General features: G+C 74.2%; 53 protein-coding genes (1 of these 53 only partly in view). 27 read left to right on the top strand and 26 right to left on the bottom strand.

Annotated elements, in window-relative coordinates; all coding sequences use genetic code 11:
- Position 1 precedes the first annotated feature (1 nt).
- The 5 genes from CLV37_RS06375 to CLV37_RS06395 all read left to right on the top strand — a co-directional run bounded on the left by CLV37_RS06375 (position 2) and on the right by CLV37_RS06395 (position 5,434).
- Positions 2-1,030, top strand: a complete 1,029-nt coding sequence (locus CLV37_RS06375; protein ID WP_106208243.1) for a Gfo/Idh/MocA family protein — start codon at positions 2-4, stop codon at positions 1,028-1,030.
- Between the two features lie 166 nt (positions 1,031-1,196).
- On the top strand, positions 1,197-2,498 hold the full coding sequence (locus CLV37_RS06380; protein ID WP_106208246.1) for an MFS transporter: 1,302 nt from the start codon (positions 1,197-1,199) through the stop codon (positions 2,496-2,498).
- A 38-nt stretch (positions 2,499-2,536) separates the two neighbouring features.
- Complete coding sequence (locus CLV37_RS06385; protein WP_106208248.1) at positions 2,537-3,610, top strand: quinone-dependent dihydroorotate dehydrogenase; 1,074 nt, start codon at positions 2,537-2,539, stop codon at positions 3,608-3,610.
- A 134-nt stretch (positions 3,611-3,744) separates the two neighbouring features.
- A complete protein-coding gene (locus tag CLV37_RS06390; RefSeq protein ID WP_106208608.1) occupies positions 3,745-5,211 on the top strand; it encodes an MFS transporter in 1,467 nt (488 codons plus the stop codon).
- 13 nt (positions 5,212-5,224) lie between these two features.
- Entirely contained in the window at positions 5,225-5,434 is a 210-nt protein-coding gene (locus tag CLV37_RS06395) for a hypothetical protein (protein ID WP_106208250.1), read from the top strand.
- A 120-nt stretch (positions 5,435-5,554) separates the two neighbouring features.
- Here the strand turns inward: CLV37_RS06395 and CLV37_RS06400 are convergent, their stop codons facing one another.
- Genes CLV37_RS06400 through CLV37_RS06410 form a run of 3 tightly spaced genes read right to left on the bottom strand, consistent with a single transcriptional unit; the run spans position 5,555 to position 8,089 of the window.
- Positions 5,555-6,565 (bottom strand): aldo/keto reductase family protein, encoded by a 1,011-nt coding sequence (locus CLV37_RS06400; RefSeq protein ID WP_106208252.1) that lies wholly within the window; start codon positions 6,563-6,565, stop codon positions 5,555-5,557.
- A 25-nt stretch (positions 6,566-6,590) separates the two neighbouring features.
- On the bottom strand, positions 6,591-7,487 hold the full coding sequence (locus CLV37_RS06405) for a COX15/CtaA family protein (RefSeq protein ID WP_106208254.1): 897 nt from the start codon (positions 7,485-7,487) through the stop codon (positions 6,591-6,593).
- An 8-nt stretch (positions 7,488-7,495) separates the two neighbouring features.
- Positions 7,496-8,089: a DUF3043 domain-containing protein gene (locus CLV37_RS06410; protein WP_106208256.1), complete on the bottom strand. Its 594-nt coding sequence runs from the start codon at positions 8,087-8,089 to the stop codon at positions 7,496-7,498.
- A 105-nt stretch (positions 8,090-8,194) separates the two neighbouring features.
- Between CLV37_RS06410 and CLV37_RS06415 the strand changes: the two genes are divergently transcribed.
- The 6 genes from CLV37_RS06415 (at position 8,195) to CLV37_RS06440 (ending at position 14,028) form a co-directional block, all read left to right on the top strand.
- The gene (locus CLV37_RS06415; protein WP_245885276.1) at positions 8,195-9,574 is read left to right on the top strand and encodes a dipeptidase; all 1,380 of its coding nucleotides are present in this window, start codon (positions 8,195-8,197) and stop codon (positions 9,572-9,574) included.
- 76 nt (positions 9,575-9,650) lie between these two features.
- Positions 9,651-10,004 (top strand): HesB/IscA family protein, encoded by a 354-nt coding sequence (locus CLV37_RS06420; RefSeq protein WP_106208260.1) that lies wholly within the window; start codon positions 9,651-9,653, stop codon positions 10,002-10,004.
- Between the two features lie 58 nt (positions 10,005-10,062).
- The gene (aat, locus tag CLV37_RS06425) at positions 10,063-10,824 is read left to right on the top strand and encodes a leucyl/phenylalanyl-tRNA--protein transferase (protein ID WP_245885277.1); all 762 of its coding nucleotides are present in this window, start codon (positions 10,063-10,065) and stop codon (positions 10,822-10,824) included.
- A gap of 92 nt (positions 10,825-10,916) precedes the next feature.
- On the top strand, positions 10,917-11,855 hold the full coding sequence (ctaC, locus tag CLV37_RS06430) for an aa3-type cytochrome oxidase subunit II (RefSeq protein ID WP_245885278.1): 939 nt from the start codon (positions 10,917-10,919) through the stop codon (positions 11,853-11,855).
- Complete coding sequence (gene ctaD, locus CLV37_RS06435; RefSeq protein WP_211298436.1) at positions 11,855-13,621, top strand: aa3-type cytochrome oxidase subunit I; 1,767 nt, start codon at positions 11,855-11,857, stop codon at positions 13,619-13,621. The genes ctaC and ctaD overlap by 1 nt, the downstream gene beginning before the upstream one ends.
- A 5-nt stretch (positions 13,622-13,626) precedes the next feature.
- Complete coding sequence (locus CLV37_RS06440) at positions 13,627-14,028, top strand: cytochrome c oxidase subunit 4 (protein WP_106208264.1); 402 nt, start codon at positions 13,627-13,629, stop codon at positions 14,026-14,028.
- 136 nt (positions 14,029-14,164) lie between these two features.
- Here CLV37_RS06440 and CLV37_RS06445 read toward each other — a convergent pair whose 3' ends face one another.
- From CLV37_RS06445 to CLV37_RS06470, 6 genes are all read right to left on the bottom strand, one after another.
- Positions 14,165-15,178, bottom strand: a complete 1,014-nt coding sequence (locus CLV37_RS06445; protein WP_106208266.1) for an ABC transporter permease — start codon at positions 15,176-15,178, stop codon at positions 14,165-14,167.
- On the bottom strand, positions 15,175-16,767 hold the full coding sequence (locus CLV37_RS06450; RefSeq protein WP_106208614.1) for a sugar ABC transporter ATP-binding protein: 1,593 nt from the start codon (positions 16,765-16,767) through the stop codon (positions 15,175-15,177). The genes CLV37_RS06445 and CLV37_RS06450 overlap by 4 nt, the downstream gene beginning before the upstream one ends.
- On the bottom strand, positions 16,764-17,939 hold the full coding sequence (locus tag CLV37_RS06455) for a sugar ABC transporter substrate-binding protein (protein ID WP_211298437.1): 1,176 nt from the start codon (positions 17,937-17,939) through the stop codon (positions 16,764-16,766). Before CLV37_RS06455 ends, CLV37_RS06450 begins: the two co-directional genes overlap by 4 nt.
- A gap of 66 nt (positions 17,940-18,005) precedes the next feature.
- Positions 18,006-18,911: a carbon-nitrogen hydrolase family protein gene (locus CLV37_RS06460; RefSeq protein ID WP_106208268.1), complete on the bottom strand. Its 906-nt coding sequence runs from the start codon at positions 18,909-18,911 to the stop codon at positions 18,006-18,008.
- Positions 18,908-19,990 (bottom strand): pyrimidine utilization protein A, encoded by a 1,083-nt coding sequence (gene rutA, locus CLV37_RS06465; RefSeq protein WP_106208270.1) that lies wholly within the window; start codon positions 19,988-19,990, stop codon positions 18,908-18,910. The genes CLV37_RS06460 and rutA overlap by 4 nt, the downstream gene beginning before the upstream one ends.
- 133 nt (positions 19,991-20,123) lie before the next feature.
- Positions 20,124-21,161 carry a LacI family DNA-binding transcriptional regulator gene (locus CLV37_RS06470; protein ID WP_106208272.1) on the bottom strand — a complete coding sequence of 346 codons (1,038 nt, stop codon included), beginning with the start codon at positions 21,159-21,161 and terminating at the stop codon, positions 20,124-20,126.
- Positions 21,162-21,321: 160 nt separating this feature from the next.
- On the opposite strand from CLV37_RS06470, the gene CLV37_RS28800 reads away from it, so the two are divergent.
- Together CLV37_RS28800 and CLV37_RS27435 are read left to right on the top strand one after the other, a co-directional pair.
- A complete protein-coding gene (locus CLV37_RS28800) occupies positions 21,322-22,554 on the top strand; it encodes a L,D-transpeptidase (protein WP_146149317.1) in 1,233 nt (410 codons plus the stop codon).
- Positions 22,524-23,492: a lysylphosphatidylglycerol synthase transmembrane domain-containing protein gene (locus CLV37_RS27435; protein WP_170127082.1), complete on the top strand. Its 969-nt coding sequence runs from the start codon at positions 22,524-22,526 to the stop codon at positions 23,490-23,492. Before CLV37_RS28800 ends, CLV37_RS27435 begins: the two co-directional genes overlap by 31 nt.
- Positions 23,493-23,507: 15 nt before the next feature.
- Here CLV37_RS27435 and CLV37_RS06485 read toward each other — a convergent pair whose 3' ends face one another.
- The 5 genes from CLV37_RS06485 to ctaE all read right to left on the bottom strand — a co-directional run bounded on the left by CLV37_RS06485 (position 23,508) and on the right by ctaE (position 28,676).
- A complete protein-coding gene (locus tag CLV37_RS06485; protein ID WP_106208276.1) occupies positions 23,508-24,269 on the bottom strand; it encodes an SDR family oxidoreductase in 762 nt (253 codons plus the stop codon).
- Between the two features lie 87 nt (positions 24,270-24,356).
- Positions 24,357-26,027, bottom strand: a complete 1,671-nt coding sequence (qcrB, locus tag CLV37_RS06490) for a cytochrome bc1 complex cytochrome b subunit (RefSeq protein WP_106208278.1) — start codon at positions 26,025-26,027, stop codon at positions 24,357-24,359.
- On the bottom strand, positions 26,024-27,055 hold the full coding sequence (qcrA, locus tag CLV37_RS06495; protein ID WP_106208280.1) for a cytochrome bc1 complex Rieske iron-sulfur subunit: 1,032 nt from the start codon (positions 27,053-27,055) through the stop codon (positions 26,024-26,026). Before qcrA ends, qcrB begins: the two co-directional genes overlap by 4 nt.
- 61 nt (positions 27,056-27,116) lie before the next feature.
- On the bottom strand, positions 27,117-27,959 hold the full coding sequence (qcrC, locus tag CLV37_RS06500; protein ID WP_106208282.1) for a cytochrome bc1 complex diheme cytochrome c subunit: 843 nt from the start codon (positions 27,957-27,959) through the stop codon (positions 27,117-27,119).
- Between the two features lie 57 nt (positions 27,960-28,016).
- On the bottom strand, positions 28,017-28,676 hold the full coding sequence (gene ctaE / locus CLV37_RS06505; protein WP_106208284.1) for an aa3-type cytochrome oxidase subunit III: 660 nt from the start codon (positions 28,674-28,676) through the stop codon (positions 28,017-28,019).
- Positions 28,677-28,983: 307 nt separating this feature from the next.
- Between ctaE and trpD the strand changes: the two genes are divergently transcribed.
- Positions 28,984-30,051 (top strand): anthranilate phosphoribosyltransferase, encoded by a 1,068-nt coding sequence (gene trpD / locus CLV37_RS06510; RefSeq protein WP_106208286.1) that lies wholly within the window; start codon positions 28,984-28,986, stop codon positions 30,049-30,051.
- A 21-nt stretch (positions 30,052-30,072) separates the two neighbouring features.
- Here the strand turns inward: trpD and CLV37_RS06515 are convergent, their stop codons facing one another.
- Together CLV37_RS06515 and CLV37_RS06520 are read right to left on the bottom strand one after the other, a co-directional pair.
- Entirely contained in the window at positions 30,073-30,351 is a 279-nt protein-coding gene (locus CLV37_RS06515) for an Lrp/AsnC family transcriptional regulator (protein ID WP_106208289.1), read from the bottom strand.
- Entirely contained in the window at positions 30,348-32,120 is a 1,773-nt protein-coding gene (locus CLV37_RS06520; protein WP_106208291.1) for a DEDD exonuclease domain-containing protein, read from the bottom strand. Before CLV37_RS06520 ends, CLV37_RS06515 begins: the two co-directional genes overlap by 4 nt.
- A 165-nt stretch (positions 32,121-32,285) precedes the next feature.
- Between CLV37_RS06520 and CLV37_RS06525 the strand changes: the two genes are divergently transcribed.
- The 3 genes from CLV37_RS06525 to CLV37_RS06535 are packed head-to-tail and all read left to right on the top strand — an operon-like array spanning position 32,286 to position 34,908.
- Positions 32,286-32,555 (top strand): hypothetical protein, encoded by a 270-nt coding sequence (locus CLV37_RS06525; RefSeq protein WP_170127083.1) that lies wholly within the window; start codon positions 32,286-32,288, stop codon positions 32,553-32,555.
- Positions 32,556-32,575: 20 nt separating this feature from the next.
- Positions 32,576-33,730 (top strand): hypothetical protein, encoded by a 1,155-nt coding sequence (locus tag CLV37_RS27440; protein ID WP_106208293.1) that lies wholly within the window; start codon positions 32,576-32,578, stop codon positions 33,728-33,730.
- Complete coding sequence (locus CLV37_RS06535; RefSeq protein WP_106208622.1) at positions 33,727-34,908, top strand: glycosyltransferase family 4 protein; 1,182 nt, start codon at positions 33,727-33,729, stop codon at positions 34,906-34,908. The genes CLV37_RS27440 and CLV37_RS06535 overlap by 4 nt, the downstream gene beginning before the upstream one ends.
- On the opposite strand, the gene CLV37_RS06540 is transcribed toward CLV37_RS06535, so the two are convergent.
- The gene (locus tag CLV37_RS06540; protein ID WP_106208295.1) at positions 34,811-36,175 is read right to left on the bottom strand and encodes a hypothetical protein; all 1,365 of its coding nucleotides are present in this window, start codon (positions 36,173-36,175) and stop codon (positions 34,811-34,813) included. The two genes, CLV37_RS06535 and CLV37_RS06540, sit on opposite strands and share 98 nt — an antisense overlap.
- 19 nt (positions 36,176-36,194) lie before the next feature.
- Entirely contained in the window at positions 36,195-37,940 is a 1,746-nt protein-coding gene (locus CLV37_RS06545; protein WP_106208624.1) for an AMP-dependent synthetase/ligase, read from the bottom strand.
- Between the two features lie 274 nt (positions 37,941-38,214).
- Here CLV37_RS06545 and CLV37_RS06550 point away from each other — a divergent pair, with 274 nt between their 5' ends.
- The 4 genes from CLV37_RS06550 to CLV37_RS06565 all read left to right on the top strand — a co-directional run bounded on the left by CLV37_RS06550 (position 38,215) and on the right by CLV37_RS06565 (position 41,835).
- Positions 38,215-38,847, top strand: a complete 633-nt coding sequence (locus CLV37_RS06550; protein ID WP_106208297.1) for a hypothetical protein — start codon at positions 38,215-38,217, stop codon at positions 38,845-38,847.
- A 130-nt stretch (positions 38,848-38,977) separates the two neighbouring features.
- Positions 38,978-39,973, top strand: a complete 996-nt coding sequence (locus CLV37_RS06555; RefSeq protein WP_106208299.1) for an ROK family glucokinase — start codon at positions 38,978-38,980, stop codon at positions 39,971-39,973.
- A gap of 21 nt (positions 39,974-39,994) precedes the next feature.
- A complete protein-coding gene (locus CLV37_RS06560; protein WP_106208301.1) occupies positions 39,995-41,077 on the top strand; it encodes an ROK family glucokinase in 1,083 nt (360 codons plus the stop codon).
- Positions 41,077-41,835, top strand: a complete 759-nt coding sequence (locus tag CLV37_RS06565; RefSeq protein WP_106208303.1) for an endonuclease/exonuclease/phosphatase family protein — start codon at positions 41,077-41,079, stop codon at positions 41,833-41,835. The genes CLV37_RS06560 and CLV37_RS06565 overlap by 1 nt, the downstream gene beginning before the upstream one ends.
- An 8-nt stretch (positions 41,836-41,843) precedes the next feature.
- Here CLV37_RS06565 and CLV37_RS06570 read toward each other — a convergent pair whose 3' ends face one another.
- Positions 41,844-42,425, bottom strand: coding sequence for a hypothetical protein (locus tag CLV37_RS06570; RefSeq protein ID WP_106208305.1), 582 nt, complete (start codon positions 42,423-42,425; stop codon positions 41,844-41,846).
- A gap of 76 nt (positions 42,426-42,501) precedes the next feature.
- Between CLV37_RS06570 and CLV37_RS06575 the strand changes: the two genes are divergently transcribed.
- The 3 genes from CLV37_RS06575 (at position 42,502) to CLV37_RS06585 (ending at position 45,844) form a co-directional block, all read left to right on the top strand.
- The gene (locus CLV37_RS06575; RefSeq protein WP_106208308.1) at positions 42,502-43,302 is read left to right on the top strand and encodes a lysophospholipid acyltransferase family protein; all 801 of its coding nucleotides are present in this window, start codon (positions 42,502-42,504) and stop codon (positions 43,300-43,302) included.
- A 72-nt stretch (positions 43,303-43,374) separates the two neighbouring features.
- A complete protein-coding gene (locus tag CLV37_RS06580) occupies positions 43,375-44,406 on the top strand; it encodes a 6-phosphofructokinase (protein WP_106208311.1) in 1,032 nt (343 codons plus the stop codon).
- Between the two features lie 43 nt (positions 44,407-44,449).
- Positions 44,450-45,844 carry a class II 3-deoxy-7-phosphoheptulonate synthase gene (locus CLV37_RS06585; protein ID WP_211298438.1) on the top strand — a complete coding sequence of 465 codons (1,395 nt, stop codon included), beginning with the start codon at positions 44,450-44,452 and terminating at the stop codon, positions 45,842-45,844.
- Between the two features lie 53 nt (positions 45,845-45,897).
- On the opposite strand, the gene pknB is transcribed toward CLV37_RS06585, so the two are convergent.
- Both pknB and CLV37_RS06595 read right to left on the bottom strand, forming a co-directional pair.
- Complete coding sequence (pknB, locus tag CLV37_RS06590) at positions 45,898-47,793, bottom strand: Stk1 family PASTA domain-containing Ser/Thr kinase (RefSeq protein ID WP_106208315.1); 1,896 nt, start codon at positions 47,791-47,793, stop codon at positions 45,898-45,900.
- 32 nt (positions 47,794-47,825) lie between these two features.
- Positions 47,826-48,938, bottom strand: a complete 1,113-nt coding sequence (locus CLV37_RS06595; RefSeq protein WP_106208317.1) for a LysM peptidoglycan-binding domain-containing protein — start codon at positions 48,936-48,938, stop codon at positions 47,826-47,828.
- A gap of 193 nt (positions 48,939-49,131) precedes the next feature.
- Between CLV37_RS06595 and CLV37_RS06600 the strand changes: the two genes are divergently transcribed.
- On the top strand, positions 49,132-49,527 hold the full coding sequence (locus CLV37_RS06600; protein WP_245885281.1) for an Rv2175c family DNA-binding protein: 396 nt from the start codon (positions 49,132-49,134) through the stop codon (positions 49,525-49,527).
- Here CLV37_RS06600 and CLV37_RS06605 read toward each other — a convergent pair.
- Genes CLV37_RS06605 through CLV37_RS06615 form a run of 3 tightly spaced genes read right to left on the bottom strand, consistent with a single transcriptional unit; the run spans position 49,524 to position 53,139 of the window.
- A complete protein-coding gene (locus tag CLV37_RS06605; RefSeq protein ID WP_245885282.1) occupies positions 49,524-50,480 on the bottom strand; it encodes a phytoene/squalene synthase family protein in 957 nt (318 codons plus the stop codon). The two genes, CLV37_RS06600 and CLV37_RS06605, sit on opposite strands and share 4 nt — an antisense overlap.
- Entirely contained in the window at positions 50,477-52,036 is a 1,560-nt protein-coding gene (crtI, locus tag CLV37_RS06610; RefSeq protein ID WP_106208319.1) for a phytoene desaturase family protein, read from the bottom strand. The genes CLV37_RS06605 and crtI overlap by 4 nt, the downstream gene beginning before the upstream one ends.
- Positions 52,033-53,139, bottom strand: coding sequence for a polyprenyl synthetase family protein (locus CLV37_RS06615; protein ID WP_211298440.1), 1,107 nt, complete (start codon positions 53,137-53,139; stop codon positions 52,033-52,035). Before CLV37_RS06615 ends, crtI begins: the two co-directional genes overlap by 4 nt.
- A 110-nt stretch (positions 53,140-53,249) precedes the next feature.
- On the opposite strand from CLV37_RS06615, the gene CLV37_RS06620 reads away from it, so the two are divergent.
- Complete coding sequence (locus CLV37_RS06620) at positions 53,250-53,894, top strand: CDP-alcohol phosphatidyltransferase family protein (RefSeq protein ID WP_245885300.1); 645 nt, start codon at positions 53,250-53,252, stop codon at positions 53,892-53,894.
- Between the two features lie 125 nt (positions 53,895-54,019).
- On the top strand, positions 54,020-54,643 hold the full coding sequence (locus CLV37_RS06625; protein ID WP_106208323.1) for a GNAT family N-acetyltransferase: 624 nt from the start codon (positions 54,020-54,022) through the stop codon (positions 54,641-54,643).
- Here CLV37_RS06625 and CLV37_RS06630 read toward each other — a convergent pair.
- Positions 54,550-55,950 carry an MFS transporter gene (locus CLV37_RS06630; protein ID WP_170127084.1) on the bottom strand — a complete coding sequence of 467 codons (1,401 nt, stop codon included), beginning with the start codon at positions 55,948-55,950 and terminating at the stop codon, positions 54,550-54,552. The two genes, CLV37_RS06625 and CLV37_RS06630, sit on opposite strands and share 94 nt — an antisense overlap.
- A protein-coding gene (locus CLV37_RS06635) for an aldehyde dehydrogenase family protein (RefSeq protein WP_106208327.1) crosses the window boundary here: on the bottom strand, positions 55,923-56,791 show its 3' portion. It continues 574 nt past the right edge of the window; 869 of the gene's 1,443 nt are visible here — the last part of the coding sequence; its start codon lies beyond the right edge, outside the window — the gene reads right to left on this strand; the stop codon is at positions 55,923-55,925. Before CLV37_RS06635 ends, CLV37_RS06630 begins: the two co-directional genes overlap by 28 nt.

Consider the following 56,791-nt stretch of genomic DNA (forward strand, 5'->3'; position numbering starts at 1 on the left):
GGTGACTGACACCACCTTCGCCCTCGTCGGCTACGGCGGGGGAGCCCGCTTCTTCCACGCACCGGTCATCGAGGGGGCAGTGGGCGCCCGGCTCGGGTTCGTCGTCACGACGAACCCCGAACGCGCCGCGCAGGCCCGGGCCGAGCACGAGGGCGTCACCGTGGTGGCGTCCCTGGCTGAGGCCGTGGCCGGCGGCGCGCAGGCCGTGGCGATCTCGACGCCGCTGGCGACCCACACCGCCCTGACCGAGGAGGCGATCGGGCTGGGGGTCGCCGTGGTGTGCGACAAGCCCTTCGCGGCCGACGCCGCGACGGCCCGGGACACCGTGCGCCGGGCCGAGGCCGCGGGGGTCCTGCTCTCGCCGTACCAGAACCGGCGCTGGGACTCGGACCTGCTGACGGTGCGGCGCCTGCTGGCCGACGGCGAGCTCGGGGACGTGGTGCGCTTCGAGTCGGCGTTCGAGCGGTGGGCCCCCGGGGACCCGCCCGCGGCCGGCGGGGGTCTGCTGCGCGACTTCGGCGCGCACCTCGTCGACCAGGTGCTGCACCTGTTCGGGCCCGTGCGGACCGTGGCCGCCCAGACGCGCGGCGGGGCCGGGGCCGAGCACGACCTGCGGGTCCAGCTCGAGCACGTCGGCGGCGTGCGCAGCGAGCTGTCCGGGTCGTGGAAGCAGCCCGTCCCGGCGCCGCGGTTCCGGGTGAGCGGCACGCGGGGCACGTTCGTCCTGGACTCCCCGATGGACGTCCAGGAGGAGACGCTGCTCGCCGGGCGGACGCCGACGTCGGAGGGTGCGGCCTGGGGGGCCGAACCGCCGAGCCGGTGGGGCACCCTCGCGGTCGGTGGGGGTGGGGTGCACCGCGTCCCGTCGGAGCAGGGCCGCTGGCCCGACTTCTACACCGCCTTCGCGGCCGCCGTGCGCGGTGAGGGTCCGGTGCCGGTGGACCCGTGGGACGCCGTCGCCACCTGCACCGTGGTCGACGCGGCCCTGGCCTCGGCGGAGAGCGGGGCTACGGTTCGTCTCACTGAGTGAGACGGACGTCTCGCTCGTTGGATGTCTCACAGGTGGGGCGTAGGATCTGCGTCACACCCGGAGCGACGACGGTGACCCCGGTGCGCGCCACCGGGTGTCGCCCGCCCGGCCAGGCCGACCCCTGGGGCGGATCCACCACCGCCGTCCCCGAAGGTCATCCGAAGCAATGGGCCCCACCACCTCGCCGACCCAGGCGCCGGCGCCGACGAACCCTGCCAGCAGGGTCGCGGCCGCCAGCCTCATCGGCACCACCATCGAGTTCTACGACTTCTACGTCTACGCGACCGCCGCCGTGCTCGTGTTCCCGACGCTGTTCTTCCCCTCGGGCAACGCCACGGCCGCCACCCTCGCCTCGCTCGCGACCTTCGCCATCGCGTTCGTCGCCCGCCCCGTCGGCTCGGTGTTCTTCGGGCACTTCGGCGACCGCATCGGCCGCAAGACGACCCTCGTGGCGGCCCTGCTCGTCATGGGGATCTCCACCGTCCTCATCGGCGTCCTGCCCACCCACGCCTCCGCCGGCAACCTCGCGCCCGTCCTGCTGTGCGTGCTGCGCTTCGGGCAGGGTTTCGGCCTCGGCGGGGAGTGGGGCGGTGCGGCGCTGCTGGCCACCGAGAACGCCCCCGCCCACCGGCGGGCCCTGTACGGCATGTTCCCCCAGCTGGGCGCGCCGATCGGGTTCGTCATCGCCAACACCCTGTTCATCGTGCTGTCGACGACCATGAGCGACGACGCCTTCCTGTCCTGGGGCTGGCGGATCCCGTTCCTGCTCAGCGCGGTCCTGGTCGTCCTCGGGCTGTGGATCCGGCTCAGCCTGGCCGAGACGCCGATCTTCGCCAAGGCCCTCGCCGAGAAGAAGCAGGTCCGCGTCCCGGTCGCCGAGACGTTCCGCACCAGCGGCAAGATCGTCGTGCTGGGCGCGTTCTCCGTCATGCTGACGTACACGCTCTTCTACCTGACGACGACCTGGTCGCTCAGCTACGGCACCAAGGCGCTGGCCTACCCGCGCCAGCAGTTCCTGCTCATGCTGTGCGTCGCCGTCCTGTTCATGGCCGCCGCGACGCCGCTGTCGGGCTGGCTGTCCGACCGCGTCGGGCGCCGGCCCGTGCTGGCCACCGCGATGGTCGGCGGGGCTGTCGTCGGGCTGCTCACCGGGCCGCTGCTCGGTTCCGGCAGCACCGCGCTCGTCATGCTCTGGCTGTGCGCCGGGTTGTTCTTCATGGGCCTGGTGTTCGGGCCCATCGGCGCCTACCTGCCCGAGCTGTTCCCGACGAACGTCCGCTACACGGGCGCCTCGCTGGCCTTCAACTCCGGGTCGATCCTGGGGGCCTCGCTCGCGCCCTACACCGCCGTCAAGCTCGCGGCGGCGCACGACGTCAGCTGGGTCGGGTACTACCTGGCCGGGACCGCCGTCGTGAGCCTGATCGCGCTGGCCCTGCTGCGCGAGACCCGGACGTCGTCCATCGGCTGAGCCCGGTTAGGGTGCAGGGCGTGACCGGTGGTGGACGTGTGTACAAGACCCTCTACCGGCACGTCCTGACCCGCGTCGACCCCGAGGCCGCCCACCACTGGGCCTTCCTCGGGATGCGCCTGTCCAGTCGGGTCCCCGTCGCCCCGCAGGTCCTGCGCAAGGTGTTCGTCGACACCGACGAACGCCTGCGCACCCGCGTGTTCGGCCTCGACTTCGCCTCCCCCCTGGGCCTGGCGGCGGGTTTCGACAAGAACGCCACCGGCCTGACGAGCCTGGGCAACTTCGGGTTCTCCTGCGTCGAGGTCGGCACCGTCACCGCCCGCCCCCAGCCCGGCAACCCCAAGCCCCGCCTGCACCGGCTCGTGGCCGACCGCGCCGTCGTGAACCGGATGGGGTTCAACAACGACGGCGCCGAGGTCGTCGCCAAGCGGTTGCGGCAGTTCCGCGCCGTGCCGCCCGCCCACCCGGTCGTCGTCGGCGTCAACATCGGCAAGAGCAAGGTCGTCGCGGAGGCCGACGCCGCGGACGACTACGCGACCTCCGCGCGGTTGCTGGCCCCCTACGCCGACTACCTCGTCGTCAACGTCTCCTCCCCGAACACCCCGGGCCTGCGCGACCTGCAGGCCGTCGAGAAGCTGCGCCCCGTGCTCACCGCCGTCCGCGAGGCCGCCGACACCGCCGCCCACCGGCACGTCCCGCTCCTGGTGAAGATCGCCCCCGACCTGTCCGACGACGACGTCGACGCGGTCGCCGACCTCGCCCTCGAACTCGGGCTCGACGGCATCGTGGCGACCAACACCACCATCGGCCGGGAGGGTCTGCGCACCCCCGCGGCGGTCGTCGAGGCCGCCGGCGGCGGCGGGCTGTCCGGGGCGCCCCTGAAGGAACGGTCCCTGCAGGTCCTGCGCCGCCTCGCGGTCCGCACCCACGGGTCCCTCGTGCTCGTCGGGGTCGGCGGCATCGAGACCGCCGCCGACGTCGCCGAACGGCTCGAGGCCGGCGCCTCGCTCGTGCAGGCCTACACGGCGTTCGTCTACGAGGGGCCGGGCTGGGCCCGGCGCGTCCTGACCGAGCTCGCCGCCAGCCGCAGCCGGCGGGAGACCGACAAGTAGCCCCTTCGAGTTGTGCGCGGTGCCCGGCCGGGTGAAGGTCAGTTGCCCCGCCGAACTCGATAGGGAGACCCGTGTCCGACCAGCAAGACCCGAACCGCTGGCGTGCCCTCGCCGTCTGCCTCGCCGTGGGGTTCATGACCCTCCTGGACGTCTCGATCGTCAACGTCGCCCTGCCCTCCATCGAAGGGTCCCTGGGCGCCGGCTCCAGCGAGGTGCAGTGGATCGTCGCCGGCTACGCCCTGGCCTTCGGTCTCGTCCTCGTCCCGGCCGGGCGCATCGGCGACCTGTACTCGCGCCGGCTGATGTTCGTCATCGGCCTCGCCGGGTTCGTCCTGACCAGCGCCGGGGCCGGGCTCGTGCAGTCCGCCACCGCGCTGGCCCTCGTGCGCCTGGCCCAGGGCATCACCGCCGGGCTCGTGAACCCCCAGGTCCTGGCCGTCATCCAGCAGCTGTTCACCGGTGCCGAACGGGGCCGCGCGTTCGGCGCCTTCGGCACGACCATCGGGTTGTCGACGGCCGTCGGCCCCCTGCTCGGCGGGGCGATCCTCGCGGTGTTCGGCGAGGAGAACGGCTGGCGCGGTGTGTTCCTCGTCAACGTGCCCATCGGTCTGGTCCTGCTGCCCCTGGCGTGGCGCTGGCTGCCGCGCGCGGCGAAGGACCGGCCGGCGGGCCGCGTGCACCTCGACGTCGTGGGCCTGGTCCTGCTGGCCGCCGCGACGGTGTTCGGGATGCTGCCGTTCGTGCTGACCACCGGGCAGGGCGACTCGCCCGCCCGCTGGTTCTTCCTCGTCCCCGGCGCGCTGCTGCTGGTGGCGTTCGTGCTGTGGGAACGGCGCCAGGGGCGCCAGGGCCGCGAACCCGTCGTCGACGGCGAGCTCGTGCGGACCCCCTCGTTCAGCGTGGGGGCCCTGGTGGGCATCGCCTACTTCGCCGGGTTCACCGGCATCTTCCTCGTCGTCACCCTCTACCTGCAGTCCGGACTGGGGTTCGCGCCCTGGCAGGCCGGTCTCGTGCAGACCCCGTTCGCCGTCCTGTCGGGGCTGTTCGCCCAGATCGGGGGACGGCAGGTCGCCCGCCGGGGACGCGGTGTCGTCGTCGTGGGGCTCGTCGTGGTCGCCGCCGGGCTGGCCGCGGCCGACCTCGTCGCCGCCTCGGTGCAGGGCACCGGTGGGGCCGTGGCCCTCTCGGCGTGCCTGGCCGTCGCCGGAGCCGGCAGCGGGCTGGTCATCTCCCCGAACCAGACGCTCGCGCTGGCCGACGTCCCGCCCCGCGTCGCCGGGGTCGCCGGCGGTGTCCTGCAGACCGGGCAGCGCGTCGGGTCCGCCGTCGGGGTCGCGGCGACGACGGCGATCTTCTTCTCGACCGTCGTCGGGGCCGGGCTCGGCGGGAAGGCGCGCGCCGCCGGGTCCGGGGACGTCCCCGCCGCGGTGCAGGAGGTGTTCGGGAAGGCCCTCTCGCACGGCCTGCGGGTCTCGCTCGGTCTGGTCCTGCTCGCGCTCGTCCTGGCCGTCGTCGACCTGCGGCGCCGGGTCGGGCACCAGCACGGTGCGCACGACGCCTCGGTGGCGAAGCACCGGGTGGAACGGGCCGGGGTCGAGTGAGTAGCGTCGCCGGATGAGGCCGACCGAGTGGACGTGGAAGTACGAGGACGCCGACGGTCGCCCCGTCGACGGTGACGAGGCGGTGTTCCCGACGCAGTCCGACGCCGAGACCTGGATCGGGGAGGCGTGGCGCGGCCTGCGCCAGCGCGGCGTGGAGAACGCGCACCTGTGGGCCGACGGCGCGAAGGTCTACGGCCCGCTGTCCCTGCGCCCCGCCGACTGAAGCCTTCGCGGCGCACTCCTCACGGCGCCCTGGTCGGGGCCCGGCGGGACCCGACGCGCAGCGACTCCGTCGGCGCGTCGGGTCCCGCCGGGCCCCGACGCGCCGATCGTCGTGCGCCGGTCAGCTGGGGCGTTCGGTGGGGGAGGTGGCCGCGGTGCGGGCCGGGTCGCGCTCGACGACGTCGCCGAGCACCGCGTCGATCCGCTCCAGCAGCTCCTGCGGGATCTTCACCCCGGACGCCTTGACGTTCTCGTGCACCTGCTCCGGGCGCGACGCGCCGATGATCGCGCTGGCGACGTTGTCGTTCTGCAGCACCCACGCGACGGCCAGCTGGGCCATCGACAGCTGCAGCTCGCTGGCGACCGACTTCAGCTCCTGGACCCGCGACAGCACGTCGTCGCGCATCCAGCGGCTGATCATCTGCTTGCCGCCCTTCTCGTCCGTGGCGCGGCTGCCCTCCGGCGGCGCGCCGCCGGGGGTGTACTTGCCGGTCAGGACGCCCTGGGCGACGGGGGAGAAGACAACCTGCGAGATGCCGAGCTCGCGCGAGGTCGGGACCACCTGCTCCTCGATGACGCGGTACAGCGCCGAGTACTGCGGCTGGTTGGAGATGAGCTGGAACCCCAGCTCGTCGGCCAGCTCGTGCCCCTGGCGCAGCTGGTCGGCCGTCCACTCGCTGACCCCGATGTACAGCGCCTTGCCCGCGCGGACGACGTCGGCGAAGGCCTGCATCGTCTCCTCGACCGGCGTCGAGACGTCCCAGCGGTGGGCCTGGTAGACGTCGACGTGGTCGGTGCCCAGCCGGCGCAGCGAACCGTCGATCGACTCAAGGACGTGCTTGCGCGACAGGCCCGAGTCGTTGTGGCCCTTGGGGCCCGTCGGGAAGTAGACCTTGGTGAGGATCTCCAGGCTCTCGCGGCGCTGACCCTTCAACGCGGTGCCCAGGACCGTCTCTGCGGCGGTGTTGGCGTAGACGTCAGCGGTGTCGAACGTCGAGATCCCTGCGTCCAGAGCCGCGTGCACGCACGCGACGGCTGCCTCGTTCTCGACCTGAGAACCGTGGGTGAGCCAGTTGCCGTAGGTGATCTCGGAGATCTTCAGACCGCTGCGACCGAGGTGTCGGAACTCCATGGTCGCGAACCTAACGTGCGCTGCCTCAGACGGCGAGAGCCGCCTCGCTCGTGCGGTCGACGGTGGAGGTGCGGGCCGCCAGCAGCACCCGGGTGGCCCCGGCCGCCGTCACCGCGGCCCCGCCCAGGTGCAGCACGACCGCCAGGCCCGGGAGCCCGTCGAGGCTCTGGTAGACGCCGAGGGCGGCCTGCGCCACGAACAGCACGAGCAGGATCTTCGCGCGCCGGCCGACCAGGTCGTCGCCGGACCGCTTCGCGCTGACCACGACGACCGCGGCCAGCAGCAGCGCACCCACCGCGGCGATCCCGTGCACGACGGTGACCACCGTCCAGCTGACCGGGATGCGGTGCACCTCGGCGCTGTCGCCCGGGTGCGGGCCCGAGCCGGTGACGACCGTGCCCACGACCACCACCACGGCGGTGACCGCGACCAGGGCGCGCGCCAGCCGGCGGGTGCGCTCGGCCGGGGCGGGCACCACCGCCCGGTGCGCGATGTCGTAGCTGACCGTGGTGGAGATCAACAGGGCGATCGCGGCGAGGAAGTGCGCCGCGACGACGTAGGGGTTCAGCCCGGTCCAGACGGTGATCCCGCCGACGACGGCGTTCAGCACGACCCCGGCGAACTGGCCCCACGCCGACCACAGCAGGGCGCGGTGGCGCGGCCGCTGCAGCAGGCAGGCGATGATCACCGCGCCGACCGCGACGCAGATGACCGTCGTCAGCATCCGGTTGCCGAACTCGATGGCTCCGTGGATGCCCGTGGTGGCCGTCGCCGACGTGAAGGAGTCGTCCGTGCACCGCGGCCAGTCGGGGCAGCCCAGCCCCGAGCCGGTCACGCGGACGACGCCGCCGGTGACGATGATGAGGATGCTGACGGCCAGGGCCGCCGTCGTCGTCCAGCGGACGGCGCGCGAGTGCGTCACGGGTCGGCTCAGCTCGGGTGGGCGCCGCGCTCGACCATCGGCACGGGGCGGCGCATGCGGCGGATCTGCAGGGCGCGGGTGATGCCGTACGACACCAGACCCCGTTCGGGGTCGGGGAAGCGGGCGGCGACGGTGCGCCGGACGCGGCGCCCGAGCAGGACGCTGTCCACCACGACGACGGCGAGCATCCCGTAGATGAGCAGCGTCGTGGCGAGCACGAGCGAGCGCGAGCCCAGCGGCGAGGCGACCATCGACAGGACCAGCGAGATGCCGGCGATGATGAGGAAGTACTCGCCCACGTTGCGGCGGGCGTCGACGACGTCGCGCACGAAGCGCTTCTGCGGACCCCGGTCGCGCACCGGCAGGTAGCGCTCGTCGCCGGTCATCAGGGCGGCCTGCATCTTGGCGCGCTCCTCGCGCTGGGCCTCGCGGCTCAGCTTCTGCGCGGCCTTGCGGTCGGCCGGGACCAGCGGCCGGGCGTTGCGCGCCTGGGCGTCGCTGCGCCTGGGCGTGGGCCGCCCCTTGCCGCCGACCTTCGTCAGCTCGACCGCCGGCGACTCCTGCGCGGCGGGGGCCGACTTCTCCTTCGAGCGTCCGAACACGAGATGAAGGGTACGTCACCGGTCGCGGGCCCGACCGCGTCCCGGACCGGGGCCGCCGTGCCGCCGGAGCGCCCGCGCCCGCAGCGCTTGTGTAGCGTCGCCGACGTGAGCGACGACACCCGGATCTCCAGCCTGCGGGCGGCCTCCGCCGCCCAGGACGCCACCACCCGCGCCGACCTCGAGGCGCTGGTGCGGATCCCCAGCGTCTCGGCGCGCGCCTTCGACGCCGGGCACGTCCACGCCAGCGCCGCGGCCGTCGCCGACCTGCTGCGCGGCGCGGGGATGCCGCGGGTGGACGTCGTGACGGCCCGCGCGGGCGACCTGGAGTCGCACCCGGCGGTCATCGCCCGCCGGCCCGCCCCCGCCGGGGCGCCGACCGTCCTGCTCTACGCCCACCACGACGTGCAGCCCCCGGGCCGGGACGGGGACTGGTCGAGCCCGCCCTTCGAGCCCACCGAGCGCGACGGCCGCCTCTTCGGGCGCGGGGCCGCCGACGACAAGGCCGGCGTCATGGCCCACGTCCACGCGCTGCGCACCCTGCTGCCCACCTGGGGGCCCGACGAGGGCGTCGGCGTGACGGTCTTCGTCGAGGGGGAGGAGGAGATCGGCTCGCCCACCTTCGCCGCCTTCCTCACCGAGCACCGCGAGGCGCTGGCCGCCGACGTCATCGTCGTGGCCGACTCCGGCAACTGGCGCGTGGGCGTGCCGGCGCTGACCACGACCCTGCGCGGGCTCGTCGACTGCGACGTGACGGTGGACGTCCTGTCGCACGCCGTGCACTCCGGGGTCAACGGCGGGCCGGTCCTCGACGCCCTCACGAGCCTGGCCCGGCTGCTCGCCACGCTGCACGACGAGAACGGCGACGTCGCGGTCGACGGCCTCGTCCGCGGGCACGCTCCGCTCGTCGACCTCGACGAGGCGACGTTCCGCGCCGACGCGGGCGTCCTGCCGGAGGTCCGGCTCGCGGGGACGGGCACGATCGCCGACCGGTTGTGGACCAAGCCGGCCATCGCCGTCACCGGGCTGGACGCGACCCCGGTGGACCTGGTGAGCAACACGCTGATCCCCTCGGCCCGGGCCAAGATCAGCATGCGCCTGGCCCCCGGCCAGGACCCCGCCGCCGCCATGACCGCCCTGCGCCGGCACCTGCTGGCCAACGCCCCCTTCGGCGCCCGCGTGCGGGTCGACGACGGCGACGAGGGCCAGGCGTTCTCGGCCGACACCTCCACCCGGGCCTACGAGGTGGCCCGGGCCGCGCTCACCGAGGCCTTCGGGGCCGAGACGGTCGAGATGGGCATGGGCGGCTCGATCCCGTTCATCGCCGACCTGTCCGCCGTCTACCCGCGCGCCGCGATCCTCGTGACCGGCGTCGAGGACCCCGACTCGCGCGCGCACGGCGCCGACGAGTCCCTGCACCTGGCCGACTTCGCCCGGGCCTGCCTCGGCGAGGTGCTCCTGCTCGACGGGCTCTCCCGCGAGTCGTAACCTCGGGGGAACACACCGCGTCCCGACGCGGTTGTCGTCCACGACAGAACCGCGCGCGCTCCCGGAGACGATGCTCATGACCACCACCACCGACACGACCCCCACCCACGGGGTCCTGCTCACCGACGTGGCCGCGACCAAGGTCCGCACGCTGCTGGAGCAGGAGGGTCGCGACGACCTCCGGCTGCGCATCGCGGTCCAGCCCGGCGGCTGCTCGGGCCTCATCTACCAGCTGTACTTCGACGAGCGCACCCTCGACGGGGACGCGCTGCGCGACTTCGACGGGGTCGAGGTCGTCGTCGACAAGATGAGCACCCCGTACCTCGACGGCGCGACGATCGACTTCGCCGACACCATCGAGAAGCAGGGCTTCACCATCGACAACCCGAACGCCGGGAGCAGCTGCGCCTGCGGTGACTCCTTCAGCTGACGGTCCGCTCCACCGATCGGCCCCCGCCCCCCGGACTCCGGGGACGGGGGCCGATCGCGTGTGGGGCGCACCCTTCCCGCGCACCCCCGCCGGCCGCCCCCGCTTCGACGTCGGTCCGGCCGGCTTCGGCTTCGACGACCTGACCGCCGTCGAGGGCGAGGACCTCGTGGCCTCCGGTGGCGACCTGCGTCCGGCGACCCTGCTGGAGGCCTACCGGCACGGCTTCTTCCCCATGGGCCTGGGGGGCGGGGGACGGGGTCCGCTCGGCTGGTGGTCGCCGGACCCGCGCGGCGTCCTGCGGCCCGAGCGGGTGCACGTGTCGCGCTCGCTGCGCCGCTCGCTGCGCCGCTTCGAGGTCCGCGTGGACACGGCCTTCGACGAGGTGGTCGCCGGCTGCGCCGACCCGTCCCGCTCGGGCGCCTGGATCACCACCGAGGTCGCGGCGGCCTACGGCCGGCTGCACCGGCTGGGCTGGGCGCACTCGGTGGAGGTCTGGTGCGGCGGTGAGCTCGCGGGCGGCCTCTACGGCCTGAGCCTGGGCGGCCTGTTCGCGGCCGAGTCGAAGTTCCACCGCGTCACGGACGCCTCCAAGGCGGCCGTCGTGGCCCTGGCCGACCTGCTCACCGCCGACGGCGTCCGCGGGCGGCTGGTCGACGTGCAGTGGCGCACCGACCACCTCGCCACGCTGGGGATCGAGGAGGTCCCCCGGCCCGCCTACCGGGTCCTGCTGAGCACGGCCCTGGCCCGGCCCGTGCCCCCGCTGCTGGAGGCTGCGGGTCCGGCGCGCCCCGAACGGCCGAACGACTACGACGGGGGGTAGTCTCTCTGGCGAGGGACCGACTCTGCCCAGGACCAACGCGTCACGGGCACGTTTCGTCCCCGTTCACTGCACGCACCGTGGGAAGGCCGACGTTGGGCACGCGAGACTCGGGCGCGACGCGACGTCGCCGTCCCCCCAAGGCGCTGGTCGCCGGCGCCCTTGCCGGGGGCGCGACTCTTCTGCTGAGTGGCTGCGCGGCCGACTGGCCGAACGCCTCGGCGGGCAACTTCTTCCTCCCCGACGACAGCGTCGGGGCCACGAACATGACCGAGCGCATCTCCAAGCTCTGGGACGGTTCGTGGATCGCCGCGCTCGTCGTCGGCGTCCTCGTCTGGGGGCTGACGATCTGGTGCGTCGTGGCGTACCGCCGGCGCAAGAACGACCCCGCGCTGCCGGCGCAGGTCCGCTACAACATGCCGATCGAGATCCTCTACACGATCGTCCCGGTCATGATGGTCGGGGTCCTCTTCTACTACGTGGCCCGGGACCAGCAGGCCATCCTGGACACCTCCAAGACCCCGGACGTGACGGTCCAGGTCGTGGGCAAGAAGTGGTCCTGGGACTTCAACTACCTCGAGGGCAACGGCGCCTCGGCGCAGCCGGGCGTCTACGACACCGGCCGCCAGGCCGACCTGAGCGGGGACACGGGCGTCGAGGACAAGCTCCCCGAGCTCTACCTGCCGGTGGACGAGACCGTCCAGTTCGACCTGTACTCCCGCGACGTCATCCACTCCTTCTGGATCCCCGCGTTCCTCATGAAGATGGACATGATCCCGGGCAGCCCGAACAAGTTCCAGGTGACCCCCACCAAGGAGGGCACCTTCAAGGGCAAGTGCGCCGAGCTCTGCGGCGAGTACCACTCCGAGATGCTCTTCACCGTCAAGGTCGTCTCGGCCGCCGAGTACCAGCAGCACCTGGCCGACCTGCAGGCCGCCGGCCAGACCGGGTCCCTGCCGACGACCCTCGCCGGTGACGAGGAGCTCGCCGGCGTCCAGGCCGACTCGGTCCGGTCGAACGAGGAGGAGAACTGATGGCCGCTGAGAGCTTCGACGTGGCGGGTGTCGCCGCGCGCGTCACCTCCCGCCAGCCGCTGGGAGCGGTCGTCCCGCGCTCGCGCGGTCGTGTGATCGCCAACTGGATGTCCTCGACCGACCACAAGGTCATCGGCAACCTGTACTTCATCACCTCGTTCATCTGGTTCCTGCTCGCCGGGATCATGGCGCTGCTCATCCGCGCCGAGCTCTTCGAGCCCGGCATGCAGGTGTTCAACACCAAGAACGAGTACAACCAGGCGTTCACGATGCACGGCACGATCATGCTGCTGCTGTTCGCCACCCCGCTGTTCTCCGCGTTCGCGAACGCGATCATGCCGCTGCAGATCGGTGCGCCGGACGTCGCCTTCCCGCGGCTGAACATGTTCGCGTACTGGCTGTTCCTCTTCGGCGGCCTCATCGCCGCCTCCGGCTTCCTGACCCCGGGTGGTGCGGCCAGCTTCGGGTGGTTCGCCTACGCCCCGCTGAGCGACGTCGTCCACTCGCCCGGCCTGGGCGGGAACCTGTGGGTGCTGGGGCTGGCGTTCTCCGGGTTCGGCACGATCCTGGGTGCGGTCAACTTCATCACGACGATCATCTGCATGCGCGCTCCCGGCATGACGATGTTCCGGATGCCGATCTTCACCTGGAACACCCTGATCACCAGCGTGCTGATCCTCATGGCCTTCCCGGTGCTGGCCGCCGCGCTGCTGGCGCTGGCCGCGGACCGCATCCTCGGGGCCCACGTCTTCGAGGCCGCCAACGGCGGGCCGATCCTGTGGCAGCACCTCTTCTGGTTCTTCGGCCACCCCGAGGTCTACATCATCGCCCTGCCGTTCTTCGGCATCGTGACCGAGATCTTCCCGGTCTTCAGCCGCAAGCCGGTCTTCGGCTACAAGGGCCTCGTCTTCGCGACCATCTCCATCGCCGGCCTGTCGGTGACGGTGTGGGCGCACCACATGTACGTGACCGGCAAGGTCCTGCTGCCGTTCTTCTCGTTCATGACCATGCTCATCGCGGTGCCGACGGGCGTGAAGTTCTTCAACTGGATCGGCACGATGTGGCGCGGGTCGCTGACCTTCGACACGCCCATGCTGTGGAGCGTCGGGTTCCTCGTGACCTTCCTCTTCGGCGGGCTCACCGGTGTGATCCTGTCCGCGCCGCCGCTGGACTTCCAGCTGTCGGACTCCTACTTCGTCGTCGCGCACTTCCACTACGTCGTCTTCGGCACCGTCGTGTTCGCGATGTTCGCCGGCTTCTACTTCTGGTGGCCCAAGCTCACCGGCAAGATGCTGCACGAGGGCTGGGGCAAGCTGCACTTCTGGCTGCTGTTCGTGGGCTTCCACTCCACGTTCCTCATCCAGCACTGGCTGGGCGCCGCCGGCATGCCGCGTCGTTACGCGGACTACCTCGCCGGCGAGGGTTTCACCACGATGAACCAGATCTCCACGATCGGGTCCTTCGTCCTGGGGCTGTCCTTCCTGCCCTTCCTGTGGAACGTCTACCGGACCGCCCGCTTCGGCGAGAAGGTCACCGTGGACGACCCGTGGGGCTACGGCGCCTCCCTGGAGTGGGCGACCTCCTGCCCGCCGCCGCGGCACAACTTCAACTCCCTGCCGCGAATCCGCTCGGAGCGTCCCGCCTTCGACCTGCACCACCCCGAGGTCGCGGCGCACGACAACCACGACGGTGGCGGGAACCTGCTGGATGCGGTCTACGGCGGTTCGGACCGCCGCGGCCGTGAAGACGTTCACGAGGGGCACTGACACCGATGAAGCCTGAAACCTGGCTGTTCTCCGGCGGGATCCTGTTCTTCATCCCCGTCGCCTTCGTCTACGGGATGCTGACCCGCTGGGACGAGTGGGTGGGCTTCATCGCCCTGCTGCTCACCGGCGGTCTGGCGCTGCTGGTCGGGACCTACCTGACCATCACCGCCCGCCGCATCGACGAGCGCCCCGAGGACAACCCCCGGGCCGACATCTCCGAGGGCGCGGGGGAGCAGGGCTTCTTCTCCCCGCACTCCTGGTGGCCGCTGTACCTGGCCTCCGGCGGCGCGATCGTCTTCCTCGGCGTGGCCGTCGGCTGGTGGCTGTGGCTGATCGGCGTCGCCATCTCCCTGCCGCTCATCGTCGGCTGGGTGTTCGAGTACTACAAGGGCGAGCACGCCCACTGAGTCCCGCACGAGCAGGGCCCCGCACCGGATCCGGTGCGGGGCCCTGCTCGTTCCCCGGGGTGCTCGGCACCCGGGTCCGCCCGGGGACGGCCGGAGCCCCACGGTCGAGGACCGTGGGGCTCCGGGGTGGGACGGGTCAGCGGGTGGCGCGGTGGCGGACGAAGCGCGACAGGCCCACCGCCACGACCAGGGCGCCGCCGTAGAAGAGCTGCTGCACGAAGCTCTGGGCTCCCAGCATCTGCAGACCGACGACGCCGGAGGACAGGAAGTACACGGCCACGACGGTCCCCACGGGGTTGAACTGACCGGGGACGATGGCCGTGGCCCCCAGGTAGGCCGCGGCGAAGGCGGGCAGCAGGAAGGACTGCGCGGAGGACGGGTCCGCGCCGCCGAGCGCACCGGCGTAGACGACACCGGCCAGCCCCGCGACGAGGGAGCACGACAGGAACGCCCCGGCGCGCAGCCGGGGCACGTTGAACCCGGACAGCTTCGCCACGGCCGGGGACCGGCCCACGAAGAGCAGCCGTCGCCCGAGCGGGGTGAACTCCAGGACCAGGGCGAGGACGGCGGCCGCGGCGAGGCCGTAGAAGAACTGCAGCGGGACGCCGAGGACGCGGCTGCCGACGGTCGCCTGCACGAGGTGGGCGTCGATCCCGGTGACCGTCGACTGGCCGGAGATCCACTGCACGACGCCGAGGGCGAACGTCCCCGACCCCAGCGTCACGATGAACGACGGGATGCCGAACAGCACGACGCCGAGGGCGTTGACGACCCCGACGGCCAGCGCCGCCCCGACACCGGCCAGCACGGCGCTGCCGATGCTCCAGCCGTGCTGGACGTTCAGGACGGCGGTGACCATCGAGCTCAGCCCGAGCGCGGAGGCCACGGACAGGTCGAACTCCCCGGTGATGAGCGGCAGCAGGACCCCGAGGGAGGCGATGAGCAGGACGGCCTGCGAGCCCAGGACGCTCTGCAGGTTGCCGGCCGTCGGGTACACGTCGGGTCGGGCGATCGAGAACACGACGAGCACGACGAGCCAGACGCCGAGGAGGGCGAACCGCTCGGCGTGGGCGCCGAACCCGCGACGTCGCGTCGTGGCGACCTCCCCGGGGGCGGCGACGGTCGTCGTGGACTGGGTGCTCGTGGTCACGAGGCCTCCCTCTCGAGCGCGGTGGGGTGCGGACGGGGACCGGGCAGCAGCCTCGTGCTGGACAGCACCCGGTCGGACAGGACGGCCTGGTTCAGGTCCGCCCCGGACAGTTCGGCGACGACGTGACCGCGGGCCAGGACGAGGACCCGGTCGCAGACGGTGGCCAGCTGCTCGTAGTCCGAGCTGGCCAGCAGGATCGAGGCGCCGCGCTCGGCGGTGCGCCGCAGCAGGTCGAAGACGAACGCCTTGGCGCCGACGTCGATGCCCTGGGTGGGTTCGGCGAGCAGGACGACCCGCGGGTCCGTCTGCAGCCACTTGGCCAGGACGGCCTTCTGCTGGTTCCCGCCCGAGAGCGTCCCGAACGCCTTGCCGGGGTCGAACGGGCGGACGTCGTAGGCCCGGCACAGTTCGGCGGCGCGCCGGCGCAACGCCGTGCGGTCGAGCCGGAAGCGGGTGCCCAGCGTCGTCATGACCGGCATGGTCACGTTCCGCTCGACGGACTCCTCGGCGATGCCGCCGTCGCGCCGGCGGTCCGCGGGCACGTGGACGACGCCCGTCGCCAGGGCTCTCGACGGGGTCAGCGTCGACAGCTGCAGGGCGTCGCGATCCACCAGGAGGTCCCCGGACACCTTGCCGCCCGCCCCGTACAGCGCGGGCAGCACCTCGGCGTACCCGGACCCGGCGAGCCCGGTCAGCCCCAGGACCTCGCCGCGGGCGACGTCGAAGGAGATCCCCGCCAGGCGCGGGGAGGTCAGGGCCGCGACCTGGACGCGGCCCCGGCCGGCGACGGGGCGTTCCGGTGCCGCCGGACCGCTGACCGCGTGCCGGCGCACGGCGGCGGCGAGGTCGGCGCCCACGATCAGCTCGGTCAGGCCCGCCGGGTCGGTCGTGGCCGACTCGACGGTGCCGGCCACCCGCCCGTCGCGCAGCACGGTCACGGCGTGGGTGTGGTCCAGGACCTCGGTGAGGTCGTGCGAGACCAGCAGCACCGACGTGGACCCGTCCGCGACGAGGTCGGCCACGACGCGGAACAGCAGGTCGGTGCCCTCCCGCGGCAGGAACACCGTGGGTTCGTCGAGGATCAGCAGCGTCCGGTGCTCGCCGAGCTCGTCGACGGCGCGCAGGATCGCCACGAGCGCCCGCTCGGTGTCGCTGAGCGTCGCCACCGGGGCGGCGGGGTCGATGTCGAGCCCGTGGCGGCGCAGCGTCTGCCCGGCCAGGCGCCGTTCGGTCCGCCAGGAGACCACGGCGCGCCGGGCGGCGATCCCCTGCGCGATGCGCATGTTCTCCGCGACCGACAGGTCCGGCAGCAGCCCGAGGTCCTGGTGGACGACGCTGATGCCGAGGTCGCGGAACGCGCCCGGCGGCAGGGGCAGGTCCACCTCGCGGCCCCGGACCTCCAGCCGGGCGCCGGGGTCGGGTTCGTGGACGCCCGTGAGGACCTTGATGAGCGTCGACTTGCCCGAGCCGTTCTCCCCGAGGAGCCCGTGGACGGTCCCGGCGGGGATCTCCAGGGTGACGTCGTCGAGGGCGCGCTGGGCGCCGAACGTCTTCGACAGCCCCGACAACCGGATCGCGGGGGCTGTCACGGCTGGCCCCACAGCGCCTCGTACCCGGCGACGTAGGCGTCGCCGTAGCCCGTGCCGGCCTGCGGCGGCTCGCCGGTGGCGTCGATGTTGTCGTCGGTGAACACCTTCAGCGGGGTGCCCTCGTTCCCGTCGGCGACGATCGGGGAGCCGGTCAGGATCCGGCCGGCCTGGTCGAGGGTGGACCACGCCAGCCAGGAGATGTTCTCGCCGACGTCCATGCCCATGACGTCGCCGTCCTGGATGAGCTTGAGCACGTCCGGGGTCCCGTTGAACGACGCCATCTGCACCTGCCCGGTCTTACCCGCGGCGGTGATGCCCTGCTGGGCGTACAGCGACATCGAGTCGTAGACGGGCAGGACGTAGTTCGCGCCCGGGTTCGACTGCAGCGCCGTCTGGACCTCACCGGAGATCTTGGTCGCCCAGTCGGTCGTGGGGACGTTCACGACCTTGCTCGTGCAGCTCGGGCAGTTCTGCTTCAGCGTCGCCTGCATCGACTCGACCATCCCGTTGGAGGGCGGGACCTCCTGGGAGGTGATGATGATCGCGTTCACCTTCCCGCCGGAGTCGGCGATGGCCCAGTTCGCGATGAGCGCGGCGGCCTCGTTGAACGGGGCCGTCACCTGCGCGGCGATGAGCGGGGCGGTGCCGGGGCTGAACGTCGTGCCGGTCTGCTGGGTGTGGGTCACCAGCACGGGGATCCCGGCGGCCTCGGCCCGCTGCAGCGCCGGGGTGAGCAGGTCGGCGTTGATGCCCTGGGCCAGGACGATGAGGTCGGCCCCCTGGCTGATGGCCTGGTCGATGCCGGCGCTGTGCTCGGTGGGGGAGCCCTGGTTCGTGTACTCCACCCACGTCGCGCCGTACTTCTGAGCGATGGCCGCGCTCTCGGTGTCGACGGCCTGGATGTACGGGATGGCGCTGGAGTTGGGGATGTTGAAGATCTTCTTGCCCGCGATGCCGGACATCGCGAACGCGGGCGCCTCGAGGGTGAACGCCGGGTCACCGGTCGCGGCGGCGACGGCCGCCTTCGCGGCACTGACCCCCGCCTCGTCGGTGGCGCCACCCCCGGTGGAGGCCTGCCCGCTGCTGCAGGCGGCGGTCGCGGCGGTCAGCCCGAGGGTGAGGAACAGCGCGGCGGAGCGCAGCAGGGGACGGCGCGGCACGGCGAGGGGCACGGAGTTCTCCTGGGTTTCGGGGGCTGTTGCTCGGGGCTCGTGCGGGGGTTCGTGCAGGGGAGGGGCTCAGGAACGGGCGGTGAGGCGGGCGAGCAGGTCGACGACGTCGGGACGCCGGTCGCGCAGCAGGGGGAAGCGGGCGCGGGTGCTGCGCACGAGGTCGAGGTCGAGGTCCACCTGCAGGACGTGCCCGGCCTCGTGCGCGGGGGCCTGCGCGAGGACGGCACCCGTGGGGTCCACGGCGCACGAGCGGCCGAAGTAGCTGACCGAGGTGCCGTTGAGGTGCTCGACCCCGGCGCGGTTGGCGGCCAGGACGAACACCTGCGACTCCATGGCCCGGACCTGCAGTTCGGTGGTGAACAGCTCTTCGCGGTTGCCGAGGGAACTGACGACGGCCAGCACGACGTCGGCGCCCATGGCCCGGGCCAGGGCCCAGTGTTCGGGGAACGAGCGGTCGTAGCAGATGACGGCGGCGAACCGGACGCCGAGCAGGTCCAGGACGACGGGGGACTGCCCGGGGGTGAAGAAGAACTTCTCGTCGACGTCCACCCCGCCCACGTGGTTGGCCGGCAGAGACAGCTTCCGGTACGCGGGCCGGGGGTTCCCGTCCGCGTCGGTCCAGGCCAGCAGCCGCCCGCTCGCGTCGACGGCCACGGCGGAGTTGTGCAGGACGTCGGCAGCCGTGCGTTCGTACATGCCCCAGACGATCGCGACGCCGAGTTCGGCGGCCAGCGCCGAGAACCGTTCGGTCGTCGGGCCGGGCAGTTCCTGGGCCCACCCGCTGCGGTCGGCGGCGCGGGAGGTGCAGAAGTACGGCGTCGTGATGAGTTCGGGCAGCAGCACGAGGTCGGGGGCCGGGGCGTCGGCGGGACGGGCGGCGGCCCGGACCAGACCCTCCAGGACGTCGAGGTTCTTGCCGCGGTCCTCGGTGCACTCACCGGCCTGGACGACCGCGGCGCGCAACCGGCTCACGCCGGGACCCCCGCCGCGACGTGCGCGCGGCTGGTCATGAGCGGCTGGATCCGTTCCCCGAACGCGTCGACGCCCGCGACGAAGTCGTCGAACGTCAGCATGACGCCCGCCAAGCCGGGGACGGTGGCGAGCTCGTCGAGCATCCGGGCCACGTTCTCGTAGGACCCGATGAGGGTGCCCATGTTGAAGTTCACGGCGCCCTCGGGCAGCGAGATGGTGCGGGCCGTGGAGTTCTCGTCCGCGGCGGTGTCGGCGGCGGCCTCGTTCCCGCGGTAGTCCAGGGCCTCGACGTCGGCGTTGTCGTGGTAGTCCTGCCACTTCGCGAAGGCGAGCTCGTCGGTCTCGTCGGCGATCACCATGAACAGGGCCAGGGCCCCGACGTCGCGCCCGCTGGCCCGGCTCGCGGCCAGCAGGCGTTCACCGTGCGGGGCCATCGCCGTGGGGGTGTTGATGCCGACGCCGTTGAGGAAGTCGTACTCGACGTTCTCGGCGGCGAAGCGGATCCCCGTCTCGGACTGTCCCGCGGCGACGATGTCCACGTGCCCGGGGCGCGGGGACAGGACGCAGTCGTCCATGGCGTAGAACTCCCCGGCCAGGTCGCTGCGGCCGGTCTCGGTGAGGTCGCGCAGGACCTTGACGTACTCCGTCGCCCGGGCGTACCGGTTCGAGAAGTGCTCGTCACCGGGCCACAGGCCCATCTGGGTGTACTCCCCGGGGGCCCAGCCCGTGACGATGTTCACGCCGATGCGGCCGGGGGCGATGGAGTCGATGGTCGAGACCATGCGGGCCACCATCGCCGGGGGCAGGGTGAGGATGGCCGTCGAGGCGTACAGCTTGATGCGCTCGGTGACGGCGGCCAGCCCCGCCATGAGGGTGAAGGACTCCAGGTTGTGGTCCCAGAACTCGGTCGCCCCGCCGAAACCGCGCAGTTTGATCATCGACAGGGCGAAGTCGAAACCGTGCTGCTCGGCCTTCTGCACGATCGTCTTGTTGAGCTCGAAGCTGGGCATGTACTGCGGGGCCGACTTCGAGATCAGCCACCCGTTGTTGCCGATCGGGATGAACACTCCGACGTCCACGACGCTCCTCCACGGTGCGGTCCGGTCCGTGCGGCTGACTTCGAATGCACATGACTTCGAATGCCGCAGCAGCTCGAAACTAGGGGTGTCCCGTTGCCTGCGCGTCTCGGGCCTGTGAACAGGGTGTTTCGCCTCAGCGGGCGGGGACCGGTCCGCTCGTCGAGGACCGCACCAGCAGTTCGGCGGGGAACTGCCGGTGCACCACCGGGGCCTGCGGGTCACCCAGGCGCGCCACCAGGAGCCGGGCGGCCTCCGCACCCATCTCGTCGAACGGCTGGCGCACCGTCGTGAGGTCGAACATCGACCACCCCGCGAAGAGCGAGTCGTTGTAGCCGACCACGTGCAGGTCGGCCGGTACGCGCAGACCCGCACCGTGGGCCGCGTCGAGGGCGCCCAGGGCGATCCAGTCGGTGATGCAGAAGACGGCCGTCGGGACGTGGCGGTGGGTCAGGAACCCCCGCATCGCGGCGTGACCCGTCGCCGGGTCCACCGGCCCGTGGGTGAACAGCGAGCGGGGCAGCGCCACCCCGGCCGCCGCGAGCTCCTCCCGGAACCCCTGCTCGCGGTCGCGGCTGCTGGCGTTGTCCCGGGGCCCGCCCACCAGGGCGATCCGCCGGTGCCCGATGCCCAGCAGGTGCCGCGCCACCAACCGGCCCCCCGCGCGGTTGTCCGACGTCACCCGGTCCGTGCGGCGCGTCTGCGCGTCGGCGTGGTCGCGGGCCAGCAGGACCACCGGCAGCCCCCGCGCCCGCAGGGCCGCCACCAGCTCCAGGTCCGGGCGCATCGAGTTGAAGACCACGCCGTCGACCGCCCCGCCGTGCAGCGCCTCCACGTCCCGGCTGTGCGCCCCCTCGGTCTGGTCGCTCATGAGGACGACCCGGTAGCCGTGCGCGGAGAACTCCCGCTGCAGCGCCGTCACCAGCGTCGGGGTGCTCGGGTTGTGCAGGTCGCCGCTGATGACGGCGATGGTGTGGGTGCGCTGGGTGATGAGGTTGCGGGCCCCGACGTGCACGACGTAGCCCAGCTCGGCCGCCCGCGCCTTGACCAGCTCCCGGGTGGCCGGCACGACCCGGGGATCGTCGCGCAGCGCCCGCGAGACCGTCGACTGCGACAGCTTCAGGTCGCGCGCCAGGTCGTACCCGGTGACGCGGCGCACGGGGAGGGAGGTCACGCCGCCAGCGTAGGACGGGCGTCACCGGATCGTGACCTGCGTGGGTGCAACGGATCGGATCTGCGCGGCGTCCTGTGGATGGACCGTCGGAGGTGCGAGGATCGCCTCCGGGGGAAGCACGAGGGAGCGTCCGCGCTCCGGGGGAGAACGAAACGTGGTCATGAGCTCTGGTCCGTCGTCCGCGCTGCGTCGGCGGACGCTCGTCGGCGCGCTGCTGGCGGCCGCCGCCGTCCCGGTCGTCGCCGGCTGCCAGTCGAAGTCGGGGGCCGCGGGGCCCGGGGCCGGGACGGGGAGCCCGTCGGCCTCGCCGTCGGCCACCCCCGCCACGATCACCGTCAGCCCGGCGAACGCCGCCGTCGACGTGCGGCCCGACGCCCCCGTCACCGTCAGCGCCGCCGACGGCACGCTCACCGACGTGAAGGTCACCGCCGCCGACGGCACCGTCCTGGACGGCGCCCTCGACGCCGCGGGCACGACGTGGACCTCCTCGGCCACCCTCAGCACGGCCACTGCCTACACGGTGCACGCCGTCGCCGCGAACGTGGCGGGGACGGCCACCACCCAGGACTCCACGCTCACGACGCTGACGCCGGCGGCGACCGCGTTCCCGTCCGTCTCGCCGCTGACCGGCAAGGAGGTGGGCGTCGGGATGCCGGTCATCGTCACCTTCGACAGCCCGGTGGCGAAGGACCGGCGCGCCGTCGTCGAGCAGCACCTGGTGGTGACGGCGTCCCCGAACCCCGTCGAGGGGTCGTGGAGCTGGCAGTCCGACAGCAAGGTCGAGTTCCGCCCCGCCCAGTACTGGCCGGCGCACTCCGCCGTCCACGTCGACGTCGACCTCGGGGGCGTCGAGGTCGCTCCCGGCGTCTGGGGCAAGACCCGCGACATCGACTTCACCATCGGCTCGGCCATGGTCAGCACCGTCGACATCGCCGCCCACACCCTCACCGTCACCCGCGACGGGGAGGTGCTCAAGACCATCCCCGTCACCCTGGGGCAGTCCGGCAGCGGCGGGAAGTTCGTCACGCGCAGCGGGACGAAGGTCATCATGAGCCTCGAGGCCTCGCGGCAGATGAACTCCGAGACCACCGGGATCGGGCAGAACGACCCCAACTACTACAACGTCAACGTCAAGTACGCGATGCGCGTCACCAACTCGGGCGAGTTCCTGCACGCCGCCCCCTGGTCGGTCGGCTCGCAGGGCCGGGCCAACGTGAGCCACGGCTGCACGGGGATGAGCACCGAGAACGCGAAGTGGATGTTCGACCACTCCAAGATGGGCGACGTCGTCGTCTACACCGGCAGCGACCGGACCATCGAGCCGGGCAACGGGTTCAACGTCTGGAACCAGACCTACCAGCAGTGGCAGCAGGGTTCCGCGCTGACCGCCTGAGGCGGCCCCGCCTCGCCCGCCGGGTGTGGCGGGTCGCGCTCCTGGTCGCCACCGTCGTCGCCGTCGTCGTGCTCGCGCGCCGGCTCGAGGCGGCCGACCTGGCGCAGCGACTGCGCACGGCCGAGCCCGCGTGGCTGCTCGCCGCGGCGGCGTGCTCGCTGCTGCCGCTGTACGGCAACGTGGCGTCCATGACGGCGCTGTCGCCCGTGCGGATCCCCGTGGGGCGCACGACGGTGCTGTGGCTGGCCACCTCCTTCGTGAACCTGGTGACCCCCTCCAGCACGGGCGGGGTGGCCCTGACCGTGCGGTACCTGCAGCAGCGCGGTCTGCCGCTGGTGGTGGCGGCGACCACCATCGGCATCGTCCAGTCCACCTCGTTCGTCGTGACGGGCCTGCTGGTCGCCGGCTGCCTCGTCGTGGCCGGCCGCGACCCCGACACCGCCGTGACGTTGCCCTGGCCCGTCCTCGGCGGCGCCGTCGTGGTCGCAGGGGTGGCGTTCCTCGTGGTGCGCTGGTGGCCCCGGGCGCGCCGGTTCGTCGCCACCGCCGTCGTCGACCCCGTGCGCGCGGAGTGGCCCGCGCTGCGGCGGGTCCTGACCCACCCGCTGCGGGTGCTCGTCGCCCTGCTCGGCCACCTCGCCGTCCCGCTGGGCTTCGCGGCGACGCTGGCGTGCTGCGCCCGGGCCGTCGGGGGAGACCCCCCGCTCGCCCTGCTCGTGCTCGTCGTCGTGGGCAGCTCGGCGGTGACCGCCGCCGTCCCCGTGCCCGGGGGCATCGGGGCCTCCGAGGCGGCGCTGGCGGCCGGTCTGGCCGCCGCGGGCCTGCCGGGGGAGGCGGCGCTGTCGGCGGCTCTGCTGCACCGGGCGCTGACGTTCTGGGTGCGCGTGCCGTTCGCGTGGGTGGCGCTGCTGCGGCTCCGGCGCCAGGGGGCGGTCTGACGCCGGAACCCGGGGTCAGCCCGTGAAGCTGGAGATGTCCCCGACGTAGCGGGTGTGGTCGGCCGGGACCGGCTCGACGGCCGCGAGCGCGACCTCGGCGGCGAACCCGGCGACGTCGTACAGCTTGCCGGCGGCCTCCTTGCGGGTGGCCAGGGCCCCGGGGTTGGAACGCTCGAGCAGGGTCGCGGTGATGGTGCCCTCGATCATGTCGCCGGAGACGACGACGAACTCGACGCCGGCGGCCTCGATCGTGGGGATGAGCTCGCGCAGCGCGTCCTCGCCGGCGCGCTTGCTGCGGGCCACCTGCTCGTACTCGGGCATCGTCTCGACGGTCTCGATGAAGTGCGCCTGGTGGCTCGTCACGAAGACGATGCGCGACCCGGGGGCCAGCAGGGGCAGCGCCGTCGTCAGCGCGTTGACCTGGGCGTCGCGGTTGAGCTGCATCGCGTAGTCCTCGGCCATGCCCTGCTCCATGCCGCCGGAGGCGTTGAGGAACAGCAGGTCCAGGCCGCCGAACTCCTCGCGGACGCGCTCGAACATGGCCGTGACCGACGCCGGGTCCGTGAGGTCGGCCCCCACGGCGATCGCGGTCGCGCCGGACGCGGTGAGGGAGGAGACGAGCTTGTCGGCGCGGGGCGCCTTGCTGCGGTAGTTGACGACCACGGAGGCGCCGGCCTCGGCGACGTAGGTCGCGGTCTGGGCGCCGATGCCGCGGGAGGAACCGGTGATGAGGGCGCGCTTGCCGGCGAGGCTGCCGGGGCTGAGGGGGTTGGTCACGGGGCAGGAGCCTAACCGTTCGCCGGGGGAGGACCGGGACGACGAAGGGCCCCGAGCCGGTGGCTCGGGGCCCTTCGTCGTCGACGGTCAGCCGTGCAGGGTCTGCGACGTCCCGATGGCGGGGTTGTCGGCCCGGTCGAGCTCGTCGGCGTGGGCGCTCTCGAGCTCACTGTGGTGGTCGTGGTGCGAGGCGGCCAGCTCGGCCGGGGTCACCGGCTCGACGCGGTCCTCGAAGTAGAACTTCGAGAGCCGGCGCTGGACCTTGCCGAACAGCGTGTCCGGGTTCCCGGCGTCGACGCGGTCCTCGATCTCCATGGGCCGCAGGCTGTCGTGCTGGACGAGGGTCCAGCGCTCCAGGTCCGTGAGCGGCGCGTGGACCTCGATGAACTCCCCGTGGGGCAGGCGGACGATGCGGCCGGTCTCGCGACCGTGCAGCGCCTTCTCGCGGTCCTTGCGCTGCAGGCCCAGGCAGATGCGCTTGGTGATGACGAAGGCCAGCGCCGGGAAGGCGAAGATGCCGACGCGCAGCAGGCGGGTGATGTCGTTGATCGACAGCCCCAGCATGTGGGCGATGATGTCGTTCCCGCCCGAGATCCACAGCAGGCCGTACAGGGTGAGCGCCATGACGCCCAGGCCGGTGCGGGTCGGCTGGTTGCGGGGACGGTCGAGCAGGTGGTGCTCACGACGGTCGCCCGTCGCGGCCTGCTCGATCCACGGGTAGACGATGCCCGCCACCACCATGACGCCGCAGATGATGAGCGCCGTGAGGATGTTGAACGAGAACGTGTACCCGAAGGCCTCGAACTCCAGCCAGCCCGGCATCAGGCGCACCGCGCCGTCGGCCCAGCCCATGTACCAGTCGGGCTGCGAACCCGCGGTGACCGGGGAGGGGTCGTAGGCGCCGTAGGCCCAGATCGCGTTGATCTGCACCAGGGCCCCGAGGGCGGCGATGACGCCGAAGACGATGAAGAAGAACCCGCCGGCCTTGGCCATGTACACCGGGAAGAGCGGGAACCCGACGACGTTGTCCTCGGTCCTGCCCGGGCCGGGGTACTGCGTGTGCTTGTGCACGACGACCAGCATCAGGTGGACGGCGACCAGCGCGAGGATGATCGCCGGCAGCAGCAGGATGTGGATCGTGAAGAAGCGCGGGATGAAGTCCGTGCCGGGGAACTCGCCGCCGAAGAGGAAGAAGCTGATGTAGCTGCCGACCACGGGCACGGCCAGGATGATCGCGTCCGCGATGCGGATCCCGGTGCCGGACAGCAGGTCGTCGGGCAGGGAGTACCCGGTGAAGCCCTCGACGACCGCCAGGATGGCCAGGATCGAACCGATGACCCAGTTGACCTCGCGCGGCTTGCGGAAGGCGCCGGTGAAGAACACGCGGGCCATGTGGACGACCGTCGCGGCGACGAAGACCAGGGCCGCCCAGTGGTGGATCTGCCGCATGAGCAGACCGCCGCGGATGTCGAACGAGAGCCGCAGGGTCGACTCGTAGGCCTCGGACACGTGCTGGCCGACCAGGGGGACGTAGTTCCCCTGGTAGACCGTCTCGGCCGCGCTCGGCTCGTAGAAGAACGTCAGGAACGTCCCGGTGAGCAGGAGGATCACGAAGCTGTAGAGCGTGACCTCACCGAGCATGAACGACCAGTGGTCCGGGAAGATCTTGCGGGCGAAGCCGTTGACGACCTTGCTCGCCCCGACGGTGTCGTCGGCGAAGTTCGCGACGCCCGCCGCCGTCTTGTCGATGGTGCTCATCCGCGCTCCCAGAAGCTCGGGCCCACGGCCTCGTCGAAGCCGTTCGTCGCGTACAGGTACCCCTCGTCGTCAACTGCGATCGGCAGCTGGGGGAGAGGACGCTTCGCGGGGCCGAAGATCACCTTGCAGTCCTGCGTCAGGTCGAAGGTCGACTGGTGGCAGGGGCACAGCAGGTGGTGGGTCTGCTGTTCGTACAGGGCCACGGGGCAGCCCATGTGGGTGCAGATCTTGGAGTAGGCGACGGTCCCGTCGACACCCCAGTCGTTCTGCTTCTCGGTCAGCAGGCTCTGGTCCAGCCGCATGATCAGCACGGCGGACTTGGCCTTCTCGTTCAGCGTGTGGTCGACCTCCTCGATGCCCTCGGGCAGGACGTGGACGACCGAGCCGAGGCTCACGTCGGCGGCCCGGATGCGGCCACCCTCCGGGTCCTTGACGAGGTGGGTCCCCGCCTTCCACATCGTCACCGAGAGCTGGTTGCCGGGCAGCGGACCCGTGTCCCGGAAGAAGAACACCGCGGGGATCGGGAACAGCGCCAAGGCACCGACGAGGGTGTTGCGGATCAGCGGACGGCGACCCAGACCGGCCTCGCCGGCGCCCTCCTTGAGGATGGCGACCGCTTCCTCGCGCTCGGCCGTGGTGCCGCGCTGACGGTGACGCATGTCGATGCGCTCGTCGTCGGGCATGAGCGTCTTGGCCCAGTGCACGGCGCCGACGCCGAGGGCGAACAGGGACAGGAACATCGACAGGCCGATGGCCTTCGTCGACAGGCTGATCCGCTCGAAGCTGCCGTCGTACTTGACCGCGATGATCGAGACGATGATCCCGATCGAGCCGATGATCGACAGCAGCAGGAAGAACGCGACCTGACGCTCGGCGCGCTTGGCGGCCTTGGGGTCGGTGTCGCCCATGCGGTGCTTGTGGGGCGGAAGGCCCGGGTTCTCGAAGCGGTCGGGAACGCCGCCCTCGGGCCTGGCCAGGGTCGTCCCCGGCTGCCCGTGCGCCTCCTCGGCGCGTTCGATGTCGCTCATGCTCCCTGCCCGTCCGGTTCCTTCGCGTGCGTCACGGTGATGCGGTGTGTCGAGGTGGTCATCAGGACGACTTCATCCCCAGCCAGATCGAGACGCCGATGAGAGCGCCGATGCCGGCGATCCAGGCGACCAGGCCCTCGGAGACGGGGCCGAGCGAACCCAGCGTGAGGCCACCCGGGTCGGCCCGCACGTCCTCGGTGCCGCTGCGGTTGGTCAGCCAGGCGATGATCGCCGTCTTGTCCTCGGCGCTGATGTTGTTGTCGTTGAAGACCGGCATGGACTGCGGGCCGGTCTGCATGGCCTCGTAGATGTGCTTGGCCGAGGTGTTGGTCAGGTCCGGTGCGTACTTGCCGGCCGTGAGCGCCCCGCCCTTGCCCTGCGAGTTGTGGCACATCGCGCAGTTGGTGCGGAAGATGGCCGCGCCCTCGGCGAGCTGCTCGTCCGTGACGCCGCTGGTGTCCAGCTGCTCGGCGGTCGGGATGGCGGGCCCCGGGGCCAGGGAGGCGATGTAGGCCGCCATCTGGTCGATCTGCTCCTGCGAGAAGCGGACCTTCATGGACTCGGGGGCCTGGGCGCCGGACTGGGCCAGCGGCATGCGCCCGGTGCCGACCTGGAAGTCGACCGAGGAGGCGCCGACGCCGATGAGGGAGGGGCCGGGGTTCTTGCCGTCCACGACGCCCCCGCCCTCGGCGTTGATGCCGTGGCAGGTCGCGCAGTTGGCCAGGAACAGCTTCTTGCCGGCTTCGATGTCGTCGGCCGAGGCCGTCGCGGTGGTCGCCTGCGCCTCCCGGGGGGCCAGGGCCGCGTAGAGGCCGCCGACGAGGAGGAGCGCCAGCGCGATCAGGACGACGACGGCCAGGGGGTGGCGCCGCCGGGCGCTGAGTGCGGTGAGGGTCCTGGTCACGGTGCTGGTGCTCGCTTCCTACGGGGCTTTCGGGAACTGCGCTGGCGGGGGGGTGCGTTACTTCAGGACGTAGATGACGGTGAACAGACCGATCCAGACGACGTCGACGAAGTGCCAGTAGTACGAGACGACGATGGCGCTGGTCGCCTCCTGGTGGCCGAAGCGCTTGGAGACGAAGGACCGGCCGATGACCATCAAGAAGGCGATGAGCCCGCCGAAGACGTGGATGCCGTGGAAGCCGGTGGCGAGGATGAACACCGAGCCGTAGGCGTTCGTGGCGATCGTCAGGCCCTTGTGCGCCAGCTCGGCGTACTCGAAGACCTGACCGATGACGAAGATGCCGCCGAAGACGTACGTGAGGGTGAACCACTCCTGCATGCCCCACTTGGAGAACTGCAGGAGGCCCCCCGTGCGGCGCGGCTGGAAGCGCTCGGCGGCGAAGACCCCGAACTGGCACCAGAACGACGAGATCACCAGGACGATCGTGTTCACGGTGGAGAACGGGACGTTCAGCTGCGCCGGGCCCGACTCCCACAGCGCGGGGGCCACGGAGCGGATCGTGAAGTACATGGCGAACAGCCCGGCGAAGAACATCAGCTCGCTGGACAGCCACACGATCACGCCGACCGACACCATGTTCGGCCGGTTCACGGACCCGTGAGCGGGACTCGGGGTACTGCTCTGGACAGCCTGTGCACTCGCCACGGCGCCAATCATGCCCCACCCCCCCGGGGGTTCGCTGCCCGGGCCACCGACAACGTGTCGTAGATCTCCGTTCGGCCGGTCGGGGGAGGTTCGGCACGGGGTGTGCAGGGCTCGTGGCGGGGGTGCGAAAACCGCGCGGACGTGCGTGGACGCCCCGCGGCTGAGGGTCTCCTCATCCGCTCTGGTCACGGAATGGTCTCGATCTGCGACACCGTGTCGTACAGCCGCGCGTCACCGCCCGCGCGGGCGGTCAGTAGGGTTCGCAACGCTGCGCCCGGCGCAGCCGCCACGTCCGCCGACCCGGGGAGCCCAGGACGCCATGACCACCGCCGCACCCACGTGGCCCGGGCTGCTGACCGAGCTCATGGCCGGTCGCGACCTCGCCGCGGAGCAGGCCGGCTGGGCCATGGACCGGGTCATGCGGGGGGAGGCCAGCGACGTGCAGCTGGCCGGGTTCCTCGTCGCCCTGCGGGCCAAGGGGGAGACAGCGGCCGAGCTGTCCGGGCTGGCCGAGGCGATGCTGGCGCACGCCGTGCCGCTGGAGGTGCCCGGCCCGATCGTCGACCTCGTGGGCACCGGGGGCGACCGCGCGCACACCGTGAACATCTCCACCATGGGCTCGCTGGTCCTGGCCGGGGCGGGGCACCGCGTCGTCAAGCACGGCAACCGGGCCGCGACGTCCTCCTCGGGGTCGGCCGACGTCCTGGAGGCGCTGGGGGTGCGGCTGGACCTGCCGCCGGCCCGCGTCGGCCGCCTCGCCGTCGAGGTCGGCATCACCTTCTGCTTCGCGCAGGTCTTCCACCCGGCCATGCGCTACGCCGCGGGCGCCCGCGGCGGGCTCGGGGTCCCCACGGCCTTCAACGTGCTGGGCCCCCTGACCAACCCGGCCCGGGCCGGGGCCGCCGCCATCGGCGTGGCCGACCGGCGCGTGGCCCCGCTCGTCGCGCAGGTGCTGGCCGGCCGCGGCACGCAGGCGCTCGTCTTCCGCGGGGCCGGCGGTCTCGACGAGCTCACCACCACCGAGCCGGCGCTGGTGTGGGTCGTCGACGGCGGCGCGGTGACCGAGGTGGCGCTGGACCCCGTGGCCGAGCTGGGGCTGGCCCCCGCGACGCTGGCCGACCTGCGGGGGGCCGACGCGGCGTTCAACGCGCGGGTGGCCCGGGACGTGCTCGCCGGCCGACGCGGCCCCGTGCGCGACGCGGTCGTGCTCAACGCGGCCGCGGCCCTGGTCGCCGCGGGGGTCCGCGCGCCGGGGGCCGGGGGCAGCGCCGACGTCGCCGGCTCGCTGGCGGCGCACCTGGCGGAGGGTCTGCGCCTGGCGTCGGCCTCGCTGGACTCCGGCGCGGCCGCCGACGTCCTCGACCGCTGGGTCGCCGCGTCGGCCTGAGGGCGTGGCGCGGCGGACGGCTCAGTCGACGCCGAGGGCGAACGCCGACTCCAGGTCGTGCCTGGAGTAGGCGCGGAAGGCGATGTTCGTCGTCGTCGACACGACACCCTCGACGCGGCTGATGCCGCCGGCGATGACGTCGGCGAGGTGCTCGTGCTCGCGCACGCGCACCATGACGACCAGGTCGACGTCGCCGGTCACCGAGTAGACCTCGCTGACCCCGTCGAGCTCGGCGAGGCTCTGGGCGACCTCGGGGATGCGCCGGCCGTCGCAGGCCACGTTGACGATGGCGGTGATCACGCGGGTGAGGCTACCGGGAGCGCGGTCAGCCGGCTCCTCGCCCAGCCCGCCCCGCGCACGGGGCACGCCCACGGCGAGACGTCCGGGTCCTGCAGCGAGACGAGCCGCACCCCGGGCTGCTCCAGCCACCCCAGCAGCACGTCGGTCTCCTCGACGAGCAGGCCGGGACGGCCGGGGGCCGGGGCGGGGACGACCTCGCCCGTGGCGCGCAGCGCCTCGATGTGCGGCACCGGGTCCGACCCCGGCGGGGTCAGGCACGTCCCGGCGAGCCGGCCGTAGCGGACGAGCACGACCTCCCAGCCGCCCGTGGGCCAGCCCGGGGCGGGCACGCAGCGCCGGGCGGCGACCAGCTCGGGCAGGTCGGCGACCGGGGCGCGGCGCTGGGCGCGGTCGGCCGCCGTCAGGAACGCCTCCAGCCGGTCCCGCACGGCGGCGGCCTCCTCGTAGCGCTCCTGCGCGGCCAGGGCCCGCATCCGCTCGCGGCCCAGGGTCAGCTCCTGCGTGGCGTCGGTGCCCAGGGCCGCGCGGACCGCCTCGACCACCTGCGCGTAGGACGCGGCGTCCTGCCCGCCGCGCTCGGTGCCCAGGCACGGCGCACCGCAGCGGCCGATGTCGGCCAGCACGCAGGCCCCCTCGCCGTCGGCCCGCGGCCGCTTGGGGATCTTGCGCGTGCACCGGCGCAGGGGGTGCACGTCGTGCAGCGCCTCGACCGCGAGCTCGGCGGTGCGCGCCGACCGGAAGGGCCCCAGGTAGCGCGCGCCCGCGGCGGCGTCGTCGCGCACCTGCTTGACCAGCGACAGCCGGGGCCACGCCTCAGCCGTCAGCTTCACCCACGTCACCTTCTCGGGGGCCTTGGAGCGCCGGTTGTAGGGCGGGGCGTGCTCGGCGATGAGCCGCAGCTCGCGCACCCGCGCCTCCAGGGGCGTCGCGCAGACCACGGGGACGACCGTGGTGGCCGCGCGGACCATCTCCGTCATCCGCGGCCGGGTCTCCGAGGCCGTGAAGTACGAGCGCACCCTGCGGTGCACGTCCACGGACGTCCCGACGTACAGGACCCGCCCGGAGGCGTCCTGGAACTGGTAGACGCCCGGCGCCGACGGCAGCCCCACGGCCAGGTGCTTCTTGGCCCGCCGGGCCGGGTTGACGGCCGTGGCGGCGAAGGCGCTCAGGTCCTCCAGGGAATGCACCCCGCGGTTGCCCACGCGGCCCAGCAGCGCGTGCAGGACGTCGACGGTCGCGCGGGCGTCGTGCAGGGCGCGGTGGTCGGGCGTCGTCGTCGTCGAGAAGAGCCGGGCCAGGGTGCCCAGCTTGCGGTCCGGGGCCTCGTCGCGGTCCACGAGCTGGCGGGCCAGCACCACCGTGTCCACGACCCGGGGCTTGGGCCAGGGCCGCTCGGACAGCTCGCAGGCGGCCTTGAGGAACGAGACGTCGTAGGGGGCGTTGTGCGCGACCAGGACCGCGCCGCGGTCGAAGCCGGCGAACTCCAGGAAGCTCGGCAGCACCTCCCGGGTGCTGGGGGCCGAGGCGACCATCCGGTTCGTGATGCCCGTCAGGACCTGCACGAAGGCGGGGATCGCCGAGGCGGGGCGCACGAGCGTCTGGAACTCGCCGAGCACCTGCCCGCCGCGGACCTTCACGGCGCCGATCTCGGTGATCTCGGCGCCCGAGGGCGGCCCGCCCGTCGTCTCCAGGTCCAGCACGACGAACGTGACCTCGGACAGCGGCTGGCCCAGGTCCTCGAAGCTGGTCTGGATCGCGCTGCCGGGCATGGGCGCGACCGTAGGACACGGGTGCGACACGACCGGCACCGACACGCTCGGCCCGCGCGGCGCACGCCCCTCGGCCGGCCGTCCCGCGGGTCGTGTCGGAGGTGGCTGCTTGAGTGCGCAGCACCGGTCGGGACGGCCGGTCCCGACGAGTTGGAGGTCCCTGCGATGCCCCTCGACCAGCCCTTCGGTCAGTCCCTCGACCCGTCCTGCCACCCGGGCTCCGACCTGGGCTCCGACCGGCCGGTGGACTCGGTGCTCATCGACTGCGACAGCTGCACCGTCCGCCCGCACGCCTGCTCCGAGTGCGTGGTCTCCGTCCTGCTCGGGATGCCGGGCAGGCCGACGCTGGACGCCGAGGAGGTCGGTGCGGTGGAGGTGCTCGCCGCGTCCGGGCTCGTGCCGCCGCTGCGGCTGGCGACGCGGCGGGTGGGCTGAGGGGACGCGATGATGGGCCCGTGCGCGCCGGCCCGTCCCTGCCGCGGCGGCCGTTCCTCCTGGCCCCGCTGGCCCTGGCGGCGTGCTCCCAGGCCCGTCCCGCGGCCGACGCCCCCGCGACCGACGCCCCCGCAGCGGGCGACGTCCTGGCGCGCCGCGCCCGCGCGCTGCTGGCGGGCGACCTCGACGCGGCGGGGGCCGGCTACGCGAGCGCGGACCGCGACGGCCTGCGCCGCGACGACGCGCGGGCCGTGGCGGCCGGTCTGGACGACTGGGCCGTCGAGGGCCTCCAGGTCGACGGGGCCCGGGTGCGCGGGGTGCTGCGCGAACGGGTGGCGGGGGAGGGCCGGCCGGTCGCCGGGCTCTTCCGCGCCGGGTGGGACGGCTCGCTGCACCGCGGCGGGGGCACGCCCCAGCCGTGGGAGCTCGGCGACGTCACCGCCCAGCGCGCGATCGGCGGCGTCGTCCTGCACGTCGGCGGCACCGGTGACGTCGGACGGCAGGCGGCGGCCGACCTGGCCGACGCGACCGCCCGGGTCGACGCGGCCTGGGGCACCGACTGGCCCCGCGGCACGGCCGTCGTCGTCGTGCCGACCGCCGCGGACGTGTCCCGGCTGGCCGGGGGACCGGCGGCGGACGTGGACGCCGTGGCCGTCGGCCTGGACGCCGACCTCGCCGACGGCCGCCCCGCCGGGGTCCGCGTCGTCCTGTCCACCGAGCGCTTCGCCGCCCTCAGCCCGCTGGGGCGCACCGTCACCCTCACCCACGAACTGGTCCACGTCGCGACCCGCGCCACCGCCCGCGCCCCGGGGGCGGTGGTGCCGCGCTGGCTGACCGAGGGGTACGCCGACCACGTGGCCCGGCGGGACCGGCCGGTCGCCGCGAGCGCCCTGGCCGCGGCGCTGCTGGCCGCCCCCGGCGAACCGCAGGTGCCCGCCGACGCCGACTTCACCGACCCCGCGCGGGTGCAGGTCGCGTACGCGGCGGGCTGGACGCTGGTGACCTCGGCCGCCCGCGTCGCCGGGACCCCGGCCGTGACGGCGTTCGTCCGGGCCACCTGGACGGGCACCGGCGTGGAGCGGGCCTGCCGCCAGAGCCTCGGGCGGTCCCTGGCCGACGTGGTGAGGACCTGGCGCGCCGACGTCGCGAGCGACCTGGTGGGGTGGGGCCCGTGAGCACGCTCGTCGTCACCAACGACTTCCCGCCCCGGACCGGGGGCATCGAGTCCTTCGTGCACGCCGTCGTCCGGCGGCTGCCCGCGATCGGCGGTGGGCGCGTCGTCGTGCACACCGCCCGCCAGCGCGGCGACGCGGCGACCGACGCGGCCCTGGCCGCGGCCGGGGTCAGCGTCGTGCGCGACCCCTCGCCCCTGATGGTCCCGACCCCCGGCGTCGTCCGGCGCGTGCAGCGCACCGCGCGCGAGCACGGCGCCGACCGCGTCTGGTTCGGGGCGGCGGCCCCGCTGGGGCTGATGGCTCCCGCCCTGCGGGCCTCGGGGGTCGGGCGGACCGTCGCGACGACCCACGGGCACGAGGTGTGGTGGTCGAGCCTGCCCGGCTCCCGCGACGCCCTGCGGCGCATCGGGGAGCGCAACGACACCGTCACGTACCTGGGGGACTGGTGCCGCTCGCGGATCGAGCGGCCGCTGAGCCCGGCGGCGCGGGCCCGGATGCGCCGGCTCACCCCGGGCGTGGACGCCGGGGTCTTCCGGCCGGACCCGCAGGCCCGGGCGCGGGTGCGCGCCGAGCTCGGCCTGGGGCAGCGGCCCGTCGTCGTGTGCGTCTCGCGGATCGTGGCCCGCAAGGGCCAGGACGTCCTGGTCCGGGCCCTGCCGGAGATCCGCCGCCGGGTCCCCGGCGCCGCGCTGCTCGTCGTCGGGGACGGCCCGCACCGCGCGGCCGTCGAGCGCCTGGCCGCCGCCACCGGGGTCGCCGACGACGTCGTCCTCACCGGGTCGGTCCCGTGGGAACGGGCCCCGGAGCTCTACGCGGCCGGGGACGTCTTCTGCATGCCCACCCGCACCCGCCTGGGCGGGCTCGAACCCGAGGCGCTGGGGATCTGCTACCTCGAGGCCGCGGCCTGCGGGCTGCCCGTCGTCGCGGGCGACTCCGGGGGCGCTCCCGACGCCGTCCTGCCCGGGGTCAACGGCACCGTCGTCGACGGCCGCGACGTCGAGCAGGTTGCGGCGCAGGTCAGCGACCTGCTGCTGGACCGCGAGAAGGCGCGGCGCTTCGGTGAGGCGGGCCGGGCGTGGGTCAGCCGGCGCTGGGGCTGGGAGGAGCAGACGCGTCGGCTCGCGGACCTGCTGGCCGGGCGCGACGTCCCGGACGACCCGGCCGCTCCGCTGGCCTGAGCGACCCGGCGGAGGCGGCCACGGCCAGCAGCAGCAGCGCGCCGACGAGCCAGAACTGGTTGTAGAACGCCTGCTTGTTCACGAGGTTCGCGGCGAGCAGGACGGCCGCGCACCACGTGAGCAGCCCCGCCAGCCCCACCGACCGCCGGCGCAGGGTCACGACCGCGGCACCCAGGACGGCGAGCACGGCCAGACCCACCACGGGCAGGGGCAGCCGCACCCCCGTCTCGTTGAGGACGAGCGTGTACAGGGTGTCGGCGAACCGCAGCGGCGGCAGGCCCAGCATGGTCCGCACCGTGTCGTGCCAGAAGGCCGCGAACCCCGTGACGACCCACGGGGCCACGAGCACGCCGGCGCCCCCGACCGCCGCGAGCGTGCGCCGCCAGCCGAACCGCGGCCACACCACCAGCAGCGGCAGCAGCGCCACGACGTGCTGCTTGCTGGCCAGCGCGACGGCCAGCGGCAGCACCGACCACCACGCCCGGTCGGCGCGGACCAGCCACGCCCACAGCGCCAGCCCCACGAGCACGGTCGGCTCGGTCCAGGCCTGCTCGATCAGCGTGCTCGACCCGGGGGCGAGCAGCAGCAGCGCGGCCGCCGCCACCCCCGCCCGCCGCCAGCGGCCCACCGCGGCCACGGCCACGGCGCTGACCAGGACGAGCACGAGCATCGCCCAGCGCACGTCGCCGGCGAGCCAGCGGCCCGGTGCGGACAACACCGCCGTCCACGGCAGGTACGCGAAGGCGTCGGAGATGCCCGGGGAGCCCACCCAGCGGTGCCCGTAGAACGACTCGCCGTCGGCCATCGCGTCCGCGGCCTGCTGCAGGATCACCCACACGTCGATCCGCGGCGCCGGGTCGCCCGTGACGACCAGCGCACCCGTGGCGCAGGCCCCCAGCCCGGCCGCCGCCAGCGCCAGGACCCGTGAGCCGCCGCGGCCGGGCAGCAGCAGGCCCGCGGCCGCGAACGAGGCCACGGCGAGCACCACCTGGACCGTGGTGGCGGCGCCGGGGGACAGGTACGTGAACGGCGCCAGGCCCAGGTGCACGAGCCCGACGACCGCCAGGGCGGCCGAGGGCACCCACCCGCCCGTGCGCGGGACGGGCGCGTCCCGCTCGCCCCGCGCGGTGAGGGCCAGGGCCACCACCGCGGCGGCGACCACGACGTACCCGGCGACGATCCACCACCGGTACCGGACGACGCTGTGGGTGGCCAGGGCCAGCAGCGCCGTCCACGCCACCAGCGCCAGCGCGTCCCGGCGCGCCACCCCGCTCACCCCGGCCGGTTCACGCGTAGAGGGCGTCGATCCGGTCGGCGAAGTCCTTCAGGACCTCGCCGCGCTTCACCTTCTGCGACGGCGTCAGGTACCCGTTCTCGATCGTGAAGTCCTCGGCGAGGACCTCGAACTTGCGGATCGACTCCGCGCGGCTGACCGAGGCGTTGGCCGCGTCCACCGCGGACTGCACCGCGGCCAGCACGTCAGCGTCCCGGCGAGCGGTGGCCAGGTCCAGGCCGGGCTTGCCGTGGTTGGCGCCCCAGGACGGCAGCGCCTCCTCGTCGAGGGTGACCAGGCAGGCCACGAAGTGCCGGCCGTCGCCCACGACGACGGCCTGGGAGACCAGCGGGTGCGCCCGCAACCGGTCCTCCAGCGCCGCCGGCACGACGTTCTTGCCGTTGGCCGTGACGATGATCTCCTTCTTGCGGCCCGTGATCGTCAGGTGCCCGAACTCGTCGATCGAGCCCAGGTCGCCCGTGCGGAACCAGCCGTCGACGAAGGCGTCCTGCGTCTCCTGCGCGCGCCCGCGGTACTGCGTGAAGACCCCGACGCCGCGGGCCAGGACCTCCCCGTCCTCGGCGATCGCGATGTCGGTGCCCGGCAGCGGCGGCCCGACGGTGCCGATGCGGATCCGCGAGGGGCGGTTGACCGCCAGCGGCGCCGTCGTCTCGGTCAGGCCGTAGCCCTCCAGGACGACCAGGCCGGCGCCGCGGAAGAAGTGCGCGAGGTGCTCGCCCATGGGGGCACCGCCGGAGACGGCGTGCTCCACGCGCCCGCCCATCAGGGTCCGCAGCTTGGAGTAGACCAGCCGGTCGAACAGCAGGTGGCGCAGCCGCAGCGCCGGGGAGGGACCCCCGGTGTCCAGGGAGCGCGACCACGCGTCGGCCGTCGCGGAGGCCTGCGCGAAGATCCGCGCGCGCAGCTTCCCGCCGGCGGCGGCCTTCTGCTCCGCGCCGTTGTAGACCTTCTGGAACACCCGGGGGACCGCGAGGATGAACGTGGGCCGGAACCCGGCGAGGTCGGTCAGCAGGTCCTTGGCGTCGGGGGTGTGCCCGACGCGGATCCGGCACACCAGGCACAGGGCCTGGATGAAGCGCGCGAAGACGTGCGCCAGCGGGATGAACAGCAGCGTCGCCGCCTCGGGCCGGCGCAGGACCTCGGGGATGGCGGCCTCGGCGTTGCGGGCCAGGTCGAGGAAGTTGCCGTGCGAGAGCACGCAGCCCTTGGGCCGCCCGGTCGTGCCGGAGGTGTAGATGACCGTCATCGGGTCGCCGGGGCCGGCCACGGCCCGGGCGCGGTCGACGTCGGCGTCGGGGACCTCCCGCCCGGCGGCGCGCAGCTCCTCCAGCGACCCCGCCTCCAGCGTCCACACGTCGCGCAGCCCCGGCAGCCGGTCCCGGACGCTCGCGATCCGGGCCGCGCCGGCACCGGTCTCCACGACGCAGGCCACCGCCCCGGAGTCGGACAGGATCCACTCGATCTGCTCGGGGGAGCTGGTCTCGTAGACGGGGACCGTCACGGCGCCGGCGAACCAGCCGGCGACGTCGACGACCGTCCAGTCGTAGCTCGTGCGCCCCATGATCCCGACGCGGTCCCCGGGCGCGATCCCCGCGGCCAGGAACCCCTTGGCCACCGACACCACGTCGGCGAGGAACTCGGTGGCGCTCACGTCGCGCCAGCGGCCGTCGGCGGTCTTGCGGCTGGCGCTGACGTGGCCCGGGTCCTCGCGGGCGGTCTCCACGACGCAGTCGGTCATGTTCCCGGTCGTCGCCGGGGCCACGAGCGGGGGTTCGCTGCTGACGGACCCGAAGCTGGTCGACCCGTTGCTGGTCGGCACGGTGTTCCTCCTGTGTCGCTCTCGCTGCCCCGCGAGGACGGGATCGTTCGCCGGTGCCTGCCCCCGCCGGGGGCGGGGGTGCGGACGACCCTACCTGCGCGTCGGCGTGCTCCCTCGCACGCCACGACGGGGCGCTCGCCGGTCCCAACGTCCGGGGCTCAAGGTGCGGTTCCCGGCGGTCGACGTTCCCCGGGTGAGCCAGGACCGCGCGAGCCAGCCCCAGCGTGCCGAGACCTCGTTCCTCGACGCGCTCGCGCCCGTTGAGGCCGAGGACCTCGGCTGGGCCCCGCGCGCGACCCGGGCCTCCACGACGACGTCCGAGGCGTTCGGCGCCGTCGAGGTGGGCCGGCCCGTGAGCCGGCTCGCGCCGGTCCCGCCCGCGCCCGCCCCCGCCCCCGCTGCCTCTACCGCCGCCCCCGCCGCCGCGCGGCCCGACCGCTGCCCCTCGTGCGGGGCGCGGGCGCGGGCCGAGCAGGACTGGTGCTCGCTGTGCCACACCTCCCTGCTGCCCGCCCCCGCCGGCGAGGTGGCGCCCCCCGGGACGGCGGCCCCCGCCGTGCCCGCCCCCGTCCCGCCGGGCGCCGTCCGCGTCCGCGAGGACGACGACGGTCAGCTCGCCCTCGACTTCGAAGCCCCCGCCGCCCGCCCCCCGCTCGACGAGGCCGAGGTGGCCCGGATGCTCGGCGCCCTGTCCTCGGCCCAGCAGGCCGGGCCGCGCGGGCTGGGATCGCGCCGGGCGAAGGTCCTCGTGGCCGCCGGGGGCGCCGTCGGGCTGACCGCGGTGCTGCTCGGCGGCGGGGCGCTGCTGGGCTCCGTCCTGGGCTGAGCCGGGCGGCTGACCCGGCGTCCGACCGCCGGTCGCCGGACGCCACCCACCCGGTAACCTCGCCGGGGCTGCGCGTGGGCGCGGCCGCCCTGCGACGCGGGGCCGAGGTCGCAGGGAGAACCGCACCGGCATGGTCGAGCAGCCAGCCCAGACCCCCCTTCCGAAGGTCGTCCCCAACGCGGTGGGGGTCGACATCGGCGGCACCAAGATCGCCGCCGGGGTCGTCGACCACCGCGGCGAGATCGTCGCCCAGACCCGCCGCGAGACGCCCGCCTCGCACCCGGCCCTCATCGCCGCCGCCGTCGCCGACGCGATCGCCGAGCTGCGCACGACCCAGGTGTTCGGCCCCGTCGGGGTCGCGGCCGCCGGGTTCGTCGACGCCGCACGCCGCAACGTCGTCTTCGCGCCCAACCTGGCCTGGCGCGACGAGCCGCTCGCCGACCACCTCGAGGCCCTCGTCGCCGCCCCGGTCGTCGTCGAGAACGACGCCAACGCCGCCGCCTGGGCCGAGTACCGCTTCGGCGGCGGCCTCGACGAGCAGGGCCGCGCGGTCGACGACCTGGTCATGCTGACGCTGGGCACGGGCCTGGGCGGCGGGATCGTCACCGGCGGTGTCCTGCAGCGCGGAGCCAACGGGGCGGCGGCCGAGCTCGGCCACGTGCGGGCCGTGCCCGGGGGCCGGGCGTGCGGCTGCGGCAACTCCGGCTGCTGGGAGCAGTACGTCGCCGGCAACGCCCTCGTGCGCGACGCCCGCGACCTGCTGCGCTCGGGCGAGGCCGAGGGCGCGCCGCTGCTGGCGGCCGTCGGCGGGGACCCCGAGAACGTGACCGGACCGGTCGTCACGCGCCTGGCGCAGGCGGGGGACCCGGGGTGCGTGAGGCTGCTGGCCGACCTCGGCCGCTGGCTGGGGGAGGCCGTCGCGAGCTTCGTGGCGATGCTCGACCCGGAGGTCGTCGTCATCGGCGGCGGGGTGTCGAACGCCGGTGAGCTCCTGCTGGGGCCCGCGCGGACCAGCCTGGCCGAGAACCTGTCCGGGCGCACCCACCGCAGGCCCCCGCCGCTGCGCACCGCCCGCAAGGGCAACGACGCCGGGATCATCGGCGCCGCCGACCTCGCCCGCGTCTGAGCCTCGACCCCGGGAGTCCCCATGGCCACGCCCCGAACCCCCCGTGCGCCCCGTCGCCGGCGCGCGCCCGACCCGCGCCGCGTCGCGCTGCAGCAGCGGCTGCGCCAGCAGACGCGCCGCGTCTTCATCGGTGACGGGCCCGCCGTCGGCGTCGACATCGGCGGCACCAAGGTCGCCGCGGGGGTCGTCGACGGCGAGGGGCGGGTCGTGGCGCAGCTGCGCCGGGAGACGCCCACGACCAGCCCGCAGGGGGTCGAGGACACCATCGCCGAGGTCGTCGAGGAGCTCGCCGCCCACCACGACATCGTCTCCGTCGGCATCGGCGCGGCCGGTTTCGTCGACGCCGAACGGGCCAACGTCCTGTTCGCCCCGCACCTGGCGTGGCGCAACGAACCGCTGCGCGAGGCCGTCGAACGGCGGGTGCGGGCCCGCCTGGGGCGGCGCGTGGGACGGCGCACGGTCGTGGAGAACGACGCCAACGCCGCCGCGTGGGCCGAGTACCGCTTCGGCGCGGGCCGGGGGGAGTCCCGGCTGGTCTGCGTGACCATGGGCACCGGCATCGGCGGCGGCATCGTCACGCAGGGCCGCGTCGTGCGCGGCCGCTACGGCATCGCGGGCGAGTTCGGGCACATGATCGTCGTGCCCGGCGGGCACCGCTGCGAGTGCGGCAACCGCGGGTGCTGGGAGCAGTACGCCTCGGGCAACGCCCTGGTGCGCGAGGCCCGCGAGCTGGCCCGGTCCAACTCGCCCGTGGCCCACCACCTGCTCGAGCTGGCCGGGGGCAACCCCGAGGCCATCACCGGCCCGATGGTCACCGACGCCGCCCGCGGCGGGGACCCGGCCGCCGTGGAGCTGTTCGAGGACGTCGGCCGCTGGCTCGGCATCGGCGTCGCGAACCTGGCCGCCGCGTTCGACCCGGGCACCGTCGTCATCGGCGGCGGGGTCTCCGACGCCGACGAGCTGCTGCTGGGCCCGTGCCGGGAGGCCTACCGCCGCACGCTGACCGGACGCGGGTTCCGTCCCGAGCTGACCATCGCCCGGGCCAGCCTGGGTCCGGCGGCCGGGTTGGTGGGGGCCGCCGACCTCTCGCGCGGCTGGGGCTGATGAGCGCCCCGGCCGGTGGCCGGGCGGCGGCCCGGCTGCGGGTGGCGACGTTCAACGTGCGCGAACTGCTCGACGACACGCTCGCGGTGCGCGAGGTCCTGCGCGCGGCCCGCGCCGACGTCGTGTGCCTGCAGGAGGTCCCGACCCTCCTGTTCGCCGGGCACCGCCTGGGCGACCTGGCCGCCGACACGGGGTTGTGGGTGACCGCGGCCGGTGCGGCGGGCGCCGGGACGGCGATCCTGACCGCGGCGCGCGTCGACGTGCGCGCCGCCGGGGTCCGGGCCCTGCCCACCGCCCGGCGCCGCGGGTGGAAGCCGGTGCGGCGCCGGGGGACGGCCGAGGCGGCCGTGCGGGTCCCGCTGGCCGGCGGCTGGTCCGTCGACGTCCTCGTGCGCAGCGTCCACCTCGGGCTCGACGACGGCGAGCGGTTCGACCACGTCACCCGGCTGCTGCCCGGCACACCCGTCGGCGGGCCGCTCGAGCCGTGGTCCGACGCGCCCGCGGTCCTGGCCGGTGACCTCAACGAGGAGCCCGGCGGGGCCGTGCACCGGCGCCTGTCCACCGTCCTGCTCGACGCGGCCGAGGCCGTCGGGACACCGGCGCCGACCTTCCCGGCGCGCTCACCCCGCCGTCGCCTCGACGCCGTCCTCGTCGACCGGCTCCTGTCCGTGACGTCGGTGAGCACCCCGGGGGAGCACCCGGGCGCGAGCGACCACCTGCCGGTGCTCGCGGACCTGCTGGTCCCGGCCGCCGGTTAGGGGACCGCTCAGACGACCGCGCCGTCGTCGTCGTCGTCGTCGCGGCTGCTGGGCAGCCGCACGACCAGGGTCGCGAACCCGGCCACGAACACCGCGGCCGTGATCGCGGTCAGCAGCTGGGGGACGTCCTGCCACGACAGCGCCACGACGAGCAGGAACAGCGGGGCACCGACGACGGCGATCCAGGCGGCCCAGCCGAGCACGTCGCGCGGCAGGGGCGCCGGGTCGGCCGGGACGAAGCTCTCCTCGCTCAGCGAGCGCAGCTCGATCGGCTCGTCGTCGCGCTGGCGGGGGGTCGCGAACGACCCGGTGGCCGGCACGTCCTCGCGCGGCGGCGGGGGCAGCGGCGCGGCCGGGCGCACGAGCCGGCTGCGGTCCTCGGGACCGGGCCCGGCGGCGGCCTCGTCGCCCGCGCCGTCCTGCTCGTCCGGGGCGGCCAGGTGCCGCGGGCCCTGGTCCTCGCCCTGGTCCCGGGCCTCGTCGTCGAGGTTCTCGGGGTCGGGCACGTCCTCGCCCCAGCGCGCGACGATCTCGGCGAAGGCCGCATCGACGTCGAGGGGTCCGGATCCGTCGTCCGGGGTGGGGGGCACGCCTCATCGTGCCACGCCGGAGGCGGCCGGTCGAGGACCCGGCGTGGCGCGGGCACCCGCCGGTAGCGTTCCCGGGGTGCCCCGCTTCCCGGTCCTGTACTGGCCGATCAAGCTCCTCGTCGCCGAGCCGCTGGTCACCGCGGTGTTCCGGCCCTGGGTGCGCGGGCTGGAGAACGTCCCGTCCGAGGGGCCGGCCGTCCTGGCCAGCAACCACCTGTCCGCCGCCGACACGGTGCTGCTGCCGACGGTGGTGCGCCGCCGCGTCACGTTCATCGCCAAGGCCGACCTGTTCCGGGGCGAGGGTCTGCGCGGCAGGCTGACCGCCGGGCTCATGCACGGCATCGGCCAGCTGCCCGTCGACCGCTCCGGGGGACGTGCCTCGTCGGCCGCGATCGACAGCGCCGTCGCCGTCCTGCGCGGCGGCGACCTGTTCGGGATCTACCCCGAGGGCACCCGGTCCCCGGACGGCCGGCTGTACCGGGGCCGCACGGGCGTGGCCCGCATCGCGCTGCGCTCCGGCGCCCCCGTCGTCCCCGTCGCCATGGTCGGCACCGAGGACCTGCTGCCGTCGGGCCGGCTGCTGCCGAAGGTCCGGCGGGTGGGCGTCGTCATCGGCGAACCCCTCGACTTCTCCCGCTACGCAGGCCGCGAGGACGACCAGCTCGTCGTGCGCTCGGTGACCGACGAGGTGATGGCCGCGATCCAGGCGCTGTCGCGGCAGGAGTACGTCGACGTCTACGCCGAGCGCAGCCGGCTGCGCTCGGAGCTGTCCAGGGGCACGGGCGTGCCCGAACCGCCCAGCACGGCCGCCGGGGGCCCCGGGGGCCGCGCCGCCCCCACCGGCGACACACCGGGCCCGGACGACGCGCACGGCTGATCGCGCGGTGGCACGCTCTACCCGTACCTGATCGGGCACGTCGGCGAGGGCGCCGGGGAGTGGAGCTTCGGGATGCGGGTCGGGATCCTCACCGGGGGCGGCGACTGCCCCGGACTGAACGCGGTCATCCGGGCAGCGGTGCTGGCCGGGACCCAGCGGCACGGCATGGAGTTCGTCGGGTTCCTCGACGGCTGGCGCGGCGTCCTGGAGGGGGACGCGGTCCCGCTCGACGAGGACCGGGTCCGGCCGCTGCTGGCCGTGGGCGGCACGGTCCTGGGCTCGTCCCGGACCAACCCCTTGGCCGACGGGGTGCAGGAGGGGGTCGCCCGCATCCGCAAGCAGCTGGCCGAGCTCGGCGTCGACGCCCTGCTGGCCATCGGCGGGGAGGACACCCTCGGCGTCGCCACCGCGCTGCACGAGGCGGGCGTGCCCGTCGTGGGCGCGCCCAAGACCATCGACGACGACCTGTCCGCCACCGACGCCACCTTCGGCTTCGACACGGCCGTCCAGACCGCCGTCGACGCCTGCGACCGGCTCGTGACGACGGGCGCCAGCCACCACCGCGCCATGATCGTCGAGGTCATGGGCCGGCACGCGGGCTGGATCGCCCTGCACACCGGGATGGCCGCGGGGGCGCACGTGACCCTGCTGCCGGAGGAGGACGTCGACCTCGACGAGGTCGGCGCCACCGTCCGCGCCGTGCTCGAGCGGGGGCAGGCACCGTTGATCGTGGTCAGCGAGGGCGCGAAGGTCCACGGCGACGAGGCCGTCAAGAACGCCCCGCGGGACGCGTTCGGGCACGTCCAGCTCGGCGGGGCCGGGGACGCGCTGGAGCACGAGATCGTCGCGCGCGTCCCGGGGCTGTCGACGCGCGTGACCGTCCTGGGGCACCTGCTGCGCGGCGGGACCCCCTCGGCGGCCGACCGGATCCTGGCGACGCGCTTCGGGCTGAGCGCCGTCGAGGCGCTCGCGGCCGGGGACCTGGGGACGATGGCCTCCCTGCGCGGGGTCGACGTCGTGCAGGTGCCGCTGGCCGAGGCGACCGGCGTGTTGCGAACGGTTCCCGAGTCCCGGCGGGCCGAGACCGCCGGGCTGCGCTGGTGAACGGGGGCGACCGGGGGGTGCGGGGAGTGCGACACTTGCCCGCGTGAGCACCCCTACGACGAGCTTGCCGACGCCCACGTCGAGCATCACGTGGCCCGACCTCCCCGCCGCCCAGCAGCCGCAGTGGCCGGACGCCGCCGCGCTGGCCGAGGTCCAGGCGGAGCTCGCCTCGTATCCCCCCCTCGTCTTCGCCGGGGAGGCCGACCAGCTGCGCGCGCAGCTGGCCAAGGCCGCCCGCGGCGAGGCGTTCCTGCTCCAGGGCGGGGACTGCGCCGAGACGTTCGCCGGCGCGACGGCCGACGGCATCCGCCGCCGGCTGAAGACCATGCTGCAGATGTCCGCCGTCCTGACCTACGGCGCGTCCCTGCCCGTGGTGAAGGTCGGCCGGATGGCCGGGCAGTTCTCCAAGCCGCGCTCGTCCAACGACGAGACCCGCGGCGACGTGACGCTGCCCGCCTACCGCGGTGACGCCGTCAACGACTACGCCTTCACCCCCGAGTCCCGGGTCCCGGACCCCCAGCGGCTGCTGCGGGCGTACCACACGTCCTCGGCGACACTGAACCTCATCCGCGCCTTCACGACCGGCGGCTACGCCGACCTGCGCAAGGTGCACGAGTGGAACCGCGGCTTCGCGGCCACGGCCGCCAACGCGCGGTACGAGGCGCTGGCCAAGGACATCGACAAGGCCATGAAGTTCATGATCGCCTGCGGGGCCGACTTCGACGCGCTGCAGACGGTCGACTTCTGGTCCAGCCACGAGGCGCTGCTGCTCGACTACGAGCGCCCGCTGACCCGCACCCTGGACGAGGAACCGCCGCTGAGCGGCCCCGTCGGCGGGGACGCGCGCCAGGGCGGCCCGTACGACACGGCCGCGCACATGGTCTGGATCGGCGAGCGCACCCGTCAGCTCGACGGCGCGCACGTCGACTTCGCCTCCAAGATCCGCAACCCGATCGGGATCAAGCTGGGCCCGAAGACCTCCGTCGACGACGCGCTCGCGCTGATCGACAAGGTCGACCCGTACCGCGAACCGGGCCGCCTGACGTTCATCACGCGCATGGGCGCCTCGACGATCCGCGAGGCGCTGCCCGCGCTGGTCGAGGGCGTCACGGCGTCGGGGGCGCAGGTCACCTGGGTGTGCGACCCCATGCACGGCAACACGATCACCTCGACGAGCGGGTACAAGACCCGGCGCTTCGACGACGTCGTGGACGAGGTGCGCGGGTTCTTCGAGGTCCACGCCGCGCTCGGCACGGTGCCGGGCGGCCTGCACGTCGAGCTCACCGGCGACGACGTCACCGAGTGCCTCGGCGGCGCGTTCGACATCGACGACGCGGCGCTCGCGACGCGCTACGAGTCGCTGTGCGACCCGCGGCTGAACCACCAGCAGTCCCTGGAGCTGGCGTTCCTGGCTGCGGAGATGCTCGCGAACCGCTGACGGTGAGACGCAGGAGGGCCCGGGACCCGCGGGGTCCTGGGCCCTCCTGCGTCTCAGACGACGGTGAGCGTGACGGTCGAGCCCTTGGGGATCTGCTGCCCCTCGCCGGGGTCGATCGAGCGCACGGTCCCGAAGACCCCGCCGAGGATGTTGTCGACCTTCACCGTGAACCCGAGCCCCTGCAGCTGGGCGCGGACGGCGTCGACGTTCTTGCCCTGCACCTTCGGGATCGTCACCAGGGGCGGTCCGGAGGAGACGACGAGGGAGACCGCGTCGCCCCGGAAGAGGGTGCCGCCGTCGGGCGTCTGGGAGATGACCAGGCCCTTGGCGACCGTCTCGCTGATCTGCTGGGTGACCCGGCCCACGGCCAGACCCCGGTCGGTGATGGCCTTCTGGGCGTCGTCCTGCGACTGGTTCGTCACGGTCGGCACGTCGATCGGCTGCCGGCCCTTGGACACGACGAGGTTCACGGGGGTGTCGTGCGCGAGCACCTGCCCCGCGGCCGGGTCGGTGCGGACGACCTGGCCCTGCCCGACGTCCTCGCTGAACTCCTCGGACACCTGACCGACGGCGAGCCCGGTGGTCCTCAGCTGGTCCTCGGCGTCGGTCTGGGCCTTCCCCGTCAGGTCGGGGACGGCGAACGTCTGGACGCCCTGGCTGACGACGATGGTCACGGTGCCGCCCTTGCGGACCCGGTCGCCGTCGCCGGGGTCGCTGGAGGCGACCACGCCCTTCTCGACCGTGTCGCTGAAGCCCTGCTGCTCGTCGACGGCCAGCCCCGCGCTCTGCAGGAGCGCGCTCGCCTCCTGCGGGCTCCTGCCCGCCACGGCGGGGGTGGTCGTGTACGCGCCGGGGCCGGCGAGGAAGAACCAGGAGACCCCGGCGGCCAGGGCCAGGACGATCAGCACGAGACCCACCAGCAGGCCGCGGCGGGAGCGTCGGCCCCCCTCGCGGGGTGTCGTGGACCGGACCGCCTGGGGGGCCTGGGGGGCCTCGGACGCCTCGACCGCCGCGATCCGCGTCGTGCTCCCGGGCACCGCCGGGGCGGCCGGGCGGGGGGCGCGGACCTGCAGCTGCTCGGGGCTCAGGGAGGAGCGCACGGCCCGCAGCTGCTCGAGCATCTCCCCGGCGTCGCCGGGACGTTCGTCGGGGTCCTTGGCCAGGGCGTCCAGCACGAGCGCGTCCAGGGCGCGGGGCAGCCCGGGGACCTTCGTCGAGGGCGCCGGGACGGGTTCGTGGACGTGCTTGTAGGCGATGCTGAACGGGCTCTCACCGGTGAACGGCGGAGCACCCGTGAGCATCTCGTAGAGCATGACCCCGACGCCGTAGACGTCGCTGCGGGCGTCCGGCTCGCCGTTCTCCAGCTGCTCGGGGGCCAGGTACTCGGCCGTGCCCATGAGGTCGCCCATGCCGACGGTGGTGCTCTGCCCGGACGCCGAGGCGGCCCGGGCGAGCCCGAAGTCGGCGACCTTGACCCGGCCGTCGTGGGCCACCAGGACGTTGGCCGTCTTCACGTCGCGGTGCAGGACACCCTTGCGGTGCGCCTCGGCGAGGGCCTGCAGGACGTCCTCGGTGACGCTCAGCGCCTCACCGGGCGTCAGTGCGCCCTCGTCGAGGACGACGTCGCGCAGCGTGCGGCCGTCGACGAGCTCCATGACGAGGTAGGCCGTCTCGACGCCGCCGGTGTGGTCGACGCCCTGGTCGAGCACGGCGACGACCCCGGGGTGGGCCAGCCGGGCCGCGGACTTGGCCTCGCGGACGAACCGGGCCCGCGCCGTCGGGTCGTGGGCGAGGTCGGCGCGCAGCACCTTGAGGGCGACCGTGCGCTCGAGCCGTTCGTCCTCGGCGCGGTAGACGACGCCCATCCCGCCGCGGCCCAGCCGCCCCAGCACGCGGTAGCGCCCGTCGAGGCGTCGCCCGACGAGGGGGTCGGAGAGGGTCGCGTCCACGGTCAGTGAGTCTAGGTCGACCGGTGGTCAGCTCAGCTGAAGCGCGCCTGGAGCGTCTGCACGTTCGCCACGTACCGGCGCGTGTCGTCGTACATGCCGCGGGAGCGCACCGAGGCCTGCCCCTGGTAGTAGGACGCGATGGCCACGTCCGGCGGGTTGTTGGCCACCAGCGTGCGCAGGATCGCCACCCCCGCCTTGGCGTTGTCGCGGGCGTCGAACAGGTCGATGGGCTCGCCGAGCAGCTGCGAGGCCCACTCCCCGGAGCCGGGCAGGACCTGCATGGCCCCGATCGCGTTCGCGCCGGAGACGACCTTCATCTGGAAGCCGGACTCCTGCATGCCGATGGCCAGCGCGAGCGCCGGGTCGACGCCGAGCCGGACGGCCGTGGAGCGGATGATCTCGCGCATCTCGGCCTTGCCCGGCTGCCTGCTGGCCTGGATCTTGGCCCGGTTGGCGGCGACGGCCTCGCTCACCGACGGCGCCTGCGTGGACGGCTGCTGGACGGGTTTCGCGGCCGGCTTCGCGGACCCCAGCTGCAGCGTCTGCCCCTCGACGATGAAGCCGGTGGCGTCGAGGCCGTTGAGCTCGACGAGGTCGTCCACGTCGACGCCGGTGGCCAGCGCGATGTGGGAGAGCGTGTCGCCGGCCTTGACGGTGTAGGTGCCGCCGCCGGTCCGGCCCGTGGTCGCGGCGGCGGGAGCCGCGCCGCCCCCGGGCAGGGTCAGGACCTGCCCGGCGCGCAGGAAGCCGTCGGCGCCCAGGCCGTTGGCGTCGCGCAGCGCGCCGACCGTCGTGCCCTGGGCCTGGGCGATCTGCGAGAGGGTGTCGCCGGTGCGGACCGTGTAGGAGCCGCCGGCCGACGTGCTGCGCGGGCTCGGGACCTGCAGCTGCTGGCCCTCCACGACGAAGGCGTCCCCGCTCAGGCCGTTGGCGGCCACGATGGCGTCGACGGTGGTGCCGTGCTCGGCGGCGATGGCGCCCACGGTGTCCCCGGGCTTGACGGTCACGACGGTCTGGCCCGCCGCCGCGGCCGCGTGGGCGGCGGGCACGAGGACGGTCGGGGCGGCCGCGCCGAGGGCGGCGGCGGCCAGCCAGCGGCTGCGGCGGGCCGGCGGGTTCGGCGTGTCGGTGGGCTCGTCGGCCATGGCGTCCCTCGCAGGTCGTGACGGGTGGTGCAGGAGTGCACCCCTGGGGCGTGAGTGAACTTATCGGACGGCCCACGCAGTCCGCCCCCCACAGTGCCGGGGACCACGGCGTGGACGTGGGAGGTGAGCAGGCGAGTCGCGGTCCGGCTGCCGCCGGGGCGTGGACCCGGCGCGGACACGGCAGACTGGTCCCGTGGTTGCACCGCTGAGAGCAGAGATCGCCCGTGAGAAGGGCACCGAGGAGCTGGACGCGCTCGTGCCCGAGTGGCTGACCGTCCCCGACGTCGCCGAGCTGACCGGCCAGGACCAGCGCGTCGTGCGCCGCTGGCTGCAGGAGCGCGAGCTCGTCGCGGTCCGCCGCGGCGAACGGTCCGTGGCCCACGTCCCCGCGGCCTTCGTGACGGCCGAGGGCCCCTTGAACCACCTCAAGGGGACCCTGTCGGTGCTCGGGGACTCCGGGTACACCGACGTCGAGGCGCTGGCCTGGCTGTTCACCCCGGACGAGACGTTGCCGGGCACGCCGATCGAGGCGTTGCGCGCCAACCGCAAGACCGAGGTGCGCCGCCGGGCGCAGGCGCTCAGCTTCTAGGCGCTGCGCCAGCGCGCCTCGTCCCGCCGGGCGAGGCGCGCGCGGACCAGGCCGGGCAGCGCCACCGCGAGCCGCCGGGGCAGCCCGACCCGCACGCGCCGGCCCAGCACGTCGTAGTCCACGGCCGCGACCTGGTCGAGGATCCCGCCGTAGAGCAGGTACGCCGTGCGCAGGCAGTCCCGGCTCGTGGGGTGGACCATGTCCAGCCCCGGCTCGGCGAACGCGTACAGCTCGCGCGTCCGGTCGGCCTCGAACGCCAGCAGGTCCCTGACCCGCTCCGGGGTCCGGCCCTCGGCCCGCGCCGCGAAGAGGTCCTCGCGCGTCAGGCCGAACCGCTCGAGGTCCTCCGCGGGCAGGTAGACCCGGCCGCGGTCGAGGTCCTCACCGACGTCGCGGACGAAGTTCGTCAGCTGGAACGCCTCCCCGAGCGCACGGGCGCGCGGGGTCGCCTCGGGCGTCAGGGGTTCCAGGATCGGCAGCATCTGCAGGCCGATCACGGCCGCCGAGCCGTACACGTAGCGGTTCAGGTCCTCGTAGGTGTCCCAGCCGGTCTCGGTGATGTCCCAGCGCATCGAGTCCAGGAACGCCTCGACCTGGTCGCGGGGCAGGTCCCAGCGCCGCATGGTCGCCGCCATCGCCCGGCCCACGGGTTCGGGCTGCTCGTCGTCGTCGAGCGACTTCAGGAAGTCGTCCGACCAGGCGAGCAGCGCGTCGGGGTCCGGGTCGGTGAGGGAGTCGACGAACTCGTCGGCGTACCGGGCGAACCCGTACAGCGCCCACACGTAGGGCCGCTTGCCCGGCGGCAGCAGCAGCGTCGCCAGGTAGTACGTCTTGCCGTGCTCGGCGTGCAGCCGCCGGCACAGCTCGAACGCCTCGCGCAGCGCGGGGTCGCGCAGCGCGGGGTCCTGCTCGGCCGCCGCGTCCAGGCACAGGCGGGTGCTGCGCGGGATCACGCGCTGCGCCAGGCGCGCGAGCGGTAGGCCCGGTCGCGGCCGGTGACCCGCTCGGCGGCCAGCCGCCCCGAGACGAGGACCATCGGCACCCCGACCCCCGGCTGGGTGCCGGACCCGGTGAACACGACGTTCTCGCCCCACAGGTTCCCGGGCCGGAACGGGCCGGTCTGCCGGAACGCGTGCGAGGCCGCGAACGGGGCCCCGTCGGCCATGCCGCGCCGTTCCCAGTCGGCCGGGGTCGTGACGTCCTCGACCTCGATGCCGTCGGCGAACCCCGGGTACCCGCGCTGCGCGAGGGTCTGCATGACGTGGTCGCGGTAGCGCGGCGCGATGCGGTCCCAGTCGAGCCGGGAACTGCCCGCCGACAGCGACGGCGTGGGGAACAGCACGTAGTAGACGTGCTTGCCCTCCGGCGCCAGGGAGGGGTCGGAGACCGTGGGCCGCGACACCAGCACCGACGGGTCGCTCATGAGCCGGCCGTCGAGCAGCTCGGCGAACACCTCCTGCCAGGCGTTCCCGAAGTGGATCGAGTGGTGGACCGGGTCGGGGTAGTCCTGGGTGGACCCGGCCAGCAGGAGGTAGCAGCTGGGGGAGTAGGACAGCTTGCGGCGCACCGGCTTGCCCAGCAGCTGCTCGCGCGCCACGGGCAGGTCGGGGTTGAGCACCACGACGTCGGCCTCGAACCGGCGGCCGTCCGTGGTCGTCACCGCGCGCGCCCGGCCGCCGACCAGCTCGACCCGGTCCACGGTCGTGCCGTAGTGGAACTGCACGCCGTGCTTCTCGGCGGCCGCCGCCATCGCCGTCGGCAGCGCGTGCATCCCGCCCTTCGGGAAGAACACCCCCGCCACCGAGTCCATGTACGCGATCACCGCGTACAGGGCGAGCGCGTCGTACGGCGACAGGCCCGCGTACAGCGCCTGGAAGGAGAACATCCGCTGGGTGCGCGGGTCCTTGAGGAACCGGCCCACCTCCGGGGCCATCTTCTTGAACCCGCCGGCGGCCAGCAGGCGCACCAGGTTGGGTTTGAGCAGGTCCAGCGGGGTGTCGATGTTGCTGTCGATGAAGTCGCGGATCTCGTACCGGTACAGGTTCCCGACGTGCTCGACGAACCGTCGGTAGCCGTCGGCCTCGGCGCCGCCGCAGAGCTGGCCGATGGCCTGCGCGGTCCGCTCGACGTCGGCCGAGACGTGCAGCGTCGTCCCGTCGGCGAAGTTGCCCCGGTACAGCGGGTCGACCGGGTGCAGCTCCAGCCAGTCGTGCATGTCCTCACCGAGCGCGTCGAAGCAGTCGGCGATGAGGTCCGGCATGGTCAGCACCGTCGGGCCGGTGTCGAACCGGTACTGCCCGTCGGCGACGTCCTTGACGACCAGCCCCGCGCGCCCACCGGGGACGTCCTCGCGCTCCAGGACGGTGACGGTGCGCCCGGCGCCCGCCAGCCGCATCGCCGCCGACAGCCCGGCGAGGCCGGCCCCGACGACGACGACGTGCTCGGTGGGGCCGTCCACGTGCCGGGTGCGGCCCGGCAGCCAGTCCAGGGTCTTGCCCACGGCGCTCACGCGCGCCTGCTCGTGGCCGCCACGACGAGCTCGTGCAGCGCGGCGCGGGCCGGCTCGGTGAGCTCGGCCGCGTCCAGCGTCGAGCACGCCACCTCGACCTGCTGGTCGATGAGCCGCTCCACCCCGGCCAGCGCGCCGGTGTCGGTCAGCACCGCCCGCAGGACCTCGATCCCCTCGGCGTCCAGGTCCGGGGAGCCCAGCAGCCGGTCCACCTCGGCGGCCTGGGCCGGGGAGGCGTTCTGCACGGCCAGCCCCACCAGGACCGTCCGCTTGCCCTCGCGCAGGTCGTCCCCGGCGGGCTTGCCCGTCTCGGCCGGGTCCCCGAAGACCCCCAGCACGTCGTCGCGCAGCTGGAAGGCCTCGCCCAGGGCCAGCCCGAACCGGGAGTAGTCGGCCAGCAGGTCCGTCGGGGCGCCCGCCAGCGACCCCCCGAGCAGCAGCGGGTGCTCGATGGAGTACTTCGCGCTCTTGAAGGTCAGGACCCGGCGCGCGCGGTCGACCGCACCGGCGGCCCCCCGCTGGGTCGAGGAGGCCTGCTCGAGCATGTCGAGGTACTGCCCGCCCATCAGCTGCGTGCGCATGGTGTTGAAGACCCGCCGACCCCGCGCCAGCGCGTCGGCGGGCAGGTCGCTGCGGGAGAAGAGCTCGTCGCTCCAGCCCAGGCACAGGTCGCCGGCCAGCACCGCGCCGGCCAGCCCGAACCGGGTGTCGCTGCCGTCCCAGCCGGCGTCGCGGTGCAGCCGCTCGAAGCGGCGGTGCACGGCCGGCTGGCCGCGGCGGGTGTCGGAGTCGTCCATGACGTCGTCGTGGATGAGGGCGGCGGCCTGGAACAGCTCCAGGGCGGCGGCCGCGGTGAGCAGGCCGGCGTCCGGCAGGTCCTCGGCCACGCCGTGGTAGCCCCAGAAGCAGAACGCCGGGCGCAACCGCTTGCCGCCGGCCAGGAGCGCGCGGACGGCGTCCAGCAGGGGGTCGCAGTCCTCGCTCACCTCTTGCAGGACGGCGCTCTGGTCGCGCAGGAAGTCGTCGAGGACGGCGGACACGGCGGTCCGCAGGTCGCTCGTCGCCCCCAGGGGGGCCGTGGTTTCGACACTGGTGGGCGGCACAGGGGCACTCTAGGCACGACCCCCCACCCCGGCGAACGGACACCACCGCACATCACCGCAGGTCACAGGCAGATCACGGAGGGGTGGGTCCTACCCTCGGCGTCGTGACGATGGACCGGGAGGCCTACCTGCGGCGCTGGCAGGCGCTGCACGGCGGCGCGCACGCCGGAGCCCTCGTGCGCGGGTGGCTCAGCGGCGCGCACGCGATCGCCCGCCCCCTGGCCGGCGCCGGTGTCCCGCCGGCCGCCGTCACCCTCGCCGGCGCCGCGCTCGCCGTCGCGGCCGCCGTCGTCGCGGTGCTCGGCGGGCGCGGGGGAGGCGCGGCCGTCGCGGCCGGTGTCCTCATCGCCGTCGCGGGCGTCTTCGACAACCTCGACGGGGCCGTCGCCGTCATGACGGGGCGCACCAGTGCCCGCGGTGCGCTGCTGGACGCCACGCTGGACCGCGTCGGCGACGCCGCGTGCGCGGTCGTGCTCTGGGCCTGCGGGGCTCCCGCGTGGCTGGCGCTGCTGGCCGGCGCCCTCGCCCAGCTGCAGGAGTACGTGCGGGCCCGCGGTCAGGGGCTCGGCGTCGACGACGTGGGCGTCGTCTCCGTGGCCGAGCGTCCCGTCCGGCTCGCGATCGCCGCCGCCTCCGCCGTCGCGACCGCGATCGTCGTCTGGCTCGACTGGGCCACGCTGGGCGCCGCGGTGTGGGCGGTGCTCGGGGTCATCGGCCTGGTCCAGGTGGTCACCGCGGTGGGGCGCAGGGTGTAGGACCCGCGCACCCGTCGACTCGGACTCCGCCGAACAGGCTGGTCGAGTGACCAGATCTGGTCGCTTGACCAGAATAGGGGTTAGGCTCGTCGCACGTCCCCACCCCGACCACACCGGGAGTCCCCGTGACCCAGCCGCCTGCCGTCACCGTCCGGCCCGCGACCGCCGACGACCTGGGCGCGGTGAGCCGCGTCCTCGCCGCGGCCTTCGCCGCCGACCCCGTGATGGCCACCTTCGTCCCCGGCCCGGGCGACCGGCGCCGGCGCGTCGAGGGGTTCTTCCGGGCCGTCCTGCTCGCCGGGGCCGTGCGCCACGGCGCCGTCGACGTCGCGGTCGACCCCGCCGGGCGCGTCCTCGGGGCCGCGGCCTGGGAGGCGCCCGGCGGTGCCGGCCACCTGCTGGCCCAGGTGCGCCGGTTCCCGTCGTTCCTCGCCAGCCTGGGCTGGCGCGGGATCCGCCGGGCCCTGCGCAACCAGTCCGTGCTCGCCGGGCACCGGCCCCGTCCCGCCCACTGGTACCTGGCCGCCATCGGGGTCGACGACGGCGCCCGCGGGCTCGGGGTGGGGTCCCGGCTCCTGTCGTCCCGGCTGCGCGAGCTCGACGTGCGGGGCGAGGCCGCCTACCTCGAGGCGTCCACCTCCCGCAGCCGCACGCTCTACGAGTCCTTCGGCTTCCGCCACCTCGCCACCGTCCGGGGGCTCGGCGGCGGGGTCGCACCGTCCTCCATGTGGCGGCCCGCGACGGCCTGAGGTGCCCGTGCCTGCCGCGCGGTGCTCCGCTCGGCCGGCAGGGCGGCCGCCAGGAGCCCCGCCGCGCCGACGACCACGGCCGCGAGCACGTACAGCGGGGTGAACCCGCCCGCGACCGTCACCACGACGGCCGCCGCGAGCGGCCCCAGGTTCTGCGCCAGCGACGCCGCGATCCCCAGCAGCGCGACCGCCGCCGCCGGCCGCTGCGTGGCCGCCGCGACGGCCGCGACGACGGCCTGGTCGACGGCCGTGAAGGTGCCCCAGCCCACCCCGAGCACGAGCGCGGCCCCCAGGACGGTGCCGCGCTCCGGCACGGCCGCCAGGGCCAGGGCCGCGACGGCCTGCAGCGCCGTGGAGGCCACGAGGAAGCGCCGCCGGGCGCGCAGCCGGTCCGACAGCGGCCCGCACACCGCGGCCGTCAGCACGCTCGCGACGACGTAGACGAGCACGACCCGCACGAGGAAGTCCTCGGCGTCCGCCAGCCCGAGGCGGTACGTGAAGAAGAAGAGCAGCAGCGTGGTGCCCAGCGCGTTGCCCAGCACCAGCAGGCCGCGGACGCCGAACCCGGCGAGCAGGTGCCGGGACGCGCGGCGGGCGGCGGGTCCCGGCTCCGGCGGGCCGGTCGACGCCGCGACGGACGGGGCCGGAGGCAGGGGAGGCGGTGGGCGGGTGAGCGCGTAGGGCGCGCAGCAGGCCAGGACCGCCCCCGCCAGCAGCAGCCCTCCCGTGCGGGCGTCGTCCCCGGTCGAGGCGGCCAGCGCGGTCCCCAGGACGATGCCCACCGCGTTCGCGGCCCCCACCCCGGTCGAGACCGTCCCGCGCCGCCCCGGCGGCACGCGGCGCGTCACCGCGACCGTGAGCACCGTCCCGGCCGCGCACAGCCCCAGCAGGGTCAGGCTCCAGGCCGCGGCCGCGCCGAGCAGGGTCGTCCGCGCCCCGAGCAGGACCAGCCCGCCCGCGCAGGCCGCCACCGCCGCGACGTACCAGCCGCGGTGGCCCGCGCCCGGCGGGGTCCGGTCCAGCGCCCGCCCCACCAGCGGCAGGGCGAGCGCGGCGACCAGGCCCCCGGCCCCGGCGACGACCCCGAAGTCGCGGACGACGTCGAGCCAGCCGCCGCCGGTGTCCACCCGCGCTGTCAGCCCCGGCAGCAGGACCTGCAGCGGGGCGAACTGCGCGACCCACAGACCCAGCCAGGCCAGGACGAGGGCACCGGTCCACCGCTTCCACGGTTCCCCCTCCGCTCCCGCCCGCGGCGGCCGGGCGGCCGCCGGGACGGCGCTCAGCGCGCGCCGGCCGAGACGTGCCACCAGACGGCCTTCCGCCGCGTCCACAGGTCGAACGCCTCCAGCGACTTCTCCGGGGAGCCGAACCCCGACTGCTTGAAACCGCCGAACCGCGTGGTGATGTCGCCCTCGCTGTAGGAGTTCACCGAGACGACCCCGGCCTCCAGCGCCCTGGCCACCCGCAGCGCGCGGTCGCCGTCGCGGGTCCACACCGACGCGGCCAGGCCGTAGCGCGTGGCGTTGGCCCGCCGCACGGCCTGCCCCTCGTCGTCGAACGTCGAGACGCTGACGACGGGCCCGAACACCTCCTCCTGCTCGAGCTCGGCGTCGGCCGGCAGCCCGGACAGGACCGTCGGCGGGTAGCCGAACCCGGGTCCGGGCAGGGGGCTGCCCCCGGTGTGCACGACGGCCCCCGCGGCCCGGGCCCGGTCGACGAACCCGGCCACGCGCTCGCGGGCCGCGGCGCTGACGAGGGGGCCGACCTCGGTGGCCGGGTCGGCGGGGTCGCCCACGACGAGCCCCGCCGCGCGTTCGACGAGCCCGGCCAGGAGCTGCTCGGCGACCCCGGCCTGCACCAGGACCCGCGATCCGGCGGTGCAGTTCTGGCCACCGGACAGGAACGCGGCCTCGGCGACCGCGTCCAGCAACCGGTCGCTCTCCTGCGCGCCGACCCCGTCGAGGGCGTCGGCGAACACCAGCTGCGGGCTCTTGCCCCCCATCTCCAGCGCGACCCGCTTGAGGTTGCTGTCGGTGGCGGCGCGCAGGACGGCCCGGCCCGCGGCCGTGGACCCGGTGAAGGACAGGGCGTCGACGTCCGGGTGGGCGGCGAGCGCCGCTCCCGTCACCGGGCCCGTCCCGGTCAGCA

This window comes from Kineococcus rhizosphaerae (genome assembly GCF_003002055.1).
In the GTDB taxonomy this organism is placed as follows: domain Bacteria; phylum Actinomycetota; class Actinomycetes; order Actinomycetales; family Kineococcaceae; genus Kineococcus; species Kineococcus rhizosphaerae.

Excerpts from the sequence above, each read along its gene's own strand:
- qcrA (WP_106208280.1), bottom strand. The coding sequence starts at position 27,055 with ATGAGCGACATCGAACGCGCCGAGGAGGCGCACGGGCAGCCGGGGACG.
- CLV37_RS06545 (WP_106208624.1), bottom strand. The coding sequence starts at position 37,940 with ATGACCGACTGCGTCGTGGAGACCGCCCGCGAGGACCCGGGCCACGTC.
- ctaD (WP_211298436.1), top strand. The coding sequence starts at position 11,855 with ATGGCCGCTGAGAGCTTCGACGTGGCGGGTGTCGCCGCGCGCGTCACC.
- CLV37_RS06390 (WP_106208608.1), top strand. The coding sequence starts at position 3,745 with ATGACCCTCCTGGACGTCTCGATCGTCAACGTCGCCCTGCCCTCCATC.
- CLV37_RS06395 (WP_106208250.1), top strand. The coding sequence starts at position 5,225 with ATGAGGCCGACCGAGTGGACGTGGAAGTACGAGGACGCCGACGGTCGC.
- CLV37_RS06400 (WP_106208252.1), bottom strand. The coding sequence starts at position 6,565 with ATGGAGTTCCGACACCTCGGTCGCAGCGGTCTGAAGATCTCCGAGATC.
- CLV37_RS06565 (WP_106208303.1), top strand. The coding sequence starts at position 41,077 with ATGAGCGCCCCGGCCGGTGGCCGGGCGGCGGCCCGGCTGCGGGTGGCG.
- CLV37_RS06595 (WP_106208317.1), bottom strand. The coding sequence starts at position 48,938 with ATGGCCGACGAGCCCACCGACACGCCGAACCCGCCGGCCCGCCGCAGC.
- CLV37_RS06520 (WP_106208291.1), bottom strand. The coding sequence starts at position 32,120 with ATGCCCGGCAGCGCGATCCAGACCAGCTTCGAGGACCTGGGCCAGCCG.
- trpD (WP_106208286.1), top strand. The coding sequence starts at position 28,984 with ATGACCACCGCCGCACCCACGTGGCCCGGGCTGCTGACCGAGCTCATG.
- CLV37_RS06555 (WP_106208299.1), top strand. The coding sequence starts at position 38,978 with ATGGTCGAGCAGCCAGCCCAGACCCCCCTTCCGAAGGTCGTCCCCAAC.
- CLV37_RS06420 (WP_106208260.1), top strand. The coding sequence starts at position 9,651 with ATGACCACCACCACCGACACGACCCCCACCCACGGGGTCCTGCTCACC.
- ctaE (WP_106208284.1), bottom strand. The coding sequence starts at position 28,676 with ATGATTGGCGCCGTGGCGAGTGCACAGGCTGTCCAGAGCAGTACCCCG.
- CLV37_RS06620 (WP_245885300.1), top strand. The coding sequence starts at position 53,250 with ATGGACCGGGAGGCCTACCTGCGGCGCTGGCAGGCGCTGCACGGCGGC.
- qcrB (WP_106208278.1), bottom strand. The coding sequence starts at position 26,027 with ATGAGCACCATCGACAAGACGGCGGCGGGCGTCGCGAACTTCGCCGAC.
- CLV37_RS06525 (WP_170127083.1), top strand. The coding sequence starts at position 32,286 with ATGCCCCTCGACCAGCCCTTCGGTCAGTCCCTCGACCCGTCCTGCCAC.
- CLV37_RS06380 (WP_106208246.1), top strand. The coding sequence starts at position 1,197 with ATGGGCCCCACCACCTCGCCGACCCAGGCGCCGGCGCCGACGAACCCT.
- CLV37_RS06440 (WP_106208264.1), top strand. The coding sequence starts at position 13,627 with ATGAAGCCTGAAACCTGGCTGTTCTCCGGCGGGATCCTGTTCTTCATC.
- CLV37_RS28800 (WP_146149317.1), top strand. The coding sequence starts at position 21,322 with ATGAGCTCTGGTCCGTCGTCCGCGCTGCGTCGGCGGACGCTCGTCGGC.
- CLV37_RS06580 (WP_106208311.1), top strand. The coding sequence starts at position 43,375 with ATGCGGGTCGGGATCCTCACCGGGGGCGGCGACTGCCCCGGACTGAAC.
- CLV37_RS06560 (WP_106208301.1), top strand. The coding sequence starts at position 39,995 with ATGGCCACGCCCCGAACCCCCCGTGCGCCCCGTCGCCGGCGCGCGCCC.